This is a genomic window from Pseudomonas sp. P1.8, assembly GCF_001269805.1.
In the GTDB taxonomy this organism is placed as follows: domain Bacteria; phylum Pseudomonadota; class Gammaproteobacteria; order Pseudomonadales; family Pseudomonadaceae; genus Aquipseudomonas.
In genome coordinates, this window is sequence record NZ_LHVM01000013.1 from 57,672 (window position 1) to 114,262 (window position 56,591).

A 56,591-nucleotide genomic window follows, 5' to 3' on the forward strand; every position below is an offset into this window, starting at 1 on the left:
ATCGCCAGTTGAAACGGGCACGGGTCAGCATTACCAATCGCGTCGTGTGCACCCGTTTGCTGAAGGATGAAGAGGGCACCGTCAACGGCGTGATGGGTTTCGATTGCCGCACGGCGGACTTCCACGTGATCAAGGCCAAGGCAGTGATTCTCGCTTGCGGTGCCGCCGGACGTCTGGGCTTGCCATCCTCGGGCTACCTGATGGGCACCTACGAAAACCCGACCAATGCCGGCGACGGTTACGCCATGGCCTATCACGCCGGGGCTGAACTGGCGAACCTGGAATGCTTCCAGATCAACCCGCTGATCAAGGACTACAACGGTCCCGCCTGCGCCTACGTCACCGGCCCTCTGGGCGGCTACACCGCCAACAACAAGGGCGAACGTTTCATCGAGTGCGACTACTGGAGCGGGCAGATGATGTGGGAGTTCCACCAGGAACTCGAAAGCGGCAATGGTCCGGTGTTCCTCAAGCTCGATCACTTGGCCGAGGAGACCATCCAGAACATCGAAGAGATTTTGCACAGCAACGAGCGCCCGAGTCGCGGTCAGTTCCACGCCAATCGCGGCACCGACTACCGCACGCAGATGGTCGAGATGCACATTTCCGAGATCGGCTTTTGCAGCGGTCACTCGGCCTCCGGTGTGTGGGTCAACGAGAAGGCCGAGACCTCGGTCAAGGGCTTGTACTCGGCGGGCGACATGGCCGCCGTACCGCACAACTACATGTTGGGTGCGTTTACCTACGGTTGGTTCGCCGGCAACAACGCGGCGGAATTTGTCGCTGGACGCGAGTTTTCTGCGCTGGATGCCCAGCAGATCGAAGTCGAAAAGCAACGGGTCTACGCACCGCTTGACCGCGAACACGGCCTGCCACCGGCCCAAGTCGAGTACAAGCTGCGGCGCTTCGTCAATGACTACCTGCAACCGCCGAAAGTGACCAAGAAGATGCAGATCGGCCTGCAACGCTTCAGCGATATCCAGCGTGACCTCGACCAGATCAAGGCCCACAACGCCCATGAACTGATGCGTGCCATGGAAGTCAGCATGATTCGCGACTGCGCCGAAATGGCCGCCCGGGCATCGCTGTTCCGCGCTGAAAGTCGTTGGGGTCTGTATCACTATCGGGTCGATCACCCGCAACGCGACGATAACGAGTGGTTCTGCCATTGCCATCTGAAGAAAGATGAAAACGGCCTGATGACCAGTTTCAAGAAAGCCGTGGAGCCTTACATCATTGCGCTGGACGCCGAAGAAATGCAGATCTACGACCGACTGCGAGTCCGTGCGGATGCAGCCTGAGCCTCACACAAAAGAGAGACCGTGAAATGGCCTATCAACCCCAGGAAATCTTCTTCCGCTCCAACGCCCCCGTCACCGTCGACGAGGACAAATGCATCGCCCACAAAGGCTGCACCGTTTGCGTCGATGTCTGCCCGATGGACCTGTTGGCAATCAATCCGGCCACACAAAAGGCCTACATGGCATTTGATGAATGCTGGTACTGCATGCCCTGTGAAAAAGACTGCCCGACGGGCGCTGTGAAAGTCGAAATTCCGTACCTCCTACGCTGAAACAAGAACCTTGTAGGAGCCGGCTTGCTGGCGATGGCGAGCCAGTCACCATCAATTGAGCTGGCACTCCATCGCCAGCAAGCTGGCTCCTACAGGGGGGCGAGGCCAGCCGCAGAACGTGTGTTCACCGGAATAACTGTGGGAGCTGGCCTGCCAGCGATGAGGCCAGCCCAGACCACGAAAAACCGCCATCCGGCCACCACCGGACGCCTGATTCAAAAACACCCCTCGTTTCCCACCGCGCCCTGATCGTGGCGGAGACGAACATCCTATAAATGATTCGAGGGGATACACTCATGTTGCGTGCAGCGTTTGCCGGTCTGGTACTGGCGTCATTCACTTTGTCGGCCTCGGCCGAAACCATCCGCATAGCCATCGGTACCCAGGACACCACAATCAACTGCGCCGCTGGCGGTCTGTTGATTCGCGAACTGGGCCTGCTGGACAAATACCTGCCCCATGAAGGCGCCTACAAGGACGCCAAATACGATGTGCAGTGGAAGAACTTCACCAGCGGCGCGCCCCTGACCAATGAAATGGTGGCCGGCAAACTCGACTTCGGCGCCATGGCCGATTTCCCGGGCGCCTTCAACGGTGTGGCGTTCGAAACAGCCGGCAAGCACAGCCTGTTTATCAGCGTGTTGTCGGGCAGCACACAGGGCAGTGGCAACGGCATCGTGGTGCCGAGTGCGTCGGGCGTGCAGTCCCTGGCGGAACTGAAGGGCAAGACCATTTCCGTGCCGTTCGCGTCTACCGCCCATGGCATGTTATTGCGTGCCGTGGCGGCTCAGGGCTGGGATCCTTTGAAAGACGTAAACATCATCGCCCAGCCACCGGAAGTCGCCGGCTCCGCATTACAGGCCGGGAAGATCGACGCCCACGCGGACTTCGTGCCGTTTGCCGAACTGTTCCCCAGCCGTGGTTTTGCACGCAAGATCTACGACGGGTCCCAGGCCGCAGCGCCGACATTCCACGGCGCGTTGGTCGATCAAAGCTATGCGAAAAAGTACCCGGAAATCGTCGTCGCTTACCTGCGGGCGAGCATCGAGGCCAATCAACTGCTCGCCGCTGAACCGGAGAAGTACAGCGAACTGATCGCCAAAGTCACCGGCGTCGATGCCGAGGTCAACTATCTGTTCCACGGCCCGCTGGGTGTGCAAACCCGCGACCTGAGCTGGAAACCGGAATATCGCCAGGCCGTCGGCACCGCCATCGACACGCTCAAACTGTTGAAGAAAGCGGATCGCGGCCTCGATCTGAACAGCTTCATCGACGACCAATACATCCGCACAGCCTTCAAGGCCTCAAACCTGGACTACACCGCGCAATTGGCGAACTACGAGCAAACGCCACTCAAGGCAACCGATGCAGCGAGCGGCAAAGCCATCACCGACTTCAGCCGTGTGGCCGAAATCTGGGTGCGTGGCGAGCCGAAAGTCCGCCAGTACGCCTCCGCGGAGTCAGCGTTCAAAGCGCTGGCCAGCCTCAAGCAGGAAGGTAAAAACATCCGCGCCGTGTATGCCCAGGCCAGCGACAGCGGGATCAAATTGCTGGCGGATCAGGCGTGGTTTGCCAGCGATGCCAAGGGCCGTTTGAGTGCGTTTCTGCTCAAGGGCCAGGCCCAGCAGTACGCCACGGCGCAGGGCGGCAAGGTGTACGACTTCACTGATGCCACGACCCAGGCCGTGGCCGTTCGCTAAACCTGTAGGAGCCGGCTTGCCGGCGATTGCTGACGGACATTCAACATTGATGTCGACTTAACTACCGCTATCGCCGGCAAGCCAGCTCCTACGGGTTTTTTGGTTGAGAGGAATAACTGTGTACCGATCCTATGCACGCTGGATACCCAGGGCCGCGTCACTGCTGCTCTGCCTTTTGTTTTGGCAACTCGCCGCCAGCCACCACTGGAACCTCGGCCTGGTGACCTTCGCCAACGTCCCAACGCCGCTTGCCGTGATCGAGGCCGCACTGGGGCTGGGCGACTCCGGTAAGCTCGGCCGACACCTGAGCAGCAGTCTCGGCCGGGTGTTCGCCGGTTATCTCGCTGCGCTGATCATCGGTATCGCTTTGGGGCTGGCCATCGGGCGCTCGAAATGGGCCGAAGACGTTTTGCTGCCGCCGCTGGAAGTGCTGCGCCCGATCCCCGCGGTGGCGTGGATTCCCCTGGCGATCCTGATGTTCCCGTCGTCTGAACTGTCGATGGTGTTCATCACCTTCACCGGCGCGTTGTTCCCGATTTTGCTCAACACCGTGCATGGCGTCGAAGGCGTCGACCCACGCCTGATCGCCTCGGCGAAAAGCCTCGGGGCAGGGCGCCGGGCAATCCTGCTGGAAGTGATCTTGCCCGGTGCTGCGCCAAGCATCATTACCGGCCTCGCCATCGGTATGGGCACTTCCTGGTTCTGTCTGGTGACGGCAGAAATGATCTCTGGCCAGTACGGCATCGGTTACTACACCTGGGAGTCCTACACCATCCAGAACTATGCCGACATTGTCGTCGGCATGTTGCTGATCGGCGTGCTGGGAATGGGCAGCAGCCTGTTGATCAAACGCCTGGGCGGGCTATTCACGCCTTGGCACCGTCCACGAGGGAAAAGCTGATGAGCGTGTTTCAACACCCTGAAGGGCGAATAGATATTCGCGGCTTGTCGATCAGCCTGGGCGAAGGTCAAGCGGCGTTCGAAGCCGTGCAAGGTCTGGATTGCCAGATCGAACCGGGCCAGTTCGTGTGCATTCTCGGCCCTTCCGGTTGCGGCAAGTCGACCCTGCTCGGCGCGCTGGCTGGTCACTTGCAACCGCGTACCGGAACGCTCACGGTGGATGGAGCGCCGGTGTCTGGACCCTCGTCGCAGCGCGGCATGGTGTTCCAGCAGCACACGCTGTTTCCGTGGCGAACGGTGCGCGACAACGTCGCCTTCGGCCTGAAAATGCACGGCATCGGCAAGCACGAGCGCCATAAAGCAGCCGACGAAATCCTCGCGCTGGTGGGCCTCGAAGGCTTTGCCGAACGCTGGCCGGACCAACTCTCCGGCGGCATGCAGCAACGGGTGGAAATCGCCCGGGTGCTGGTCAATCGTCCGCGCCTGTTGCTGATGGATGAACCCTTTGGTGCCCTCGACGCCTTGACCCGCTTGAACATGCAGGAACTGCTGCTGGACATCTGGACGCGCATCCGCACCACCGTGGTGTTCGTCACCCATGACATCGATGAAGCGCTGTTCCTCGCCGATCGGCTGTTGGTCATGAGCTCACGACCGGGCCGGATCATCGAAGACCTGCGCCTCGATTTCCATCGGCCACGCACCACCGAACTGGTAACGAGCCACGAATTCTCGCGCCTGAAGCGCCATTGCCTCGAACTCCTGCGTCACGAAGACGGTCGGCAGTTGCCACGCCTGAACCCTCTCGGACTGCCTCCTGAAAACAAACTGCCGCGGTTTGCCCTATGACTTCATTTTTTGATTTGACCGACAACGACGACATTCTTGCCCTGCAACCACGCTTGACCGATGAAGACGCTGGCGTGCGCCGGATCGCTTTGATCGAACTGGCCGACCTGGAAGAACCGGACGGCCTGCTATGGCTGGTGGACCGACTGGCGCAGGACCCCACCGAAGAGGTGCGCGCTGAAGCTGCGCGGCTGCTGGAAGCGTGGGAGGACGAACCGGTGGTTCAAGCGTTGTGCCGAGCCCTGACCGATCCGAGCGAAGCGGTGCAGGCCGCCGCTGCACAAAGCCTCAGTCTGCTGAAAAGCGCAGCGGCGGGGCGGGTGATTCTGCCGTGGACCGGGCATGCCGACATCCGTGTGCGCATTGCCGCGTTCCGGGCATTGCGCGAGCTGCGTTGCGCCGATGCCGCTACGGCGGCCGCCAACGCGCTGAATGATGAAGACGCTGGCGTACGCCGCGAAGCCATCGGTGTTTTGGGCTGGCTCAAACAACTCGATGCCTTGCCGGCCTTGGCGCGTCTGGCCAGCAATGACCCGGACACCGAAGTTCGCCGCGCCGCCACCGGCGCCCTCGGTCTGGCATCCGACGCGCAGGTGCTGCCGTCGTTGCGCCTGGCGTTGCAGGATCAGGCCTGGCAAGTGCGCGAAGAAGCTGCGACCACCCTGGGCAAGGTCGGACACGTCGATGCCGGCCCGGCACTGGTCCAGGCCCTGGGCGACGATTACTGGCAGGTGCGTTTGCGCGCCACCCGTAGCCTGGGCCGTTTGCGCTACGCACCCGCACTCGATGCGCTGATCGAAACCCTCGGCCATCGCATCAGCAATCTGCGCAAGGAAGCGGCGTTGGCCTTGGGCGAATTGAGTGATCAAAGGGCCATCGCCGCGTTGCAAGCCGCGCAGGATGATGGCGATCCTGAGGTGCGCAAAGCGGTGCGCATTGCCTTGAGTCAGCTGCAATGAATCCGCTGTCGGTAGGGAATTCGCCAAGCACCGGGCAATTGCGCCTGAACTGGCCGGACGGTCGGGAACAACGGCTCGATCACGCCGAGCTGCGCCGCCAGTGTCCGTGTTCGCAATGCCGGGCGTTTCGTGTGCAGGGGCTGACGCCGAGGGTCGATGCGCGGGTTCGGGTCACCGAACTGAACCCGCAAGGCTATGGCCTGCAACTGGTATTCAGCGATGGGCACGAGCGGGGCATCTATCCCTGGGCCTATCTGGCACAACTGAATGCTTGAAGAGCATGGCTCCCGTTCGGCTGTGAAGCCGTCGTGATGGCGGAACCTGGGTTATACCTGATAGGTCGGCATACATAGATTTTGGCGCGGCGACCGTTACCGGCTGCCTTGCCTTCAGGTCCATCACCGTCATGAGGAACGTCGTCCATGAAAAGCACCGGTCCTAGCCCTGTCATCACCATCGCCGAGCAGCCTGGCTGCCTGTTGGTGAAGTTTCACGGAATCCAGGTGGCCGCTTCGGCGCGGGCGTTGGTACTGCTGGAGGCCAACTACCCGCCGGTTTACTACGTGCCACGCGAGGACATCGACGAGAAATATTACGCGCGCACCGACCACACCAGCTATTGCCCCTACAAGGGCGACGCCAACTATTTCAGCTTGCAGGTGCCGGGGCATGAAGGTGCCAATGCGGTGTGGAGCTACGAGAACCCCAAGGTGTCCGTCGATCAGATTAAAGGATATGTGGCGTTCTACCCGGATCAAGTGAAGTTCGAGTTGCTCGACGAAGAGGTTTGAGACGGTTTTTCTATTTTGCACTGTCACTGTAGGAGCGAGCCTGCTCGCGATGGTCGTTAACGAAAACGCGTGCTTTCTGGTTGAACACGGCGCTTTCGAGTCCATCGCGAGCAGGCTCGCTCCTACAGGTTTCGGGTTGACGTCAGTTCTTGTCCAGATCCACGTTACGCGTCTCACGCAAACAGATCATCCCCACCACCAGGCTCACCCCGGTGATCACCACCGGATACCACAGCCCGTAGAAAATATCCCCGGTATACACCACCAGCGCGAACGACACCGTCGGCAGGAACCCGCCGAACCAGCCGTTGCCGATGTGGTAGGGCAGGGACATCGAGGTGTAGCGGATGCGAGTCGGGAACAGCTCGACCATCAGCGCTGCCAGCGGGCCGTAGCACATGGCGGAAATGATGATCAACGCGACAATCAGCGCCACGATCATCGGCTTGTTGATTTGCTGCAAGTCGGCCTGTTGCGGGTAACCGGCGAGGGTCACGGCACCGCGCAGGGCGGCTTCGTCGAAACCGTCTAGCTTCACGTCACCCACGCTGACCTGCACACCGCTGCCGGCCGGGGCCGCTGCGCTTTGATACGGCAGGCCCTGCTTGACCAGGAAGGTCTTGACCTTGTCGCACGGGCTGTCGAATTTGGCCTTGCCCACCGGGTCGAACTGGAAGGTGCAGGTGGCCGGGTCAGCCATCACTGTGATCGGTGCCTGACGGCTGGCTTGGTCGATAGCAGGGTTGGCGTAGTGGGCCAGGGTCTTGAAGATCGGGAAATACAACACAGTGGCCAGCAGCAGGCCAATCATCAGCACCGGTTTACGCCCGACCTTGTCCGACAGCCAGCCAAAGAAAATGAAGAACGGCGCACCGATGGTCACGCTGATAATCAGCAAGCCGTTGGCCACCGCCGGGTCCATCTTCAGGAACTGGGTGAGGAAAAACAGCACATAGAACTGCGCGGCATAAAAGGTCACCGCTTGCCCGGCGTTGATGCTGAACAGCGCGATCAGCACCACCTTGAGGTTTTCCCATTTACCGAAGGAATCGCGAATCGGCTGTTTGCACAGCTTGCCTTCTTCTTTCATTTTCACGAAGGCCGGCGATTCGTGCAGGCTCATGCGGATCCAGGTCGAGATGCCCAGCAGCACGATGGAAAACAGGAACGGAATGCGCCAGCCCCAGACTTCGAACTGGTCGCCGGTGAAGTAACGGCAGCCCAGTACCACCAGCAGCGACAGCAGCAAGCCGAGGGTCGCGGTCGACTGAATCCAGCTGGTGTGGAAACCGCGCTTGCCGATGGGCGCGTGCTCCGCGACATAAGTGGCGGCACCTCCGTACTCACCGCCCAGGGCCAGGCCCTGGAGCATGCGCAGCACCACCAGAATGATCGGTGCGGCAATGCCGATGCTGGCGTAAGTCGGTAGCAACCCGACGCAAAACGTCGCCAGGCCCATGAGGATGATGGTGGCGAGGAAGGTGTACTTGCGCCCGATCATGTCCCCCAACCGGCCAAACACCAGTGCACCGAACGGCCGTACGATGAAACCGGCGGCAAACGCCATCAGGGCAAAAATGAACGCCGTGGTGTCGTTGACCCCGGCGAAAAACTGTTTGCTGATCACCGCCGCGAGGGCGCCATAGAGGAAAAAGTCATACCACTCGAAGACCGTCCCGAGGGACGAGGCAAAGATGACTTTCTGGGTTTCCTGACTCGTGCCCGCGCTGCGCACGGCTTCCAGGGTTTGAACGTTCTCTGACATACCGGTATCCCTCACAGTGATTGTTTTTGTTGTTCCACTGTCGGCGCCTGCCTTGTGGGCGGGTGCCGCTACTGTCGATGCATCGGACATCCCTGTAGGAGCCGGCTTGCTGGCGAAAGCGATCGTCGAGTCGACATCGACGTTTACTGATACGCCGCTTTCGCCAGCAAGCCGGCTCCTACATGTTTGTGTACAGAGTTCAGGTGTTTGCGACCAGTTCCATCGGTGGTTTCACGCTCCTTGTGTCTGGGTTAAGGATCATCTGTGCCACTTTCTCGGCGATCATCAGCGTCGGTGAGCAGGTGTTGCCCGAAGTGATGCGCGGCATGATCGAGGCGTCGGCGATGCGCAGACCGGGGATGCCGCGCACGCACAGTTGGGCATCGACCACCGCAGCGGCATCGTTGCCCATGCGGCAGGTGCCCACCGGGTGAAAAATCGTCGTACCGATTCGTGCGGCGGCTTCGTGCAGTTGTTCTTCGCTTTGCAGGCTGTCACCGGGCAGGTACTCGACCGGTTTGAATGCCTTCAGGGCCGGGGCGGCCACGATGCGTCGGGTCAGGCGGATGGCGTCGGCGGCGACGCGCAAATCCTGCGGATGACTCAGGTAATTGGGTTGAATCAGCGGCGCTTCCTGCGGATCGACGGAGCGGATTTCCACCCGGCCTCGGCTTTGCGGGCGCAAATCGCAGACCGACGCGGTAAACGCCGGGAACGCATGCAGCGGTTCGCCAAAGCGCTCCAGCGACAGCGGTTGCACGTGGTACTCAAGGTTCGCTGAAGTCTGTTCCGGGCCGGAACGGGCAAACGCGCCAAGTTGACTCGGCGCCATGGACAGCGGGCCGCTGCGGTCATAGAGGTAGCGCAGGCCCATGCCCATCTTGCCCCACAGGCTGCCGGCAATCTGGTTCAGGGTACGGGCGTTTTCCAGCTTGTAGATCAGCCGCAGTTGCAGGTGATCCTGCAGGTTGGCGCCCACACCGCATAGCTCGTGGGCGACACCGATCCCCAGGCGCTCCAGTAGTGGACGCGGGCCGATGCCGGACCGTTGCAGGATGCTCGGCGACCCGACGGAGCCTGCGCACAGGATGATTTCCTTGCGCGCCTTGAACGACCTGGGCTGATCTTGCCAACGGGCACTGACCGCCGACGCGCGACCGTTTTCCAGCAGTACGCGGTCGACTTCAACGCCGGTCAGTACCGTGAGATTGGCGCGCTTGCGCGCAGGCTTGAGAAACGCCTTGGCCGCATTCCAGCGAATCCCGGCCTTCTGATTGACCTGGAAGTAGCCGCACCCTTCGTTGTCGCCCTGGTTGAAGTCATCGATGCTGGCGATGCCGCTTTGCTCGGCGGCGCTGCGGAAGGCATCGAGGATCGGCCATGACAGACGCTGGCGTTCGACCCGCCAGTCACCGCTGGCGCCGTGAAACTCAGAATCGCCGGCAAAGTGATTTTCGCTTTTCTTGAACAGCGGCAGCACGTCCTGCCAGCCCCAACCCGGATTGCCCTCGGCCACCCAGCCGTCGTAGTCACCGGCCTGGCCGCGCATGTAGATCATGCCGTTGATCGACGAACAGCCGCCCAGCACTTTACCCCGGGGATAGCTCAGGGCGCGGCCTTGCAGGCCCGCTTGCGCTTCAGTCTTGAAGCACCAGTCGGTGCGCGGGTTGCCGATGCAGAACAGGTAACCCACGGGGATGTGAATCCACGCATAGTTGTCGCGGCCCCCGGCTTCGAGCAACAGCACGCGGTGCTGCGGATCGCTCGACAGTCGATTGGCCAGCAGACACCCGGCCGGCCCGGCCCCGACCACGATGTAGTCGTATTCATCTAGGGAAGTCTGCATCCCTGACCTCGGTTTGTTGTTCTTGTTGTCTGTCATCCTAGTTGTTAGCTTTCGTCAAAAGAATGTTAGTTTTTGCGCAGCCGCTGTGCGTTTTTAAACAGTGCCATCAACAGCGAACAACCAGGGACGAATCATGTTTGACTGGAACGACTTGCGGTTTTTCCTCGAATTGCAGCGCAGCGGCCGTTTGCTCACGGCGGCACGCCGGTTAAACACCACGCACGCCACCGTGGCGCGGCACATCGAGGCCATTGAAAAGAGCCTCGGCACAGCGTTGTTTGTTCAACACGCCCAGGGCTATGAATTGACCCCGGCCGGGGAAGCGTTGCTCAAACACGCTGAGGCCATGGAAAACGTCGCGCTGCTGGCGCAGGAGGAAATCACCCAGTCCACGGCACCGTTGGGCAAGATCCGCGTCGGCGTGACCGAGGGGTTGGGTATCATGTTCCTCGCCAGCCGCATGAAAGGACTGTTCGAACGCTATCCGGGGCTGGAAGTGGAACTGGTGGCGGTGCCGCGCTTTGTCAGCATCCTCAACCGGGAGGCGGAGATCAGCATCCACCTTGAACGCCCGTCCGCCGACATGCTGGTCACCCGCAAGCTCACTGATTACCGCCTGGCGCTCTACGCCAGTCAGGCTTATCTCGACCGTTCACCGCCGCTGCGCAACCGCGAAGACCTGGGGCGTCACGCGTGGATCGGTTATGTCGACGATTTGCTGTTCAGCCAGGAGTTGATGTTCCTCAACAGCTTCTGCCGCAACCCGCAAGTGGTGTTCCACAGCACCAGCGTGATCGCCCAGCAACAGGCTGCACGTTCGGGGCTGGGGATTGCGGTGCTGCCATGCTACATGGCCAACGCCGATCCGGATCTGGTGCCGTTGTTGCCGGACGAAAGCATCCAGCGCAGCTACTGGATCAGCACCCGCCGCGAATTGCACAAGTCTGTGCGGCTAAGAGTGCTGTGGGATTATGTGGTGGAGTTGTGTGAGCGGGAGCAAGCCCTGCTACTGCCCCCCAATCCCCTGTAGGAGCCGGCTTGCCGGCGAAGAGGTCTCAAGGTTTTCATCATGTTCAAGGCCCATTCGCCGGCAAGCCAGCTCCTACAGGTCCGGTTCTAACGAAGAAATGCAGTCAAACGATCTCGAATTGCGTGCTGGCCAGCCGCTCCCCATTCACCATGATGTGCACCGCATGAACGCCCGCATAATGCCTGCGGGTGGTGAGTTCCTTGATCTGCTGCCCACGGCTCACCGTTTCGCTGGCCATGCCGGGCAATGTCAGCGCCTTGAGCTTGAACACCTTCGCTGACGTGCCGCCGTTGGCCTTGACGTAATCGATGGCGTAATCGATCACCAGACGCTGAGTGTCTTCAACAGTGGATTTGACGACAAAGGACAGGGTGATCTTTTCACCCAGGCCAATCACTGGCGGATTGACCTGCACCTCGCTGATCTCAACTTCAGGCTTACCGCTTGCGCCAATGATCGCCAGCGCCCGCGAGTTCCCCTGTTTGATCAGGCTGCGCAAGGCGTGCCTGGCGATCCACGCGGTGTGTTTGTTGTCCAGCGACCAGCCTTCGATCAGTTCCAGCACCCACTCGGGATGGTCCTTGGTGATGTCGTTGAGGTGGTTGGCCACGGATTTGCGCACGTAAAGGCTGGTGTCGGCCTTCAGGTTGTCGAGAATTTTGACGGCGAGGCGCGGGTCGGCCTGGACTTGCTCCAGTCGAAACGACCAAGGCAAGCGCGGACGGCAGCCTTCGCTGGCCAGACGTCGCACGTGTTCGTTGTCATCCAGCGACCAGCCATGCATCAGCGTGAGCGTACGCTCGAAGTCGCTGCGCAAAAAGTGCCGGATCGCGAACTCCGAGGAACCGAAGGCGGTGAAATACTTCAGTGCATCCATCGACTGCTCGAATGCATGAGCGCCGTAGCGGGCGACGTAGTGCGGCAGGCACATGCTGACAAAACCGCTGTTCAGGCGCGGGGCGAGGGCGCGCAGGACGTCCACCGAAGCTTCATAGTCCAGCGGCAACACCGCGTGGAGGCATTCACTGACCCGGGCCATGCGCTGCATCACGCTCAGCTCTGCCAGGCCGGATTGGGCCAGTTTCAGGAATGCCTTGGCGTCGAACGCGGGATAAACCGCCGTCATTTCGGTGGCGATGTGTTGGAGGCGCTCGAGGTTGAAGATTTCCTTGAGGGCAGGCGAAGTCGAGTCAGAGTCACTCATTGGGGCGTCCTTTCTTTGCTTGCCGTTCGCTCTTGGAGCTCATCGGATTCAAACAGGCGCGCCAGTTCCTCCCGCGCTTCCTGGGCTGTTTGCAGGACCTTCGCGGCGTCATCATAGACGGCATGCTGGGCTTCGAGCACTTGTTCATCGTGATGCTTGAAGCGCTTGATCCGCGAGTCGGCCTGGGCCTGGGTCAGCCCCAGGCCGATCAGGGTTTGCCGGCTCATTTCCAGACTCGAATAAAAAGTCTCGCGTACCGCTTGCGCACCGACGTCCATCAAGCGGTGTACATGCTGGCGGTTGCGGGCGCGGGCGATAATTTTCATGTGCGGATAGAGCTTGCGCACCAACTCGGCCGTCTTGATGTTGGTGTCCGGGTCGTCGGTAGCGATCACGAAAAATTCGGCTTCCCCCACTTTGGCCGCGCTGAGGATTTCCGGGCGCATCGGGTCGCCATAGAACACCGGCACGCCACCAAAACTGCGAGACAGCTCGATGGTCTCAATCGAGGTATCGAGGGCGACGAACTTGATGTTCTGCGCCCGCAGGATCCGCGCAACGATCTGCCCCATGCGGCCCATACCGGCGATGACCACCCGAGGGGTATCGGTATCGATTTCACGGAATTTCTCCGGCACTTCGACCGGTTGCACCTTGGGGCTGACCAGCCGTGCGCACACCAGCAGCAACAGGGGCGTCACCGCCATCGACAGGGTGATCGTCAGCACCAGCAGGTCATACATCTGCGGCACGAACAGTTCATGGTCGCGGCCGATCTTGAACACCACGAAAGCGAACTCACCGCCGGCCGCCAGCACGATCCCGAGGCGAATCGCGCTGACCTTGTTCAAACCACCGGCCAAATGCCCGACGATGAACAGCAGCGGCAGCTTGATTGCAATCAACAGCAGGGTCAGGCCCAGCACCGTGACAGGCGCGCTCAGTAACAGACTCAGATTGGCGCCCATGCCGACGCTGATGAAAAACAGCCCTAGCAGCAGGCCTTTGAAGGGCTCGATCTGCGATTCCAGTTCGTGGCGATATTCGGAGTCCGCCAACAGCAGGCCGGCGAGAAAGGCCCCAAGAGCCATGGAAATGCCAACCAGTTCCATCAGCCAAGCGGTGCCGATCACCACCAGTAGCGCAGTGGCTGTGGACACTTCCGGCAACGCGGTTTTGGTCACTACGCGAAAGATCGGACGCAACAGATAGCGTCCGCCGATCACCACCACCGCAATGCTGCCCAGCACCTGCAAGCCGTGGTTGAGGTTCTCGGCGGCACTGACGCTGTGACTGCCCTCGGCAAGCAATGGCACCATGGCAATCAGCGGGATCGCCGCGATGTCCTGGAACAGCAGAATCGCAAACGCCAGACGCCCGTGAGGGCTGGTCAGCTCCTTGCGCTCGGCCAGGCTCTGCAGGCCGAATGCGGTGGACGACAACGCCAGCCCGAGGCCCAGGACAATCGCGCTGTTCAAGGGCTGGCCGAAGACAAACAGCGCCACCACGCCAATCGTCGAACCGGTCAGCAACACCTGAGCCAAACCCACGCCGAACACTGACTTGCGCATCACCCACAAGCGTCGGGGTGACAACTCCAGGCCAATGATGAACAGCAGCAATACCACGCCAAGTTCCGAGATATTGGCGACGCTTTGCGGATTGTCGATCAAGCCCAGCACTGAAGGGCCAATGATCACCCCGGCAAACAGATAACCCAGTACCGCTCCCAGTTGCAGGCGCTTGGCCAGGGGGACGATCAGCACGGCCGCGCACAGAAATACGACAGCGGCTTGCAGCAGATTGCCTTCATGGGGCATGAACGGAAACTCCATCAACTGGTACGGCAGGGCGTCAAGGATAAGGGTTAGGGTTGCTGAAGATCCACTGTCCACGAGAGGCGTCATAGCACGGTGCAGAGCAGGCAGTTTTCACTTGAACCTTCGTGCGCAAAGGGGATGGTTGCCAATCGAATGCAAATCTGGGAAAACGGCGTCCATCAGACCCTTTTGGGTGAGTGAACAGACGAGTGAAATTCAATGAATGACGAGCTTCAGGTAATCGATCTTCATATCGGCGAGGGTAAAGCCGCCGTCAAGGGCGCTTTAATCACCACCCAGTACCGCGGTTGGCTGGAAGACGGCAGCGAATTCGATTCTTCCTATAGCCGTGGCAAACCTTTCCAGTGCGTGATTGGTACGGGAAGGGTCATCAAGGGGTGGGACCAGGGCATCCCGGGCATGCAGGTCGGCGGCAAACGCAAACTGTTGGTGCCGGCGCATCTGGCGTATGGCGAGCGCACCATGGGCAGCATTCCACCGAACGCCAACCTGACGTTCGAAATCGAGTTGCTGGAAGTGCTGACGCGCGATGATTGATCGCGATTGCCTGGGAGGGCGCACGTTGCTGATTGATGAATACACTGCTGCGATTGAGCTGATCGACGCGTCTTATCGGCATTGGACCGGGAAACACCTGCCGACCCCGCAGTCATTGACCGCAGCCGAGCGCCTGCATTGGCTGCACGCCCACGCGCCCTACAGCCTGCTGGCCCATGGCACCCAGGACGATCCGCTGTTTTTCTACGCCAACGAACAGACCCTGGCCTGTTTCAAATACCCGCGCTCCGAATTTCTCGGCATGCCGTCACGCTTCAGCGCCTCGCCGCTCGACCGTGCCATGCGCCAAACCCTGCTGGAACAAGTCACGGCCCACGGCATTGCCCACGGCTACAGCGGCTATCGGGTGGACAAGGCGGGCAATGCCTTCATGATTCATGAAGGCAAGGTGTGGACGCTGATTGACCAGAATGGCCAGCGCAAAGGGCAGGCAGCGTTGTTTTGGCCGGATGCCGGGCGGGTGGGGTCGTTGGATTGATTGCCGATCAAACCTGCCTGGTGTCGCTGAACACGGGAACCCGCCCATTCAAGGACGGCCGGTAATCCCAACTCAGCCGTTCCAGCACCGGTTTTGTCTTCAAAAACTGTCGCAACGTCGCGCTGGCGATATTCAATGCCAAGGTTTGCCCCGGACATTGATGGCGTGCCGCGCCGAAGGTAAAGCTGCGGCGGTTTGGACGGTTCAGGATAAAGGCATCGGGGTTGTCGTTGAGTTGCGGGTCGCGGTTGGCCGAAGCCAGCAACACCAGGATCACGTCTGCGGTCTTGAGGCTGACGCCGTTGATTTCGCACGGGGCGGCGACGAAGCGTCGGGTGTTCTGGACAGACGGGTCGAAGCGCTGGACTTCGGCCAGAAATTCGTCGATTTGCGCGGTTTCGCGCAGAACCGATGGGTTCTTTATCAGTGTCAGGATCGCGTTGCCGATCAGTCCGGCGGTCGCCTCATAGGTCTGGGAGAACAGGCCGATCAAGTTGGCATTCAGCGTTTCTGGGGTGCCACCGGTAAAGCGCTGGCGGATGCCACTGAGCAAAGGGCTGTGGTTGTCGGGATCTTCCAGACGCTCGATAACGTAGCCGCTCAGCTGTTCTGCTGCGGCGTGGGCGGCGCTCAGTTGAGCCAGGGTGCTCAAGGGCGACAGGCACGCGACGAAGTCCCCCGTCAGTTCGCTGATGGATCGGCCTTGTGCAGGGGAGAAACCCAGCAGGGCCGCCATTACGCAGACCGGTCCGCGGAACATGGCGTTGTACAGGCCTGCGGCGTCAGGCGTGATCAACCGCGCGCCGACCAGCGTCTCGACTTCCTGCGCATCGATCACCTCCAGGCCCGGGGCAATCGCCGACCTTGGGCAGCGTTGGCGTTCACCCTCGTTCATCCGCATCAGTTGGCCAAATACCTTGCCGGCCATGCCATCGGAAATCATATGGGGCACGGGCTCGTTTGTGGGCCGCACATGACAGTCGGGATTCGCCAGAACGGCCGCAACCGCTTGGGCGCTGCTGGCGACCCACATGTTCAGTTGCGGATGGAAAATCAACCCGACCTCGGCACGCAGCTGTGCGTAATAGGGGTAAGGGTCGGCATGGGTCGCAGCGAGAATCGGGTCCATGGTTCGCAGCCTTTTGTTGTTGGAAAGTGTTGTTACTATCTCCAGTTCGAAAAGGCGTTGATTCGTCCGGGAGCGAAATATGACCGCAGAACATCACGACATCGGCGTTTCGCAGGTGGCCGCAGCCATTGCCGAGCCCGCACGGACGAAAATCCTCTGCTCGCTGATGGACGGCCACGCTCGTACCAGCACCGAGCTGGCGGCGGTGGCCGAGGTCAGTGCGTCGACCGCCAGTGCCCATTTGGCGAAACTCAAGGAGTTGGCGCTGATTCGCTTGCACATACAGGGGCGTCATCGCTATTACAGCCTGGCGGGCAAACGCGTGGCCCAGGCGCTCGAAGCATTGATGGTGATCGGCCAGAACACGGCGCCGACATTCAAACCGCACACACCGGACCGTTTGCAGTTCGCTCGCACGTGCTACGACCACATGGCCGGCACCCTGGCGGTGCTGTTGCATGACTGTCTGCTGGAAGCGGGTTGGTTGCAGGAAACCGACGAACAGGCCTATCGCTTGAGCGACAGCGGTACGGCATTGTTTGAGGGGCTGGGTGTTGATGTGCAGGATTTGAGCACGCGGCGCCGCCGTTTTGCCTGCCCTTGTCTGGACTGGAGCATGCGCCGGCCGCATCTGGGCGGATCGCTGGGGGCGGCGTTGCTGCAAGTGGCGCTCAAACGAAAGTGGGTGACGCAGGATCTGGACAGTCGGGCATTGGCGTTGACGATGTTGGGACGAAAGGAAATAGCGGGGCGGTTTGGGGTTCAGTTGCCCATTGAGCGTGATGGCAAAAGATCGCAGCCTTCGGCAGCACCTACCGGGTTGGAAGGACTATGACTGTAGGAGCTGCCGCAGGTTGCGATCTTTTCATCAGGCCATGAAAAAGCCCCCCATCGGTCACCCGATGGGGGGCTTTTGTGCGTCTGGCGTCAGGTCAAACCTTGACGATCCAGCCCGCTGGCGCTTCGATGTCGCCGGTTTGCACGCCTGTCAGCTCTTTGTAGAGCTTCTGGGTGACCGGGCCGACTTCGGTTTCGCTGTGGAACACGTGCAGATGATCGTTGTAGTCGATGCCGCCTATCGGCGTAATCACCGCCGCAGTACCGCAAGCGCCGGCTTCCTTGAAGTCGGATAGCTTGTCGATGAACACGTCACCTTCAACCACTTCCAGGCCCAGTCGGGTCTTGGCCAGCTCGATCAGCGACAGACGGGTGATGCCCGGCAGTACCGATGGCGAGTTCGGGGTCACGAACTTGTTGTCGTGGGTGATCCCGAAGAAGTTGGCCGAACCGACTTCCTCGATCTTGGTGTGGGTCATCGGATCCAGGTAGATGGCGTCGGCGAAGTGGGCTTTCTTGGCCTTGGAGCCCGGCATCAGACTGGCGGCGTAGTTGCCACCGACCTTGGCGGCACCGGTGCCTTGAGGCGCGGCGCGGTCGTAGCTGGAGATCTGGAAGTTGTGCGGGGTCAGGCCGCCCTTGAAGTACGCGCCGACCGGGATGCAGAAAATCGAGAAGATGAACTCGGGAGCGGTACGCACGCCGATGTTGTCACCCACGCCGATCACGAACGGACGCAGGTACAGCGCGCCGCCGGTGCCGTAAGGCGGGATGAAGCGCTCGTTGGCGCGGACCACTTCTTTACAGGCTTCGATGAACTGCTCGGTTTCCACCTGCGGCATCAGCAGGCGGGCGCAGCTGCGTTGCATGCGCAGAGCGTTCTGATCCGGGCGGAACAGGTTGATCGAGCCGTCCTTGCAACGATAGGCCTTCATGCCTTCGAAGCACTGCTGGCCATAGTGAAGGGCCGTGGAGCCTTCGCTGATGTGCAGCACGTTATCTTCGGTCAGGGTGCCTTTATCCCACTCGCCATTGCGGAAATATGACAGATAGCGCTTGTCGGTCTTGATGTAGTCAAAACCCAGCTTGTCCCAATTGATGCTTTCGTTACCCATGACACCCTCTATCACTGAACAACCGTCGAAACGGTTCAAGGCTTCTGACGTTTTTTGGATGGGGACAACAATACTTCATTCCGGGCCCATTTCGCAGCCCAGATTGCGATCCCTGTAGGAGCTGGCTTGCCGGCGATCAACGCGACGCGGTGTATCAGATTGACCGCCATCTCCAGCAAGCCGGCTCCTACAGAGTTAGAGCGTGCTTTGAATCACAGATGCAGCGCATGCCCCAAGGCCCGCAAAGCCGCTTCCTGCACCGCTTCACCCAGCGTCGGATGGGCATGGATGGTGCCACCGATGTCTTCCAGTCGCGCGCCCATTTCCAGGCTTTGCGCAAACGCCGTCGACAACTCCGATACCCCGACACCCACCGCCTGCCAGCCGACAATCAGATGATTGTCCCGACGAGCGACCACGCGCACGAAGCCGCTTTTGGACTCCAGCGTCATCGCCCGGCCATTGGCGGCGAACGGAAAGCTCGAGACGATGCAATCCAAACCTGCTGCCTTGGCTTCGTCCGGGGTCTTGCCGACCACCACCAGTTCCGGGTCGGTAAAGCACACGGCGGCGATTGCGGTGGGGTTGAACTCGCGGGATTTACCGCTGATCAGCTCGGCAACCATCTCGCCTTGGGCCATGGCCCGGTGCGCCAGCATCGGTTCGCCGCTGAGGTCGCCGATGGCATACACGTTGCGCATGCTGGTCTGGCAACGGTTGTCGATCTTGATCGAGGAGCCGTTCATGTCCAGGTTCAGCGCTTCGAGGTTCCAGCCCTGGGTGTTCGGCTTGCGACCCACGGCCACCAGCACCTGATCGGTTTCCAGGTTCAGCGTGTCACCGTTCGGATCCAGAACTTGCAGAGTATTTACCGTTGAATCAAAGCTTTGCACGCTATGTTTCAAGTAAAGCTTGATACCTAGTTTTTTCAGTTCTTCATGGACCGGTTGGGTCAGTTCAGCGTCATAGGCCGGCAGGATGCGTTCCTGCGCCTCGACCACGCTGACCTCGGCACCGAGCTTGCGATAGGCAATGCCCAGTTCCAAACCGATGTAACCGCCACCGACCACGATCAGCCGTTTGGGCACGGAGGTCGGTGCCAACGCTTCGGTGGACGAAATGATCGGGCCGCCAATCGGCAGCATCGGCAGGTTCACGCTTTTGGAGCCGGTGGCCAGCACCAGGTGCTCGCACTGAATGCGCGTGTCGCCGACGTCCACGGTCTTGCCGTCAACCACCTTGGCCCAGCCTTGAACGACCTGGATTTTGTGTTTTTTCAGCAGTGCCGCGACGCCGGTGGTCAGGCGATCAACAATGCCGTCCTTCCATTCGACGCTCTTGCTGATGTCGAGGGTCGGCGCCGAAACGTTGATGCCCAGCGCCGAATGCTGGCTGTGGTGTTGCGTCTGGTGAAACTGCTCGGCGACATGAATCAACGCCTTGGAAGGAATGCAGCCGATGTTCAGGCAAGTGCCGCCCAACGATTGGCCTTCTACCAGAATGGTCGGGATGCCCAACTGACCGGCACGGATCGCCGTCACATAACCGCCAGGGCCGCCGCCGATGATCAGCAGCGTGGTGCTCAGAGTTTGCATGGAGCTCTCCAACAAAAATCAGTCCACAAACAAGGTGGCGGGTTGTTCGAGCAGGCCGCGAATGGCCTGGATGAAGAGCGCCGCGTCCATGCCGTCGACCACGCGGTGATCGAAGGAACTGGAGAGGTTCATCATCTTGCGGATCACGATCTGGCCTTTGATCACCATCGGCCGTTCGACGATCTTGTTAACGCCGACAATCGCCACTTCCGGCAGGTTCAGCACCGGGGTGCTGACGATGCCACCGAGCGCGCCGAGGCTGGTCAGGGTGATGGTCGAGCCGGACAGTTCATCGCGGCTGGCCTTGCCGTTGCGCGCAGCCGTGGCCAAACGAGCGATTTCTGCCGCGTTGTCCCACAGGCTGCGGGCTTCGGCGTGACGCACCACTGGCACCATCAGGCCGACAGCGCTTTGGGTGGCAACCCCGACATGCACCGCGCCGGGGCGGGTGATGACCTGGGCTTCGTCGTCATAGCGGGCGTTCATTTGCGGGAAGTCGCGGAGGGCGACGACCATGGCGCGGACCAAAAACGGCAGCAACGTCAGCTTGCCGCGGGTCGCACCGTGTTTTTCGTTCAGGTGCGCACGTAGCTCTTCCACAGCCGTCACGTCGATTTCCTCGACGTAGCTGAAGTGCGCGGCACGCTGGGTGGCGTCCTGCATGCGCTGGGCAATCTTGCGGCGCATGCCGATCACCGGGATCTGCTCTTCATCGTGACGCTGAGCGTAAGCGGCCGCGACGGGGGCCGAAGCGTTCGATTGGCCTTGGGCCAGATAGGCTTCGAGGTCGTCGTGCAAAATCCGCCCGGCGGGGCCAGTGCCACGTACCAGACGCAATTGAATGCCGAGGTCCAGCGCATGTTTGCGCACGGCCGGGGAGGCCAGCGGGCGTTCATCGGCTTCGCGGGCGACCATCGGCCCTTGGCAAACGGCCGCTTTCGGCGCGGCGGCAGCCACCGGTTTGCTTTCCACTGCGGTTTCGACTGTCGGCGTTGCAACCGGCGCTTCTTTAACAGGGGCCGGTTGCGCCGACGCCTTAACGTTGCCAGCGCCTTCGACTTCAATGCTGATCAGCACACTGCCGACCGCCATGACTTCGCCTGGCTGGCCACCAAGTGCAATGACTTTGCCGTGCACTGGCGACGGAATATCGACCATCGCTTTATCGGTCATGACATCGGCCAGTACCTGATCCTCGACGACCATGTCGCCGACCTTGACGTGCCATACCGACAATTCAACTTCTGCAATGCCTTCGCCAATGTCCGGCATTTTAATAACGTGCGTGCCCATTCAGACCTCCATGACCCGTTTCAGAGCCGCGCCCACTCGGGACGGGCCAGGGAAATACGCCCACTCTTGCGCGTGCGGGTAGGGGGTGTCCCAGCCGGTGACGCGTTCGATTGGCGCTTCCAGGTGGTGGAAGCAGTGTTCTTGCACCAGCGACACCAGTTCGGCGCCGAAACCGCAGGTGCGGGTGGCTTCATGGACCACTACGCAGCGGCCGGTTTTCTTCACCGACTTGACGATGGTTTCCAGGTCCAGCGGCCATAGGCTGCGCAGGTCGATGACTTCGGCGTCGATGCCGGTTTCTTCAGCGGCGACTTGCGACACGTACACGGTGGTGCCGTAGGTCAGGATGGTCACGTCCTTGCCCGGACGGGTGATGGCGGCGACGTCCAGCGGCACGGTGTAGTAACCGTCCGGTACCTGAGCGGCGGGGTGTTTCGACCACGGGGTTACCGGGCGGTCGTGGTGGCCGTCGAACGGGCCGTTGTACAGGCGTTTTGGCTCGAGGAAGATCACCGGGTCATCGTTTTCGATGGAGGCGATCAGCAGGCCTTTGGCGTCATACGGGTTGGACGGCATGACGGTACGCAGACCGCACACCTGAGTGAACATCGCCTCGATGCTCTGGCTGTGGGTCTGGCCACCGTAGATGCCGCCGCCGCACGGCATGCGCAGGGTCATCGGTGCGGTGAATTCGCCGGCCGAGCGATAACGCAGGCGGGCGGCTTCGGAAATGATCTGGTCGGAGGCCGGGTACACGTAGTCGGCGAACTGGATCTCGGCCACCGGACGCAATCCGTAGGCGCCCATGCCCACGGCGACGCCGACGATGCCGCTCTCGGAGATCGGCGCGTCGAACACCCGCGAGGTGCCGTACTTGTTCTGCAAGCCTTCGGTGCAGCGGAACACACCACCGAAATAGCCGACGTCCTGGCCGAACACCACAACGTTGTCATCACGCTCAAGCATCACATCCATGGCCGAGCGCAGGGCCTGGATCATGGTCATGGTGGTCGTGGTCATGGCGGTTTCCAACTCGATATTGTTGTTGTGATCGTTCATGTCAGATCCCCAACTCCTGGCGCTGGCGCTTCAAGTGCTCCGGCATCTCTTTGTAGACGTCTTCGAACATGGTCGCGGCGCTCGGAATCTGGCCGCCGGCGAGCGTGCCGTACTGCTCGGCTTCTTTCTGTGCAGCGATCACTTCAGCTTCAAGTTCGGCGCTGACGGCGGCGTGTTCCTCTTCGGACCATTGGCCGATCTTGATCATGTGCTGCTTGAGGCGTGCAATCGGGTCGCCCAACGGGAAGTGGCTCCAGTCGTCGGCAGGACGGTATTTCGATGGATCATCGGAGGTCGAGTGCGGGCCGGCCCGGTAGGTGACCCATTCGATCATGGTCGGGCCGAGGTTGCGGCGCGCGCGTTCGGCGGCCCAGGCAGAGGCGGCGTAGACCGCGACGAAGTCGTTGCCATCGACCCGCAGGGAAGCGATGCCGCAGCCGACGCCACGACCGGCAAACGTGGTGGCTTCACCACCGGCAATCGCCTGGAACGTCGAGATTGCCCACTGGTTGTTGACCACGTTGAGGATCACCGGCGCACGGTAGACGTGGGCAAAGGTGAGGGCGGTGTGGAAGTCGGACTCCGCAGTGGCACCGTCGCCGATCCACGCCGAGGCGATTTTAGTGTCGCCCTTGATCGCCGAGGCCATGCCCCAGCCCACGCCTTGCACGAACTGAGTGGCAAGGTTGCCGGAAATGGTGAAAAACCCTGCGTCCTTGACCGAGTACATGATTGGCAACTGGCGGCCCTTGAGCGGATCGCGCTCGTTGGACAACAGTTGGCAGATCAGGTCGACCAGCGGTACGTCGCGGGCCATCAGGATGCTTTGCTGGCGGTAGGTCGGGAAGCACATGTCGTCGATGTTCAACGCCAGGGCCTGGGCGGTGCCGATGGCTTCCTCGCCAAGGCTCTGCATATAGAACGACATCTTCTTCTGACGCTGGGCGACGACCATGCGGTTGTCGTAGATGCGCGTCTTGAGCATGGCGCGCATGCCTTTGCGCAGGATCTCGACCGGAACGTTTTCGGCCCATGGACCGAGGGCGTTGCCCTGATCGTCGAGCACGCGAATCAGGCCCTTGGCCAGGTCGGCGGTGTCGGCCGGTTCAACGTCAATGGAGGGTTTGCGCACCGTGCCGGCGTCGGTCAGACGCAGGTAGGAGAAGTCGGTTTTGCAGCCTGGGCGGCCCGAAGGTTCAGGGACGTGCAGGCGCAGCGGTTCATACGCTTGGGTCATGGCTTCTACGCTCGATCTTGTGAATTTCTTGTAGTGAGCTGACAGGATTCTTCGGTAAAAGAAATCTTGTCCTACAACAATCATAGGCCCGGCCAAGAAGAATATTTCTCTCTGTTTCATTGCGCTCAAGATCATTTGCAGATAAAAAATCTGCATAAGCATAAAAAACAGGTGGTTTTGTCTCATGCGCAAACTGGACCGTACCGATATCGGCATTCTCAATAGCCTTCAGGAGAATGCGCGCATCACCAATGCCGACCTCGCACGTTCGGTTAACTTATCGCCGACGCCGTGCTTCAACCGGGTCAAGGCCATGGAAGAGTTGGGCCTGATTCGCGAGCAGGTGACGCTATTGGATGCCGACTTGCTGGGATTGCACGTAAACGTGTTCATCCATGTCAGTCTGGAGAAACAGGTAGAGGAGGCGTTGCAGCATTTCGAGGAGGCGATTTCCGATCGCCCCGAAGTGATGGAGTGCTACCTGATGGCCGGCGACCCGGATTACCTGATCCGGGTGCTGGTGCCGACCATTCAGTCGCTGGAGCGCTTCATGATGGACTTTCTGACCAAGGTGCCGGGGGTGGCGAACATTCGGTCGAGTTTTGCGCTCAAGCAGGTGCGCTACAAGACCGCGCTGCCGTTGCCGGCAAACGGCTTGACCCTTGGCAATTAGACACAAGCATCTTTATCGCCTGATACGCCGCCTTCGCTGGCAAGCCAGCTCCTACAGGGGCCTCGGGTGTGCGCAAACCTTGTGTAGGAGTTGGCTTGCCAGCGAAAGGCCGCAGGCCGCTTTCAGCATTTCAAGTTTTTGTGTTCAGAGCTTGTTCAGGGGAATTTTCAGGTAGGTCACGCCGTTGTCTTCGGCCGGCGGCAAATTCCCCGCCCGCACGTTCACCTGGATCGCCGGCAGCAACAGCGTTGGCATCCCCAACCCGGCATCGCGCCGGGTGCGCATCTCGACAAACGCTGTTGCGTCGATGCCGTCACGCACATGAATGTTGCTTTGGCGTTGTTCACCGACCGTGGTCATGCAGGACGGTTCTCGGCCTTCGGGCGGGTAATCATGGCAAACGTAGAGCCGCACGCTGGCGGGGAAGGCCAACAGTTTGTGGATAGAGGCAAACATCTGGTTGGCATTGCCACCGGGAAAGTCGCAGCGCGCGGTGCCTACGTCCGGCATGAACAACGTGTCACCCACCAGAATCGCGTCATTGCCAACCAGGTACGCCATGTCCGCCGGGGTATGGCCGGGTACGTGCAGGGCGGTCGCCTTGAGGTTGCCGATCATGAACGATTCGCCGGGGGCGAACAGATGATCGAACTGGGAACCATCGACGCAAAAGGATGGCTCGAGATTGAACAGCGTCTTGAACACGTCCTGGACCTTGCTGATCGATTCGCCAATGGCGATTTTGCCGCCAAGCTCCTTGCGCAGATACGGCGCGGCGGACAGGTGATCGGCATGGGCGTGGGTTTCGAGCAGCCATTGCACCTGCAAATGATGGGCGCGAACGAAGGCGATGATCCTGTCGGCCTGGTTGGTCGCGGTACGCCCGGCGGCTGCATCGTAGTCGAGCACCGGATCGACAATCGCACACTGCCCGCCATCAGCCTCGTAGACAACGTAGCTGTAGGTCGAGGAGGCGGGGTCGAGGAAAGCTTCAATCAGTGCGGGCATGGACACGAACCTGTGCAGGGGTAGAAAAGTCAGAAGACGAAAAGTCAGCGAACGGTTGCAACACTTTATCTAAAGACATAATGTTCGCAGCTTAAGTGACGTTGAAGGCATCCTGCAAATGCAATCCAGTCTGACCGAATGTGAAGTCGCCCAACTGCGCGCCTCGGCTTCCAAAGCCTGTGCGCTGCTCAAGGCCCTGGCCAATGAGGATCGTCTGTTGATCCTGTGCCAGCTGACCCAGGGCGAGCGCAACGTAGGCGAGCTGGAAAAAATGACCGGCGTGCGCCAACCGACCCTGTCCCAGCAATTGGGCATCCTGCGCGATGAAGGACTGGTGGCCACCCGTCGTGAAGGCAAGTACATTTTTTACGGTCTCGCCAGTCACGAAGTGATCCAGGTGATGAAAACCCTCTCCGGGCTTTATTGCGGGGCGGTGCTTAAAAGCTGGGTTCAACCCTGATGCCAGCTAACACACCGAACCTGTAGGAGCGAGCTTGCTCGCGATGGACGTAATGGCACCGCGTTTATACAGATAACACGCGTAATCGTTAGCGACCATCGCGAGCAAGCTCGCTCCTACAGTCGTTTTGTGTCGCGGCTGGAAGAAAATTTGCGTGCAGCAAAAGGAACAAGCAATGAACGATCAACACTGGGGCCCATCCATCAGTGCAGATATCGTGGTCATCGGCGGCGGCACGGCGGGCATCGGCTTTGTCGCCAGCCTGCTCAAGCGTAGCCCGCATCTGAACGTCACCGTCATCGAGCCCGACTCCCGGCACTACTATCAACCGGCCTGGACGCTGGTCGGCGGCGGCGCCTACAACGTGGAAAATACCGTGCGGCCGATGGCGTCGGTGATGCCACGCGGGGCCCATTGGCTGCAGGCTGCCGTGACGGGTATCGATCCGGACAAACGCCAACTTACCCTCGGTGATGCGCGTACGGTCAGCTATCAAAACCTGGTGGTCTGCCCGGGCCTGCGCCTGGCCTGGGAGAAAATCGAAGGCCTGGAGGACACACTCGGCCAGCACGGTGTGACCTCCAATTACAGCTACCGGCACGCGACTTACACCTGGGATCTGGTGCAGAAACTTCGCGGCGGCAAGGTGCTGTTCACCCAGCCAGCCATGCCGATCAAGTGTGCCGGCGCGCCACAGAAGGCGCTGTACCTGTCCTGCGATCACTGGAGCAAGAGTGGTGTGCTGAACACCATCGACGTCGAATTCAACGTTGCGGGCGCGGCGCTGTTCGGCGTGCCGACCTTTGTTCCGCCGCTGATGAAATACATCGACAAGTACAACGCCCGGTTGGCGTTCAACTCGAACCTGGTCAAGGTCGACGGCCCGGCGAAAACTGCGTGGTTCGACGTCAAGGATGCCGATGGCAATGTCACCCGCCAGGCAAAAACCTTTGACCTGCTGCATGTCGTGCCGCCTCAGGTGGCGCCGGATTTCGTTGCCCGCAGCCCGTTGGCCGACGCCGCCGGCTGGTGCGAGGTCGACCCCCACAGCCTGCAGCATCCGCGTTATCCCGACGTCTTTGCGCTGGGTGATATCTGCGGCACTACCAACGCAAAAACCGCCGCGGCGGTGCGCAAGCAGATCGTGGTGGTGGCCGAAAACCTGCTGGCCTTGCGCAAGCAACAGCCACTGCCGCTGAAGTACGACGGTTATGGCTCCTGTCCGCTGACGGTGGAGAAGGGCAAGGTGATCCTTGCCGAGTTCGGTTACGCGGGCAAGTTGCTGCCGACCTTTCCCCTTGATCCGACGACCCCGCGCCGCTCGGCCTGGTGGCTGAAGGCGACACTGCTACCGTGGTTCTACTGGAACGGCATGCTCAAGGGCCGCGAGTGGCTGACACGTGTATCCAAGGTCGACTGAGAACTCCCTATGTTGCTGGCAAGTCTGTTTGGTTTGGTGATGGGCCTTGTGCTGGGTTTGACCGGTGCCGGGGGCGGCATTCTTGCGGTGCCAGCCCTGGTGCTGGGGTTGGGCTGGAGCATGACCCAGGCCGCGCCGGTGGCGTTGTTTGCCGTCGGCAGCGCGGCAGCGGTCGGCGCCCTCGACGGTTTGCGCCATGGCCTGGTGCGCTATCGAGCGGCGCTGCTGATCGCGGCCCTCGGTGCCGTGTTTTCACCGCTGGGCATCTACTTCGCCCATCAGTTGCCAGAAAAAATCCTGATGATCCTGTTCAGCCTGCTGATGGTCATGGTGGCCTGGCGGATGCTGCGACGTGAGCGCAAGGAGGAGGGCCCAAGCGACCACGGTCAGGCCAACTGGGGCCAGAAGAACTGCATGCTCGATCAACAGACCGGGCGTTTTTCCTGGACCGCCAAATGCACTGCGACCCTCGCGGCGCTCGGGGCAGTGACCGGTGTGGTCTCGGGGTTGCTGGGGGTGGGCGGCGGCTTTTTGATCGTCCCGGCCTTCAAGCAACTGACCGATGTGCAGATGCGCGGAATCGTCGCCACGTCGCTGATGGTCATCAGCCTGATTTCGGCCGTCGGCGTGATCGGCGCATTTCATGCCGGGGTGCGCATCGACGGTTTGGGCATTGCCTTCATCGTCTCCAGCATCGTCGGCATGATCATCGGCCGCAAGCTCTGCGCCCGGGTGCCGGCGCGGACGTTGCAGGTCGGGTTTGCCAGCATCTGCGTGGTGGTCGCCGCCTACATGCTGATAAAAGCGAGCGTTTGACCTGTAGGAGCCGGCTTGCCGGCGAAGGGGGCTTCAAGTGCGCCTTCGCCGGCAAGCCGGCTCCTACGAAAAGCGGTTCTTTACAACTTTAGTGGCTTGCCCTGCCGATCCGCGGTCTTACGCCCTAGTGGTCACGCACCGCCGGCCCATCCAAAGCACCTGAAAACCAGCCCCAAGGCAGCGTATGGCGCCGCCCGTCAGCTTTCGATAATCGCCTCCGACACTTGTCCCCCGTTTCGGAGCGCGCCATGCACAACAATAAGAACTTCACGCATCGTTTTCTGCCGGCCTTCATTGCCAGCCTGTCCTCACTCGGCCTGGCCCCAATGGCCGAGGCGGAAATCGTCCTGTACGACAAGGACCAGACCACGTTCTCCACCGACGGCTATATCAATGCCTTCTACGTGAACAGCGATGTCGATCGCGCCGGCGAGCAGTACGACCGCCGCCAGTCGCGGGTGAAAATGGGCTTTTTGCCCAACTACCTCGGTTTCAACATGGGCAAGCAGGTTGATGACCTGAAGCTGGGTGCCCGCTCTTCCTTCTGGGTCACCATCAACGACAGTGAAACCAACGGCACTGACACCGCCATCGATGTGCGGCAGTTCTACGGCACCGTGGCTAATCCGCAATGGGGTGAAGTGCTGATCGGTAAAGATTTCGGCCTGTTTGCCCGCTCCAACATCCTGCTCGACGAGATGCTCGCCGGTTACGGCCAGGTCAGCGATACCCTGGGTCTGGTGGACGGCGGCGGGGTGTCGTTCGGCAATATCGGCACGGGTTATCCGTATCCGTTCCCGACTTCGCAGATCACTTACCGCACGCCGGTGCTGGAGGGTTTACGCGTAGCGGTCGGCATCATGGATCCGGTGGACACCAACGACAGGAGCCCGACGGGCAAGGCTTATCAGGAAAGCCCGCGTACCGAGAGCGAGATCACCTACCAGTTCGACCTGGCCGGGGCCAAGATCTACAGCTGGGTCAACGGCAGCTACCAGAGCTCGGACAACACGGACTCCACGGTCGACACCGTGACCTCCAAGGGTGTCGGTTATGGCGTACAGGCGAAAATGGGTGGGTTGTCACTCACCGGCTCCGGCTTCCAGGCCAAGGGTATCAACCCGTTTTTCACCAACAATGCCGGCGAACCGACCCTGCGCAACGTCGACAGTGACGGTTACCTGTTACAGGGCTCCTACAAACTGGGCAAGAACCGCCTGGCCTTGTCCTACGGCAAGACCAATGACGACGGCAATGGCGTGGTCGGCAGCGGCGCGGACTACGAGACTCGCGGGGTCGCGCTGTTCCATGACGTGAACGACAACCTCAAGTTGGTGGCCGAGTACAACCAGTTCGAAATCAACGGTCATGACACCAGTGACCAGAACGAAGACACCGATACCTTTGCAGTAGGCGCGGTGCTGACCTGGTAACACCGGGAGGAGGCCCTGGCTGTGCGCATCACGGCGAGGGTCGCCCCCCGTCTCATCCCATCGAAGCGGCTACCCGCTACCCAAGTAGCATTCGTCGCACCCCACAGACTTCGTACACTCGTGCCTCATACACACGCACCTGCGGGAGGTAAGGATGCAGCAGAGCGAAGGCGTCGTCAGTGCAATGTCCCAGGCCAGCGATGCCCGGCAGGTCGCACAGGAGTTGGCGCGGCAGTTGTTGCATCCGCATTTGGGCCTGGTCCTGTTCTTCTGTTCCGCCGAGTACGACTTGCAGGCCTTGGGTCAGGCCTTGCAGCAGAGCTTCGGCGGCATTCGCCTGGTGGGCTGTACCAGCGCCGGGGAAATCACCCCGTTGGGCTACGGCCGTAATTGTGTGACAGCGGTGGGTTTTGATCATCGGCACTTTTCCATTGCCGTGGAGCTGATCGATGAGATGGGGCACTTCAGCCTTATCGACGCCCAGCAAATGGTCGAACGTCTGGTCAGCGGCTGCCGCAGCAATTCCCTGGCGCCGATCAAGGGCAACAGCTTCGCCTTGACCTTGCTCGATGGCCTGTCCAGCCGTGAAGAAATGGTGCTGGCCGCCCTGAGTGCGGCATTGGGCGATATTCCGCATTTCGGCGGATCGGCCGGCGACGACAATTACCTGACCCATACCCACGTGTACTTCGATGGCGAGTTCCACAGCGGCGCGGCTGTGGTGGTGCTGGTCAACACCTGGCTGGATTTCGAAGTGTTCACCACCCACCACATGCAGCCCAATGCCGAAAAACTGGTGGTCACAGGCGCCGACAGCGCGCTGCGACGGGTATTCGAGCTCAATGCCGAACCGGCGGCCGCCGAATACGCCCGGCACATCGGTGTGCCGGTGGCTGAACTCGATCACCGGGTCTTCGCGGCGCACCCGTTGGCCGTGCGCGTCAATCAGCAGTATTACGTGCGCGCCATTCAGCAAGTGCACCCGGATCTGAGCCTGAGCTTCTACTGCGCCGTGGAGAACGGCATCGTCCTCACCGCGATGACCCCGGGCCCGATGTTGCCGAACCTGCAAAGCCTGTTCGAAGGATTGCAGGAGCGCCTTGGGGATTTGCTGCTGACCATCGGCTGCGACTGTTTCCTGCGGCGCCTGGAGCTCGAAGACGACGGTCGACTCGAACAGATCGGGACGTTTTTGCGTGAGCAGCGGGTCATGGGTTTCAACACCTACGGAGAACAGTTCAATGGCATGCACATCAACCAGACCTTCACCGGCGTTGCCATTGCCCGTGGCCGCACCCCCAAACACCGCTGAGCTACAGGCTGAACTCCAGCGCCTGCGCCATGAAAATCACAAACTGCAGCGCATCAACGGCGCATTGATCGAGCGTGTCGAGTCCGGGGTGACCCGTGGCAATGACCCCTATGCGGCGTTCCAGCATTCGGTGGTGCTGGCCGAGCAGGTGCGCGAGCGTACCGATGCCTTGAATCAGGCCATGGCCGAGCTCAAGGCCGGCAATCATCTACTCAGCGAAGCGCGCCTGCGCGCAGAAACCGCCCATCAACACTTGATTGATGCCATCGAAAGCATTTCCGACGCCTTTGTGCTGTTCGATGCCGAGCAGCGCATCGTCCTGTTCAACAGCCGTTTCAAGGCGTTCTGGAGCAACAGCCGCGTGCGGATCAACGCGGGGATGCGCCTGGCCGAGGTCAAGCGCCTGATGACGAGCAACGGTCTATTCACCGAAGAGCCCCGCGGGCATGCCGACGAGAACCTGCTCTACCGTTTGCAGAACGGGCGCTGGCTGCAAGTCAGCGAACGACCGACCCAGGAAGGTGGACGGGTGATTCTGTTCACCGACATTACCGACGTCAAACTCAGCGAAACCATGCGCCGCGAGCAGGCGGTGGCACAGAAGTCGCACCTGTTGCAACGGGCGGTCGACAACCTGTCCCAAGGGGTGGCGATGGTCAACGCCGAGGGTGTTCTGGAATTGTGGAACCGACGTTTCCTGGAATTGAGCGGCCTGGCACCCGTGGCAGCGCATCGTCCGTTTGCCGAAGTGATTGCCGACAGCGAGTTGACCTTGCTGACGCCAGCCACGCGCGATGGCAACGGCCGTCCGGTCCAGGAATGCGAACAGCGCCTCTTTGACGGCCGGGTCTTGGAAATCCGCACCCATCCGCTGCCCACCGGTGGCTTCGTCAACACCTTTACCGACATCACCGAACGTTACCAGCACGCCGAGGCACTGAGCGAAAGCGAGCGCTGGATCCGCCTGATCACTGACCATGTGCCGGCGTTGATCGCTTACCTCAATGCTGATCTGGTCTACGAATTCACCAACAAGGTTTATGAAGAGTGGTACTGCTGGCCCCGTGGCGTGATGCTGGGCCAGAGCCTGCGCGAAGTGCACAGCGAACAGCATTACCAGCGGCTGGAGTCTTACGTGGACAGAGCCCTGGCCGGCGAAAGCGTGACGTTCGAGTTCGCCGAAACCAACGTCAACAATCAGGAGCGCTACATGCTGCGTTCCTATGTGCCCAATCGCTTGGCGAATGGCGAGGTGGTGGGGATCTTCGTGCTGATCCGCGACATCACCGAACGTCGGCGTACGGCGGAAGCGCTGCACCAGGCCTACCAGAATCTTGAGCTGCGGGTCCGCGAACGCACGGCGGAACTGACCAACCTCAACGGCCAGTTGTTGCGTGAAATCGAAGAGCGTCGACAGGTCGAGTCGCGCCTGCGTGAAGCCAAGCAGGAAGCCGAACAGGCCAACCTGTCGAAAACCAAGTTCCTCGCCGCCGTCAGCCACGACCTGCTGCAACCGCTGAATGCCGCCCGGTTGTTTACCAGTGCGTTGCTGGAAAGACGCGAGTCTGGTTCCAACGAGACGCTGGTGCGCAATGTCAGCCATTCTCTGGAAGACGTGGAAAACCTGTTGGGCACCCTGGTGGATATTTCCAAACTCGATGCCGGGGTGATCAAGGCCGACATCGCGCCGTTCGCCCTCAGTGAGTTACTCGACAACCTCGCCGCCGAGTACACCGAAGTGGCGCGCAGTGAAGGCCTTGAATTGCATTTCATCGCCTGTTCGGCGCTGGTGCGCAGTGACGTCCAGTTGCTGGCGCGGATTCTGCGCAACTTGCTCAGCAACGCGATTCGCTACACCTGCAGCGGCCGCGTGGTGCTGGGTTGCCGACGTCATCGGCAGCGTTTGTCGATCCAGGTCTGGGACAGCGGTATGGGCATCGCAGAGCATCGCCTTGAGGAGATTTTTCAGGAGTTCAAGCGCGGCGACGTGCAGCGCCCCGATCAGGATCGCGGTCTGGGCCTGGGCCTGGCGATTGTCGAGAAAATCGCCGGTATTCTCGGGCACAGCATTCATGTGCGCTCGTGGCCGGGCAAGGGTTCGGTATTTTCAGTGGAGGTGCCGTTGAGTGCGACGGCGCCAAAGCCTTTACCGGGCCTGATGATGAGTGAACCGATGCTCGAACGGTTGCGCGGGGCGCGAGTCTGGGTGCTGGACAACGACGCGACTATTTGCGCCGGCATGCGCACGCTGCTGGAGGGCTGGGGCTGCCGGGTGGTCACGGCGCTGTCTGAAGAAGACCTGGCGCGGCAAGTGGACAACTACCTTGGCGAAGCAGATCTGCTGATCGCCGATTACCACCTGGACAACGATCAGAACGGTGTCGATGCGGTGGCAAGGATCAATGCCCGTCGTGCCTCACCGATCCCGGCGATGATGATCACCGCCAACTACAGCAATGAGCTCAAGCTTCAGATCCGCGAGCTGGGCCATACCCTGATGCACAAGCCGGTGCGGCCGATGAAGCTGAAGACGGCGATGAGTCATTTACTTGGCAGGCCTTGATCTCTGCGGTGCATGGGACGGCCCCATCGCTGGCAAGCAAGCTCCTACAGAATCACCGCAATCCTGTAGGAGCTGGCTTGCCAGCGAAAAGGGGCGACTCGGTCTTCAACGTCGCAGATAAGACCCGAAATCAATATCCCCGGCACTCAGGATCGCCTGCACCCGGTTGTGCACGTTGAGCTTGCGCAGGATCGCCGAGACGTGGGCCTTGACCGTGGTTTCGGCAATTTCCAGGGTGTAGGCGATCTGTTTGTTCGACTCACCCTTGGTCATGCGTTCCAGCACTTGCAGTTGCTTGCGGGTCAGGGCCTGCAGCAATTCGGGAGGGAAGCTCGGCGTGTCGTTCATCCGCCGGTGGGTACTGCTTTTGGCGGTGCGGATGATGTCGGGTGGCAGGTAGACGTTGCCATTGAGGATCTGCGCGATCGCCTCGGTCATCTGGGTGCGGGGTGAGGACTTGGTGATGAAACCCACCGCGCCGTAGGTGATGGCTTGCAGGACGATCTGTTTGTCCTGTTCGGCGGAAACAATCACCACCGGAATGGTCGGCGCTTCATTGCGCAGGTTGATCAGGCCATTGAGCCCGTGCATGCCGGGCATGTTCAGGTCGAGCAGGATCAGGTCGAGGTCGTCGTGTTCCTGTGTCAGCGCCAGGGCGCTGTCCAGGTCGGCGGTTTCCATGACTTCGCTGCCGGCAAAGCCATCGCTGATGACGTTGTGAATGGCTTCGCGAAACAGCGGGTGATCGTCGGCAATCAGAATTTTGTACATAGCCTTTCACCTCATTATTTTGATTATGGTGTGGCAACAGCGTGCACGCGTAAAGCTCAGGGAAAGGGTTCGGGCTGGGCGAGCGAAACCGGCAGATTGGCAGCTTGCCAGGCGTCCAGGCCATCGCGGTACCAATACAACGTCTTATAGCCCATGGTGGCCGCGCGTTTGATGGCGTTCCAGCTCAACCAGCAGTCGGAGCGGCAATAGAAGACCAGCGGTTGCGCCAGATTGCCGGCGGTGAGGGTTTTCAGGTGACGCGCAAAGTATGCCTGCCAGTCCGGCGTCAGGTCGCCGTCACCGGTGTTGGCCAGCCAATGGCTGCCGGGCAGATTTTCATGGGGCTGGTCTTCGATGAATTGTCCGTTCAGCCATTGGCGGCGGTAGACGTCGATGAGCACCGGACGCGGGCTTTGGCTGAGCAGGGTTTGCAGGGCAGGGGTGTCGACGATGGTTGCGCCTTGCAGATGTTGTGGCGTCGGGCTGCGGTACAGGTCGATTCGATAACCTTCGGCGGAGAACAGCGGGGTGTCTGCCTGCGCAGTACTCAGCAGCAGGCTCAGCGACAGGGCCCCGAGGGCAAGGGGCAGCAGGCGAGGTCGGGCACGCGGCATGGATACAGTCCTTATAGTTATGGACCTATTACATGCCAGTCGGGGGACATTGGGAATGCGACGATAGACAGGTAGAACCAGTACTAAAGTAGGAGCCAGCAAGCCGGCTCCTACAGGGGGGTGTCAGGTGGATTTGCGCAGCGCGGCATGCTGTGGGTTGAAGGTCAGTACGGCGAGTAACGCAAACAGCAACGTCAGTCCCGTGCACACCGCCAGCGCCAGCGGATTGAAGCGTTCATACAGGGCAAAACGCACCAGCTCCACCGCGTGGCTGAAGGGATTCACTGCGCACAGCCAATACAACCATTCACTGGCTTCACGCATTTTCCACAACGGATACAGCGCCGATGACAGGAAAAACAGCGGGAAGATCACGAAATTCATCACCCCGGCAAAGTTCTCCAGCTGGCGGATCGCGTTCGACAGCAACAGGCCCAGTGCGCTGAGCATCAACGCCACCAGCAGCAACGCAGGCAACGCAATCAACAGCCCCGTGGCCGGTGGCTGCACGCCGTAGACCCAGGCAATCGCCAGAAACGCATACACCTGCAACAGCGAAATCAGCGACGTGGCCAACAGTTTGCTGCACAACAGAAAGGTTCGGGGCAGGGGGCTGGTCAGCAGCACGCGCATGCTGCCCATCTCCCGGTCGTAGACCATCGACAGTGAGCCTTGCATGCCATTGAACAGCAGGATCATGCAGGCCAGTCCGGGGATGATGTAGACCTCATAGGGAATGTAGGTGTCGTAGGGCTCGATGATCGCGATACCCAGCGCTGCGCGAAAGCCGGCCGCGAACACCAGCAGCCAGAGCAACGGCCGCACCAGAGCGCTGAGAAATCGCGTGCGTTGCAGCACAAAACGCAGCCATTCGCGCAGCACGATACCGCGCAAGCATTGCCAGTAAGCGGTCATTGCATCGCTCCTGAAGTCGTAAGACGGGTGAACGCCGAACCGAGATCGCCACCGTGTTCCAGGCTCAGGGCATCGGCTTGACCACTGGCCACCAGCCGGCCTTGATGCAGAATCAGCAAGTCATCGCTGGGGTGCACTTCGTCGAGCAGGTGGGTGGTCCAGAGCACGCTGATGCGCTCCTCGCGACACAGGCTGCGGATGTGCTGATTGAGCGCCAGGCGACTCGCCGGGTCGAGGCCGGCACTGGCTTCATCAAGCAGCAACAGACGCGGCTCATGCAGCAGCGCGCGAGCAATCTCGACCCGGCGACGATGGCCGCCATTGAGTTCACGCACCCGTTCGCGGCGGCGCTCGGTCAGGGCCTGGCGGGCCAGTTCGGCGTTGACCCGAAGGTCGGTCTGGCGCCGGGACAAACCGTGCAGCGCGGCGTGATAGCGCAAGTTCTGTTCGACGCTCAGGTCCAGGTCCAGCGTGCTTTGCTGGAACACCACGCCCAACTGCTTGAGCGCCGGGCGTAGCGAATGACGCAATGAACAGCCACCGACGAAGATATCGCCAAGTTGTACGTCGTACAGCCGTGTCAGTAGGGCGATCAGGGTTGATTTTCCGGCGCCGTTGGGTCCCAGCAGGGCGGCGAAACGCCCGGGTTCCAGGCTGAAACTCACCTTGCGCAAGGCCTCGCGAGCACCGTAGGCAAAGCTCAGTTCGCTGACTTCAAGGGCGTTCATGGTGTCACCACCACGCCCCAAGGGTAGCGCCCAACCTTCACAGACTTGCTGACCTTGAGGCTGTCGACATCGATCACCGAGACATCGCCGCTGACTCCATTGGTGGCGAGCAGTTGCTTTTGATCCGGGGTGAACGCCATCTGCCAGACCCGTCGACCCACCAGCAGGTAATCGATAATCTCGAAGGTCTTGGCATCGATCACCGCCACATGGTTGGCCGGGCCGAGGGCGACGAAGCCGTATTTGCCATCGGCGCTGAGCTTGATGCCCACCGGCTGGACCTTGTCCGGATGCACGCCCTTGATCTGGAAGGTCAGCGTCTTGAGTACGTTGCGACTGGCGACATCGAGAATGGTCACGGTGCCGCCGATTTCCGCCGAGGCCCAGAGCTGAGCACCGTTGGGGGAGAATTCGACAAAGCGTGGGCGTTGGTCCACCAGGGTGCTGTCGGCCAGGGTCTGGGTGCTGGTGTCGATCCAGTGCAGCATGTTGGTGGTTTCGCTGGTATTGACCGCCCACTTGCCGTCAGGGCTGACGGCCATGCCCTCGGGTTCGACACCGACGTTGATCTGGCCGAGCACCTTGGAGGTCTCTGTGTCGATCACCGTGACCAGCGCATCGTCTTCGTTGGAAACGTACAACCAGCGGTTATTGGGGTGCAGGGCAAATTGCTCGGGGTCTTTGCCCGAAGGCAGCTCCTTGATGATCTTGCGCGTGGCCACGTCCATCACCTGGACCCGGTCCGAGTCACTGGCGCAGATGTACAGCAGCTTATTGTCATGGGACAGCAACAAGCCGCGGGGACGCTGGCCGACGGGCAGGGTGTCGGTGACTTGCAGGGTCTGCAGGTCGATCAGGCTCAGGTTGTTGTCCTTTTCGTTGGAGACCCAGGCCGTGCTGGCAACGGCATGGCCGGCGGCGAGGAGCAGGGCGCATGAAAGCAGGGTGCGGCGCATGGCAGTTTCCTTATCGTTTTGGTTATCGGATCAGGGAAAGCGGCAGCTGACCTCGGGCTTGTCGTAACCCAGGCTGTCCATCTCGTTGAAGGGGTGCAGAAAGCCGTCCTGCGGTGACGTACTGACCAACGCCCGGGGCTGGACGATGGGAATTGGCTGGCGCAACTGGCCGTTCCACGGCCGATAGCTGAGCTTGCGGCCTTTGAAACCGTCGAGCGGCAGTTGATCGCTGATTTCAAGCGTACGGATCGCCATAGGCTCCGCCTGGCGCAGTTTGCTCACGGCACTGGCGATGCTGCGCACGGCGATCCACGCGGCGAAATCGCGGTCATTCATCCAGCGTCCCGCGAGGGCTTCGAAGCGTTTTTGCAGTTGCGCGGCGCCGTAGGTTTCCACGGTCTTGTGCCAACCCACCGGGGTCAGGCCCTGCGTGCCGGCGACCGGACGCGGGTACCAGGTCTGGTAGGGCACGTATTCGCCGAAGTCGCCGCGTTCGTCGGCCACCAGCACTACGTCGTACTCGGCGGTCTGGGTGAACAGCGGCATGTCGGCCTGGGCGCTGCGGCGTTGGTCGTTATCAAAACTCCAGGGTTTTTCCGCTACCAGTTGCAAGCCGAAGCGCTTGGCGGCGCGGCGCAGGGCGGCGGCATAGGCTTGGTCGTCCGGGGTCGGGCCGACGATCAGCAGTGCACGCTGCCATTTGCGCACCACCAGAAACTGCGCCAGCGCATCGGCGATCATCGCCCGGCTCGGCAAGGTGTGCAGCACGTTTGGCAGGCAATCGGTGGTGCGCAGGCTGTCGTCGGGGCTGCCGGCATTGAACAGCAGACTATCGGGCAGCGCCGCACTCAATTGGCGCAGGCTGGTCGCGGGCGCATTCACCACAAACAGGCGCAGGCCTTGTTCATGTTGCGCCTTTGCTGCATCGAGCAAGGCCTCGGGGCTGTCGACGCTGGCGCTGACCAGGCTGTAGCCGTGGTTGAGAAAACGCCCGGTGCTGTTGCTGTCGGTGATCGCCAGGTCGGCACCGCGCAGCCCGGCATCGCTGGGCTCGGGGATGACATTCGACAGCAGCGGGCCGGGGTCGGGGCGATAACCCAGGTAGCCGATCCGCACCTGCAAGGGCGCATCGGCGGCCTGGCTCTGGGTAGCCAGGCCGGCGGCGCAGGCAATCGCCAGCAGGTAAATCAAGGCGTAAGGGGCAAGCTGGCGCATAAGGCTCTCCATGACCGATAGCGCCAGCTTATGAAGCCTTTGGTGCAGTGCAAATATGCAGAAAGTACCGAACGGCCAATACCAAGGTAGTAGCTCGTCAAGTACGGCTCGGTTCTAGCATGGGCAACCACGGCCATTGATCTGGAGGGGATTGACCATGCGTATCGTCAAAGCACTGCTCCTGCCGTTCTTGCTGATCCTGACCCTGATCGGCGTCGACCGGCTCCACGGCCCGCGTCCCGTGTCCAACGATCGCCCTACGACCAAGGGAGTAGATAGCGGCCACCAAAGCAGCATGGGGCCTGTGCGCAAGGCTTTCTAAGATGGCTGCCATAGCCTCTGCCAAGAGGTTTTGCGTGCAATCCAGAGGGCATAACAATGACAACAATACGCAACGCCTTGCTCGTGACCGGGCTATTGGCCAGTTTGATCACCACAGGTTCTGTCTGGGCTCATGGCAATGTGGTCCCACAAGCCGTGGCCACCCAGGGCCTTACCCCGATCAAGGACGCAGGGGTGCAGCTCGATGCCGATGGCTGGGCGGCGGTGAACCCGTATCGCACCACCCCGGAACACGACAAAGCCGTGGAAATCGGTGCTTCGGCCTACACCCAGAACTGCGCGGCCTGTCATGGCCTGGAAGCCAAATCCGGTGGCATCGCCCCCGATTTGCGCATGCTCGATGTCGGTGAGTCAGGCGATGAGTGGTTCGTTGAGCGAGTGCGCCATGGCGCGGTGCGCGACGGTCGGGTGTACATGCCGAAAATGGCTGACTACCTGAGCCAGGAAGCCCTGTGGGCGGTGCGCACCTATCTGGACACTGTCCGCCTCGAGGAGTGACCCATGCACCTGCTCGCGGTGTTGATCAGCGCTGTGTGGCTGTGCTGCCAGGCGGCGCAGGCGCAGGTTCGCAACTACGACGAAATGATCGCCGCCGGGGAACTGAAGGTGGCGGTCTACAAGGACTTTGCCCCCTACAGTTTTGAAAGTGCCGGGCAGCCCCGGGGCGTCGATGTCGAACTCGCCGAGGCCTTGGCCAGGGCGCTCGGCGTGCGGTTGACGCTGATCTGGGCGCCGGCCGGGGAAAAGCTCGACGACGATCTGCGCGATTACATCTGGCGGGCGAGTGCCTTGCACAACCAGCAACTGGCCGACCTGATGATGCGCGTGCCCTACGACCATGATTACGCGCAGAAGCGCAACGAGTTGGGCGAGTTGGTAAACGGCCATGTGGTGATGTTCGGTCCGTACCAGACCGAGCAATGGCAGGTGGCCTATGACCGCCGGCGGCTGGACAAGGTCGCCAGCGTCGCGGTGTTCGAACATCACCCGATTGGCGTTGAAGTCGACAGTGTGCCGTCGTTCTACCTGACTTCGGTGTTCAACGGAATGCTCGCCGGCAAGACCCATCACTATCCCGGCGTGCCACAGGCGTTTGCCGCGATGAAGGCCGGTGAGGTCGACGCGGTGATGGCCATGCGCGGTGAAATCGACTGGCAAGTCCATGAAGCGGCCGACCCGCAGGTGGCACTGGCGGAGAATGCCTATCCGAACATGGGCAAGCAGCTCTGGGAAATCGGCATGGCGGTGCACGAAAGCAACCGGCAACTGGCCTATGCCGTGGAAGAAGCGCTCGAAGCACTGATCCGCGAGGGTTCGGTGAAAACCATCTACGGCCATTACGGCCTGCGTTACGACGTGCCCGAGATGTATCAATAAGGAGCAGGCGATGAAATGGCGAGGGAGTTGTCTGTTGGCCTGCTGGCTCAGCCTGGCGGCACAGGCTAACGCTATGGATTCCGGTAAAGACCCGGTGCCGTCGGTGATGTGGACGTTCTATCAACAGCAATTTTTGGGCAATGCGCCGTTCGTTTTCGACGAGCGGGTCAAGCTGCTGGCGCCGCCATTTGCCGAAGATGCCCGGCAGGTGCCGTTGGAAATCGATGCCCGTGCGTTCAAGGGCGAGGTGGTGAGGATCCTCGCATGGGCAGAGCTCAACCCATTGCCGAAAATCGTCGACTTCCAGCCGCTGCATTCGGTTTTGCCCTGGCTGTCATTGCGCATTCGCATCGAACAGGCCACGCCCTTGCGCGCGGCGGTGTTGACCCGTGACGGCGTGTGGCATGTCGGTTCGACCCTGATTGACGCGGCGGGTGGCGGCTGCACCGCGCCGAGTGTGGTGCGCACTCAACCGGGCTGGGAAGAACACATCGGCGAAGTGCTGGGCGGTCGTTATCCCCGTGGCGAATTGAGCCGATTGCGGTTGCAGGTGGCGCATCCCATGGACAACGGCATGGTCAGCGGCATTCCGGAATTCTTCATCAACCACGCCGAACTGCGCGACTACAACGAGCAAGTGCTGGCCCGGCTGGAGCTCTTTCCCGCCGTCAGCGAAAACCCCAACCTGGCCTTCGATATCGAAGGGGCAGGGCAAACACGCCTGTTATTACGGGACAACAGCGGCAATGAGTTCGATGCGTCGATCCCCTGACCCCAAGGAGCGTGGCATGCGCTGGATCCTGTTGATGGTGCTGAGCGTCAGTCTGACGGCCCTGGCCGATCTCGAGTATTCGCTCAAGCCCCGGCAGATCTCCCGGGACACCTGGCTGCTGGAAGGCAGCACGGATAATTTCGCCAAGGCCAATGGCGGCAACATCGTCAACACCGCGTTCATCGTCACTGAACGCGGCGTGGTGGTGATCGACACCGGGCCGTCGAAGCGCTATGGCGAAGCGATGCGCAAAGCGATTGCCGCCACCACCGACAAGCCGGTGATCGAGGTCTTGCTGACCCATCACCACCCGGACCATGTACTGGGCAATCAAGCCTTCAGCGACGTGCCGATCGGCGCGTTGGCCGGCACCACCGAGCTGTTGCATCAGCAAGGCGATGCGATGGCCGAGAATATGTACCGGATGGTCGGGGACTGGATGCGTGGCACCGAAGTGGTGTTGCCGACCCAGACACTGACGCCCGGTGTGAAAAGTTTTGGGGATCATGATTTGCGCTTGCTGAGCCTGGGTGGGCATACGGGCGCGGATCTGGCTATTCTCGACCAGCAAACCGGCGTGCTGTTTGCCGGGGACCTGGTGTTTTATCAGCGGGCGCTGACCACGCCCAACAGCCCTGGGCTGTCAGTGTGGCTGGCGGACATCGCGACCCTGCAAGGCTTGCCCTGGACGCAGGCTGTGCCGGGTCATGGCCCGGTGGCCAGCGACCCAAAACCCTTCGAGCAAATGCGCGATTACCTGACCTGGCTCGATCAGCTCATGCGCGACGGCGCCGCCAATGGCAGCGACATGGCCGAGATGATCCGCAGCCCCATCCCTGAGCGTTTTGCCGGGATCAACCTTACCCGTTATGAACTGATCCGCAGCGTCAGCCATCTGTACCCGCGCTACGAGCGCGAGCGGATGACGCGGGTGGATTCCAGTGCCGGCAAATGATGCTTTTCTGTAGGCGCGAGCCTGCTCCGGGCGGCGTTCCGACGATGGACGTCAACGATAACGCAAGCTGCCTGGATGAACGCGGTGCTCTGGGTTTTTCGCGAGCAGGCTCGCTCCTACAGGGGGGCGGCGCCGTTCACAAAATCTCGCGTCCATCTCACCCGAACCTGTACCAAGGAACTAGCAATCTCCTCATTGCGGGCAATTGTTGCCAGGGCGGCTGCGCCCAAGAATCTGCATCAGACCGGGACAATTATCCGGACATAACAAAAATCCGCAGAGGAAGCCGTCATGACCCAACCCGCACGTCGCCAGCCCTTCGTCTTGAGCCTGCTGCTCAGTGCCATGCTGTTGTCCGGCCAGGCATTGGCCGGGGTTTCCGACCAGGACATTCTCCAGGACCCGAAAAACCCCGAACAGGTCGTGACCAATGGCCTGGGTGTCCAGGGGCAGCGCTACAGCCCGCTGGACATTCTCAACGTCGACAACGTCAAGGAGCTGCGCCCGGCGTGGGCGTTTTCCTTCGGCGGCGAAAAGCAGCGCGGCCAGCAGGCGCAGCCGATGGTCAAGGACGGCGTGATGTACATGACCGGGTCCTACTCGCGGGTGTTTGCCGTGGACGCACGCACCGGCAAGAAACTCTGGCAATACGATGCGCGCCTGCCGGATGACATCCGTCCGTGCTGTGACGTGATCAACCGTGGCGTCGCGCTGTATGGCGACCTGGTGATTTTCGGCACCCTCGACGCCAAGCTCGTGGCGTTGAACAAGGACACCGGCAAGGTGGTGTGGAGCAAGAAAGTCGCCGACCACAAGGAAGGTTACTCGATCAGTGCCGCGCCGCTGGTGATCAACGGCAAGCTGATTACCGGCGTGGCCGGTGGCGAGTTCGGTGTGGTGGGCAAGATCGAAGCCTATGACCCGAAAAACGGCGATCTGCTGTGGACCCGTCCAACGGTCGAAGGCCACATGGGCTTCGTCTACAAGGACGGCAAAGCGGTGGAGAACGGTATCTCCGGCGGCGAGGTGGGCAAGACCTGGCCGGGCGATCTCTGGAAAACCGGCGGCGCAGCCCCTTGGCTTGGCGGTTACTACGACCCGGAAACCAACCTGCTGCTGTTCGGTACCGGTAACCCGGCGCCGTGGAACTCGCACCTGCGCCCTGGCGATAACCTCTACTCTTCGTCGCGCCTGGCGCTCAACCCGGACGATGGCACCATCAAATGGCACTTCCAGAGCACGCCGCACGACGGTTGGGACTACGACGGCGTGAACGAACTGGTGTCGTTCAACTACAGCGAAGGTGGCAAGGAAATCAAGGCGGCAGCCACTGCCGACCGCAACGGTTTCTTCTACGTGCTGGATCGCACCAACGGCAAATTCATCCGTGGCTTCCCGTTCGTGGACAAGATCACCTGGGCCACCGGCCTGGATAAAACCGGCCGGCCGATCTACAACGAAGCCAGCCGTCCCGGTGCCCCGGGCTCTGAGGTCAAGGGCAGTTCGGTCTTCGTAGCACCGGCGTTCCTTGGTGCGAAAAACTGGATGCCGATGGCCTACAACAAAGACACCGGGCTGTTTTATGTGCCATCCAACGAATGGGGCATGGACATCTGGAACGAAGGCATCGCCTACAAGAAAGGCGCGGCGTTCCTCGGCGCCGGTTTCACCATCAAGCCGCTGAACGAAGACTATATCGGCGTGCTGCGTGCGATCGATCCGAAAACCGGCAAGGAAGTCTGGCGCCACAAGAACTACGCGCCGCTGTGGGGCGGGGTGCTGACCACCAAGGGCAACCTGGTGTTCACCGGCACGCCTGAAGGTTTCCTGCAGGCGTTCAATGCCAAGACCGGCGAGAAGGTCTGGGAATTCCAGACCGGGTCCGGCGTGCTCGGCTCGCCCGTGACCTGGGAAATGGACGGCGAACAGTACGTCTCGGTGCTCTCCGGCTGGGGCGGCGCGGTACCGCTGTGGGGCGGCGAAGTGGCCAAGCGGGTGAAGGACTTCAACCAGGGCGGCATGCTCTGGACCTTCAAACTGCCGAAGGACCTCGTGGCCAAGCACTGATGGTACGCAACATACCTTGTAGGAGCTGGCTTGCCAGCGAAGAGGCCCTTCAGTCATGCATCGCCCATGAAGACGCCTTCGCCAGCAAGCCGGCTCCTACTAAATAACGAGAGCCCCTCCTGCCAACGATGCATTCGTCTGGCGCGCGGGGCTCTCTAGTATCGGCTCATCGCCTGTCAGCACGACGGGCATCGACCCAGACAGAGGCCCACCATGATCTACGCACAACCCGGAACCCCAGGCGCCGTTGTTACCTTCAAACCGCGCTATGGCAACTTTATCGGCGGCGAGTTCGTCGCCCCGGTCAATGGCGAATACTTCACCAACACCTCGCCGGTCAACGGTGAAGTCATCGCCGAGTTCCCGCGCTCCAGCGCCGCCGACATCGACAAAGCCCTCGACGCCGCGCATGCCGCTGCAGATGCCTGGGGCAAGACCTCGGCCCAGGACCGCTCCCTGGTGCTGCTGAAAATCGCCGACCGCATCGAGCAGAACCTCGAAGTGCTCGCCGTTACCGAAACCTGGGACAACGGCAAAGCCGTTCGCGAAACGCTGAACGCCGACGTGCCGCTGGCGGCTGACCATTTCCGTTACTTCGCCGGGTGCATCCGCGCTCAGGAAGGTGGCGCTGCCGAGATCAACGAGCTAACCACGGCCTATCACTTCCACGAACCGCTGGGCGTGGTCGGGCAGATCATTCCGTGGAACTTCCCGCTGCTGATGGCCGCCTGGAAACTCGCCCCGGCCCTGGCCGCCGGTAACTGCATCGTGCTCAAGCCTGCCGAGCAAACGCCGCTGTCGATCATGGTTCTCGCCGAGCTGATCGCCGACTTGCTGCCAGCGGGCGTGCTGAACATCGTTCAGGGCTTCGGTCGCGAAGCCGGCGAAGCCCTGGCTACCAGCAAGCGCATCGCCAAGATCGCCTTCACCGGTTCGACCCCGGTGGGCGCGCACATCATGCATTGCGCCGCCGAGAACATCATCCCGAGCACCGTCGAGCTGGGCGGCAAGTCGCCGAACATCTTCTTCGAAGACATCATGAACGCCGAACCTGCGTTCATCGAAAAAGCCGCCGAAGGTCTGGTGCTGGCGTTCTTCAACCAGGGCGAAGTCTGCACCTGCCCATCCCGGGCGCTGGTCCAGGAATCCATCTACGAGCCGTTCATGGCCCAGGTGATGAAGAAGATCGTCAAGATCAAGCGCGGCAACCCGCTGGACACCGAGACCATGGTCGGCGCCCAGGCGTCCGAGCAGCAATACGACAAGATCCTCTCGTACCTGACCATTGCCCAGGAGGAGGGCGCCGAGTTGCTCACCGGCGGCGCGGCCGAACGTCTGGAAGGCGACCTGTCCAGCGGCTATTACATCCAGCCGACCCTGCTCAAGGGTCATAACAAGATGCGCGTGTTCCAGGAAGAAATCTTCGGCCCGGTGGTGGGTATCACCACCTTCAAGGACGAAGCCGAAGCCCTGGCGATTGCCAACGACAGCGAGTTCGGCCTCGGCGCTGGCCTGTGGACCCGCGACATCAACCGCGCCTACCGCATGGGCCGGGCGATCAAGGCCGGGCGCGTGTGGACCAACTGCTACCACCTGTACCCGGCGCATGCCGCGTTTGGGGGTTACAAGAAGTCCGGCGTCGGTCGGGAGAATCACAAGATGATGCTCGATCACTATCAGCAGACCAAAAACCTGCTGGTGAGCTACGACATCAATCCGCTGGGCTTCTTCTAACCCGACTCGAAATCGGGTAACGGCGTTCGCTGGCAAGCCAGCTCCTACAGGAATGCGCAATACCTGTAGGAGCTGGCTTGCCAGCGAATGGCTGTATCTGACACCGCGCATACCCCCTACCAAATCACCCCGCCAACTCCTTCGAAAGTAGCATTCGGGCACTCAACGCCCCGTGCATTAATGGCTCTACCGGAATCACCCGGGCACAAGAAGAGGAATGACCCATGTGGACTAAACCCGCGTTTACCGATCTGCGCATTGGCTTCGAAGTGACGATGTATTTCGCCAACCGTTGATTGATCACCCGGCCAGCCGCTGCGTTGGCCGGGCCTGCCTTCTGGAGCATCCGCCATGCACATCCGTATCCTCGGTTCCGCCGCTGGCGGTGGTTTTCCGCAGTGGAACTGCAACTGCCGCCAGTGCGCCGGTGTGCGCAATGGCAGCCTGCGGGCACAGCGCCGTACGCAGTCGTCGATTGCCCTGAGTGACGACGGTGTGGAGTGGGTGCTGTGCAACGCTTCCCCGGACATTCGCGCGCAACTCGAGAGTTTTGCGCCACTGCAACCGGCACGGCGCCTGCGTGACAGCGCCATCGCCGGTATCGTGCTGCTGGACAGCCAGATCGACCATTGCACCGGTTTGCTCAGCCTGCGTGAAGGTTGCCCGCATGACGTGTGGTGCACCGAGCGCGTGCATCAGGATCTGAGCAGTGGTTTCCCGCTGTTCAACATGCTCGGACACTGGAACGCTGGGTTGCAATGGCGGCCGATCGGTCTTGAGCGTCAGCCGTTCAGCATCCCGGCCTGTGAACACCTACAGTTGCGCGCCATTCCTCTGGTGAGCAACGCGCCGCCGTATTCGCCCAATCGCGGCAACCCGCAACCGGGCGACACCATTGGCTTGTTCATCGAAGACCTGCGCAACGGCGCCTCGCTGTTCTATGCGCCTGGCCTGGGTCGAATTGACGATGAAGTGCTGGGCTGGATGCAGCGTGCCGATTGCCTGCTGCTGGACGGCACCCTGTGGCGTGATGACGAAATGCGCATCTGTGAAGTCGGCCAGAGCCTGGGCAGCGACATGGGACACCTCGCACAAAGCGGCCCCGGCGGGATGCTTGAAGTGCTGGAGGATTTCAACCGCCAGCGCAAGGTGCTGATCCACATCAACAACACCAATCCCATTCTCGACGAAGACTCCGCCGAACGGGCCTTGCTGGAGCGGCGGGGGATTGAAGTGGCTTATGACGGCATGAGTATTGAGCTGTAGCGAAGGACGCCTTCGCGGGCAAGCCAACTCCCACAGGGTTCTGCGGTGTACACAAAAACCTGTGGGAGCTGGCTTGCCAGCGCTGAGACCAGACCAGACACAGCAGATTCCCCGGAGACCCGCAATGACCGACACCCCCATGACCCCAAGCGAATTCGAGCAGGCCCTGCGCGCCAAGGGCGCCTATTACCACATCCACCACCCATTCCACCAAGCCATGTACGCCGGCCGCGCCAGCCGCGAGCAGATTCAGGGCTGGGTCGCTAACCGCTTTTACTATCAGGTCAACATCCCCCTGAAAGACGCCGCGATTCTCGCCAACTGCCCGGACCGCGACGTGCGCCGGGAATGGCTGCAACGGATTCTCGACCACGATGGCGTCCCCGGCAGCGAGGGCGGCATCGAAGCCTGGCTGCGCCTGGGTGAAGCGGTGGGGCTGGATCGCGAGCAGATTGTGTCTCAGGAACTGGTGCTGCCCGGCGTTCGGTTCGCCGTGGACGCCTACGTCAATTTCGCCCGTCGCGCCTGTTGGCAGGAAGCGGCAAGCAGCTCGCTGACCGAGTTGTTCGCGCCGCAGATCCATCAATCGCGACTCGACGCCTGGCCGACTCACTATCCGTGGATCGACGTCGCCGGCTACGACTACTTTCGCACACGCCTGAGCCAGGCGCGGCGCGATGTCGAGCACGGTTTGCGCATCACGCTGGCGCACTACGTGACCGCCGAGGGGCAGCAACGCATGCTCGACATTCTGCAATTCAAGCTCGACGTGCTGTGGAGCATGCTCGATGCCATGAGCATGGCCTACGAGCTGGAACGCCCGCCGTATCACACGGTCACCGGCGACAACGTCTGGCATCGGGGGATCGCCCTGTGAGCCTGATCAATCGCCAGCAGTCACCGGCCTTGCGTCGCGGTTTTCGCCTGCAATGGGAGCCGCGCCAGGACTGTCACGTGCTGCTGTACCCCGAAGGCATGATCAAACTCAACGCCAGTGCCGGACAGATCCTTGGCCTGATCAACGGCCAGCGCAGCGTCGCGACCATCATTGAACAATTGACCACGGTGTTCCCCGGCGTTCCGGGAATCGATGAGGATGTGCTGGCATTCCTGGAGGTGGCGCATGCGCAGTTCTGGATCGAGTGAGACGCTGCCCGGCCCGCCGTTATGGCTGCTCGCCGAACTGACTTATCGCTGTCCGCTGCAATGCCCGTATTGCTCCAATCCGTTGGACTTTGCCCGGCACGGCGAGGAGCTGAGTACGCAAGAATGGATTCGCGTTTTCGGTGAAGCGCGAGAGATGGGTGCCGCGCAATTGGGTTTTTCCGGGGGCGAGCCGTTGGTGCGTCAGGACCTGGCCGAGTTGATCAAAGCTGCGCGGGACATGGGCTACTACACCAACCTGATCACCTCCGGCATCGGCCTGACCGAGCAAAAGGTGCGCGATTTCAAGGTGGCCGGGCTGGACCATATCCAGATCAGCTTCCAGGCCGCCGACGAGGCGGTGAACAACATGCTCGCCGGCTCGCGCAAGGCCTTTGCACAGAAACTCGCCATGGCCCGTGCGGTGAAAGCCCAGGGCTATCCGATGGTGCTGAACTTTGTCACCCATCGGCACAACATCGACCGGATCGCGCAAATCATCGACTTGTGCCTGGAGCTGGAAGCGGATTTTGTTGAGTTGGCCACCTGCCAATTCTATGGCTGGGCGGAGCTCAATCGCGTCGGCCTGTTGCCCACCCGCGAGCAGTTGCAGCGTGCCGAGCGCATCACCAATGAATACCGCGAACGCCTTGATGCCCAGGGTCATCCGTGCAAGCTGATCTTCGTCACCCCGGACTACTACGAAGAGCGTCCCAAGACCTGCATGAATGGTTGGGCCAACCTGTTTCTCGACATCACTCCCGACGGCACAGCCTTGCCTTGCCACAGTGCGCGGCAATTGCCGGTACCGTTTCCCAACGTGCGCGAGCACAGCCTCTCGCACATCTGGAACGAGTCCTTCGGCTTCAATCGTTTTCGTGGCGATGACTGGATGAAAGAACCGTGCCGCTCCTGCGATGAAAAACACAAGGACCTGGGTGGGTGCCGCTGCCAGGCCTTCATGCTGACCGGCGATGCCAGCAATGCCGACCCGGTGTGCAGCAAGTCGCCGCATCACGGTGTGATCCTCAAGGCCCGTGAAGAAGCCGAGGAACCGGGGCAGGGGATCGAACACCTGACGCTGCGCAATGCGAAGGCTTCGCAGCTGATCTATCGCGGATAGCCCAGCGACAAAAATCCCCTGTAGGAGCGAGCCTGCTCGCGATGGTGTGCCAGTTGACTTTGGTTTGCTGACACACCATCGCGAGCAAGCTCGCTCCTACAGTGATCTGTGTCTGGGCCAGTGACCTTGGTCTGATTGCATTCACAGCTGGATGGTTTAGTGTGGTTTCTACCTTCCAAAACAATAAAAACAGGCTTTCCAATGAGCCAGAGTCTCAACCAGCTGCGTAAATTCGTGTCCCCTGAAATCATCTTCGGCGCCGGTAGCCGGCACAGTGTCGGCAATTACGCCAAGACCTTTGGCGCACGCAAGGTCCTGGTGGTCAGTGACCCCGGTGTGGTTGCCGCCGGTTGGGTCGCCGATGTCGAGGCCAGCCTGCAAGCGCTGGGCATCGAGTACTGCCTGTACACCGACGTTTCACCCAACCCACGGGTGGAGGAAGTGATGCGCGGTGCCGAGTTGTACCGGGAAAACCACTGCGACGTGATCGTCGCCGTCGGTGGCGGCAGCCCGATGGATTGCGGCAAAGGCATCGGTATCGTTGTTGCCCATGGCCGCAGCATCCTTGAGTTTGAAGGCGTGGACACCATCCGCGTGCCCAGCCCGCCGCTGATCCTGATTCCGACCACCGCCGGCACCTCGGCCGATGTCTCGCAATTCGTGATCATTTCCAACCAGCAGGAACGCATGAAGTTCTCCATCGTCAGCAAGGCCGTGGTGCCCGACGTTTCGCTGATCGACCCGGAAACCACCTTGAGCATGGACCCGTTCCTGTCGGCCTGTACCGGCATCGACGCCCTGGTGCATGCCATCGAGGCCTTTGTTTCCACCGGTAACGGACCGCTGACCGATCCCCATGCGCTTGAAGCCATGCGCCTGATCAACGGTAACCTGGTGCAGATGATCGCTAACCCGACGGACATCGCGCTGCGCGAAAAAATCATGCTCGGCAGCATGCAGGCCGGGTTGGCGTTCTCCAACGCGATCCTCGGTGCGGTGCATGCCATGTCCCATAGTCTGGGCGGTTTTCTCGACTTGCCCCACGGCTTGTGCAACGCAGTGTTGGTGGAGCATGTGGTGGCGTTCAACTACAACTCGGCGCCGGATCGCTTCAAGGTGATTGCCGAAACGTTGGGCATCGATTGCCGAGGCCTGAACCACCGGCAGATTTGCGGGCGACTGGTCGAACACCTGATCGCGCTGAAGCGTGCCATCGGTTTCCACGAGACCCTGGGTCTGCACGGGGTCAGGACCTCGGACATTCCGTTTCTGTCGCAGCATGCGATGCACGATCCGTGCATCCTGACCAACCCGCGCGAATCCAGTCAGCGTGACGTCGAGGTCGTGTATGGCGAAGCCCTCTGACGAGCAGCAAAGGGCGCTGACCGGCCTGTTGGGACTGGGTAATCACTCGGCCCGCAAGAGCCATTACCCGGAGCTGGCTGCGCGCCTGGATGAACTGGAGGCCGAGCGCAATCGTTACAAGTGGCTGTTTGAAAACGCGGTGAATGGCATCTTCCAGGCCAGCCTGCGCGATGGCATGCGCGCCGCCAATCCGGCACTGGCACACATGCTTGGCTACAAGGATCCGCAGGAAGTGCTGTTTTCCCTGACGGACCTGGCCGCCAACCTGTTTATCGACGGCACGCCGGAGCTGGAACACATCGGCGAAATCCTCACCCGCGAACGCAGCCTGAACGCCTATGAAACCCGTCTGCGCCGCAAGGATGGCAGCCACATCGATGTGCTGATGAACCTGTTGCTCAAGCCGGGGCATGAGGAGCTGGTCGAAGGATTTGTCGCCGACATCACCGAGCGCAAACAGGCGCAGCGACACTTGCAGCAGCTCAACGATGAACTGGAGCACCGCGTCGCCGCTCGCACCGATGAATTACTCGAGGCCAATCGAAATCTTCAGCAGCAGATCGTCCAGCGCAAACTGATCGCCAGGGCCTTGCGCCATGCCCGGGATGCGGCGCAGGCCGCCAATCACAGCAAGGACAAATACCTCGCCGCCGCCAGCCACGACCTGCTGCAACCGCTGAACGCCGCACGGTTGCTGATTTCTACCTTGCGCGAGCGCCAGTTGCCGGCATCCGAACAGGTGCTGGTAGAGCGCACCCATCAAGCCCTTGAAGGCGCCGAGGACCTGCTCACGGATCTGCTCGATATTTCCCGGCTCGATCAGGCCGCCGTCAAACCTGACGTTGCGCCTTATCACCTCGACGAGTTGTTCGGGCCGCTGGTGTCGGAGTTCCAGTCGGTTGCGCAGGCGGAAGGCTTGAACCTGCGCGTGCACGCGGTCGATTGCGCCATCAATACCGATTTACGTCTGCTGACGCGGATCCTGCGTAATTTCCTCAGCAATGCCTGTCGTTATACCGACGAGGGCAGCATTCTGCTGGGGGCCAGGCGTCGCGGCGCGATGTTGCGCCTTGAGGTGTGGGACACCGGGCGCGGGATCGCCGCGGATCGCCTGGACTCGATCTTCCTGGAGTTCAATCAACTGGACGTCGGACGCGCCGCCGACCGCAAAGGTGTTGGTCTGGGGCTGGCGATTGTCGAGCGCATCGCCAAGATTCTCGGTTATACCATCGGCGTGAAATCGGCGCCGGGGCGCGGTTCGATGTTCAGCATCGACGTGCCGATTTCCGCCGAGGTTCCATTGCCCGTCAGCCAAACGGTGCCGCAGGCAGGGGCGGGCGACCCGTTGCCAGGGCGCCGCCTGTTGGTGCTGGACAATGAAGTGAGTATTCTCGATAGCATGAGCGCGTTGCTCGGGCAGTGGGGTTGTGACGTTGTGACAGCCACTGATGAAACTTCTGCGCTGGTTGCGTTGGGCGGTCACGCACCGGATTTGATACTGGCGGACTATCACCTCGATCACGGCGTGGTTGGCTGTGAGGTGGTCCGGCATTTGCGCGAGCACTTTGTGCAGAACATTCCCGCCGTGATCATCACCGCCGACCGCACCGACCAGTGCCGGCGCTCCCTGCAACGACTCGCTGCACCGCTGCTGAACAAACCGGTGAAGCCAGGCAAGTTGCGCGCGGTGTTGAGCCAGTTACTGGGTTAACGCGTTTATATCGCTCGATATTGCAGGCTGAACCCCAGTTGCGCGGATTGCCCTTGTTCCAGCAAGCGCAATCCCGGCCGACCGGGCAAGTGATGTGCATTGACCGGGTGGCTGACCGGCTCAATGCAGAAAAACGCCAGGCCCACGGGGCAGTAGAGCAGGTAGTAATCGCTGCCGCTGGCCTGGCATTGCAGTTCATAACCAAGGTCCGGTTGCTGGATCAGGCAGTGGCCATCCCACGCGCAAAATCCGTTATCGACAAGCGTTTCGGGTAATGCATTGGGTTGCTGAAAGCTCCACTCTTGCGGCAATTCGCTGAGTCGGGTCGGTAGTTTTTTCGAATCGCACAACCAGACCTGTTGCGCCGGCGCTTGCAGTAGTGTGTTCGCCGTACGTGGCAGAAACGGGTGCAAGCCCAACCCGTGCCACGCAGCGCGTTCGGCAAGATGGGTGACATGCAGCTCGATGCTCAGCTTGCCCGCGTTCAGATGAAAACGCTGCCGGGCGCGGTAGGCGAAGGGGGTTGTGCTGTCGAGTTGCAGAACCACTTCGTTCGCTGAATGAGACACCACCTGCCAGGGTTGTTGCCAGGCGCTGCCGTGGATGGGCAGGGGATCGGTGAGGCTGTTCGGCGCAAGGGCCAGCCAACCATCGGGGCAGTCGAAACCGCCTTCGGCAATGCGGTTGGACCAGGGGATCAAGGGAAAACAGCCGAGTTTGCCCGGCAGGCCGGTGTTCAGGGCGTGCTCATCGGCGTGTCGCAGCAAGGGCAGGCCGGTGCTGCGCACAGTCCAGTTGACGATGCTCGCCCCGAGTTCCGGGGCGAGGGTGAGGCGGGTGAATTCGTCTTCGAGTTCGAGCAGTGTTGGCTTCATATTGACCAGCGATGTAGGCGAATGCAGGGAATGCTTTGTGTAGGAGCCCGGCTTGCCGGCGATGACGTCCTTGAGATGGCCATCGCCGGCAAGCCGGCTCCTACAGAAAAGCGTTACAACACCAGATGCGGCAACCACAGCGACAACGCAGGAATGTAGGTCACGGCCATCAGCACCAGGAACAGCACGCCGTAGAACGGCAGCAGGGCTTTGACGGTCGATTCGATGCTGACTTTACCCACGGCCGATCCCACAAAGAGCACCGCGCCCACCGGCGGCGTTATCAAGCCGATCCCCAGGTTCACCAGCATGATCATGCCGAATTGCACCGGGTCCACGCCGATGCCGAGGATCACCGGCATCAAAATCGGCGTGAGGATCAGGATCAGCGGCGCCATGTCCATCACCGTGCCCAACAACAGCAGCATGACGTTGATGCACATCAGGATCACGTAACGGTTGTCCGACAGGGTCAGGAACATCGTGGTGATCTTCGCCGGGATCTGCATCAGCGTCATGATGTAGCCGAAGCTCGCGGCGAAGCCGATCAGGATCATCACGATCGAAATCGTGCGCACCGTGCGATGCATCAGTTTCGGCAGCTCGCGCCACTTGTAGTCGCGGTAGATGAACATGGTGACGAAGAACGACCACAGCACGGCAATCGCCGCCGATTCGGTCGCGGTGAAAATACCCGACAAAATGCCGCCGAGGATGATCACCATCGCCATCAGGCCCCACATGGCTTCGCCGCAGATCTTCAGCGCTTCGCGCATCGGAATGACTTCGCCCTTGGGGTAGTCACGCTTTTTGGCGAAGATCAGGCACAGCACCATCAGGCACGCGCTCATCAACAGGCCCGGGACCACACCGGCCATGAACAGCGAGGCAATCGACACCGTACCGCCCGCGGCCAGCGAGTACAGCACCGAGTTGTGGCTCGGTGGTGTCAGCAGGGCCTGCACCGAGCCGCTGACGGTCACGGCCGTGGCGAATTCACGGGGATAGCCACGACGCTCCATCTCCGGAATCAACACCGAACCGACCGAGGCGGTGTCCGCCACCGAGGAACCGGAGATCGCACCGAAGAAGGTCGAAGCCATGATGTTGACCAGCGACAAGCCGCCACGCACAAAGCCCACCAGCACCCCGGCGAACGCCACGAGCCGGCGCGACATGCCACCTTCGGCCATGATCGCGCCGGCCAGGACGAAGAACGGAATCGCCAACAGCGAGAATTTGTTCACGCCCCCGGCGACCTGAATCATCAAGGCCTGGAAGGGGATATCGATCCACCACGCACCGATCAGCGCCGAAAGGCCCAGCGCGTAGGCGACCGGCATGCCGATCAGGATCAAAGCGATGAAACTGCCGAGCAGAATCAGAGCGTCCATTAAGCGGCACCTTCATTTTCTTCAACGAGGTCGAAACGCACGACCCGACGGTTGCTCTGATCACCGAGCAAGAGTTTTTCCAGAACAAAAATCAATGTCAGCACGCCGCCCACCGGGATCGGCATGTAGGTGATGCCCACGCGCAGCGTCGGCAGGGCGCTCATGAACTGGTTCCAGGTGGACAGGCATAACTTGGTGCCCCAGATCGCCATGAACAGGCAGATGGTCGCCATCAGCAGTTGCGACAGCACGCTGACGGCTTTGCGCATTTCGGCGGGCATGCGGTCGGTGAGCATCGCCACCGCCATGTGTGCACCGGCGCGATAACTGGCAGCGGCGCCGATGAAGGTGAAGACCATCATCAGCAGGATCGCCGTAGGCTCCGGCCAGCTGGAGCCGGTGCCGAGGACGTAACGGGCGAACACGCCCCAGGGGATCATCAGGGAAATGGCCAATACCGACAGGCCCGCGACCCAGATGCAGGTCATGTAGATCCTGTCGTTGATACGCAGCAATAGATTCTTCATCGGGTTCCACCGTAACCGGGCACCCACGGACGTACACCCACGTGCGCGGTGCCGGGCCTTTCCAGAATTCAGGGAGGGTTACTGAACGGCTTCGATGCGCTTGATCAGATCGGCGTAAGGCGCGCCGTATTTTTCGCGGACCGAGGCGGTGGCTTCGTAGAAAGGTTTCTTGTCGACGGTGATGAATTCGACGCCGGCAGCCTTGAGCTTCTCTTCGCTGCTGGCCGATTTCGCGTCCCACAGGGTGCGTTCCTGAGCCTGGGCGGCTTTCGCGGTTTTCTTCACCAGTGCTTGCTGCTCGGGCGTGAGTTTTTCCCAAGTGATTTTCGACATCACGATCGGCTCCGGCAGAATCAGGTGACCGGTCAGGCTGTAGTACTTGGCGTTCTGGTAGTGGTTGTGTTCGAGCAGGGTCGGCGGGTTGTTTTCCGCGCCGTCGATCACGCCGGTCTGCAAGGCACTGAAGATTTCGCCGGTGTCCATCGCAATGCCGTTGCCGCCCATGGCATTGATGGTTTCGATGAACATCGGGTTGCCTTGCACGCGGATCTTCATGCCCTTGAGGTCGGCGAGGCTGCGCACCGGTTTCTTGGTGTAGATGTTGCGCGTGCCGCCATCCATCCAGGCCAGGGCGACCAGGTTGAATTCGGAGTTGGTGATCTTGTCGAGGATTGCATCGCCGACTTCACCGTCGATGACTTTGCGCATGTGCGCCTGGTCGCGGAACACGAACGGCATGTTGAACACGTTCACATCCGGCACCACCGGGCCGACGATGCCGAGGCTGACCCGGGCCATCTGGATCGCGCCGACCTGGGCCTGTTCGATCACTTCCTTTTCCGAGCCGAGCACACCGCCGGCGAACATCTTGAAGGTCAGCGCGCCATTGCTGTCGGCCACCAGGGTTTTGCCCAGTTGCTCTTCAGCCAGCACGGTGGGGTAACCGGCCGGATGAATGTCGGCGAATTTGATTTCCAGCGCGTGGGCGGCGCTGCTGAGGGAGAAGGCGAAGGGGAGTGCAGCGGCCAGCAAGGTGCGTTTGAAGTCCATGGGGGTGTCTCCAGTTTGTTGTTGTTTTTTTAGGCACAGCGATGCAGCACAAGCTTTTTTTATGGGCTCAATCGTTGAAACGGGGTTCGGGTAAACCTTTGACGCCGGGGTCGATGGCGAACACGCCTCCGGCCAGTGACTGCGGATCATGGTCGTCACCGGGGCGAATCGAGGTCACGAATAGCGTGTCCAGTCGAGGGCCGCCGAAGGCGCACATGGTGGGTTTTTTCACCGGAACGGCGAGGGA

Annotated in this window: 55 protein-coding genes (2 of these 55 cut by a window edge); 33 read left to right on the forward strand and 22 right to left on the reverse strand. The window is 60.9% G+C overall.

Annotated features, from left to right (window positions below):
• The 8 genes from AD668_RS11180 to AD668_RS11215 form a co-directional block, all read left to right on the forward strand.
• Positions 1–1,301 carry the 3' portion of a fumarate reductase/succinate dehydrogenase flavoprotein subunit gene (locus AD668_RS11180; protein ID WP_053158452.1) on the forward strand. The gene continues 430 nt to the left of window position 1, outside the view, so the window shows 1,301 of its 1,731 coding nt (coding positions 431–1,731); its start codon lies off the left edge, out of view; the stop codon is at positions 1,299–1,301.
• A 26-nt stretch (positions 1,302–1,327) separates the two neighbouring features.
• The gene (locus AD668_RS11185; protein WP_003180418.1) at positions 1,328–1,573 is read left to right on the forward strand and encodes a ferredoxin family protein; all 246 of its coding nucleotides are present in this window, start codon (positions 1,328–1,330) and stop codon (positions 1,571–1,573) included.
• A 275-nt stretch (positions 1,574–1,848) separates the two neighbouring features.
• Positions 1,849–3,273 carry an ABC transporter substrate-binding protein gene (locus tag AD668_RS11190; RefSeq protein ID WP_172681820.1) on the forward strand — a complete coding sequence of 475 codons (1,425 nt, stop codon included), beginning with the start codon at positions 1,849–1,851 and terminating at the stop codon, positions 3,271–3,273.
• Positions 3,274–3,391: 118 nt separating this feature from the next.
• Entirely contained in the window at positions 3,392–4,174 is a 783-nt protein-coding gene (locus AD668_RS11195; RefSeq protein WP_053158458.1) for an ABC transporter permease, read from the forward strand.
• A complete protein-coding gene (locus AD668_RS11200) occupies positions 4,174–5,022 on the forward strand; it encodes an ABC transporter ATP-binding protein (RefSeq protein ID WP_053158461.1) in 849 nt (282 codons plus the stop codon). The genes AD668_RS11195 and AD668_RS11200 overlap by 1 nt, the downstream gene beginning before the upstream one ends.
• Entirely contained in the window at positions 5,019–5,981 is a 963-nt protein-coding gene (locus tag AD668_RS11205; protein ID WP_053158465.1) for a HEAT repeat domain-containing protein, read from the forward strand. The genes AD668_RS11200 and AD668_RS11205 overlap by 4 nt, the downstream gene beginning before the upstream one ends.
• Positions 5,978–6,256 carry a DUF971 domain-containing protein gene (locus AD668_RS11210; RefSeq protein WP_053158468.1) on the forward strand — a complete coding sequence of 93 codons (279 nt, stop codon included), beginning with the start codon at positions 5,978–5,980 and terminating at the stop codon, positions 6,254–6,256. Before AD668_RS11205 ends, AD668_RS11210 begins: the two co-directional genes overlap by 4 nt.
• Positions 6,257–6,403: 147 nt before the next feature.
• Positions 6,404–6,772 carry a DUF427 domain-containing protein gene (locus AD668_RS11215; RefSeq protein WP_053158471.1) on the forward strand — a complete coding sequence of 123 codons (369 nt, stop codon included), beginning with the start codon at positions 6,404–6,406 and terminating at the stop codon, positions 6,770–6,772.
• A 142-nt stretch (positions 6,773–6,914) separates the two neighbouring features.
• Here the strand turns inward: AD668_RS11215 and AD668_RS11220 are convergent, their stop codons facing one another.
• Both AD668_RS11220 and AD668_RS11225 read right to left on the reverse strand, forming a co-directional pair.
• Positions 6,915–8,537 carry an MFS transporter gene (locus tag AD668_RS11220; protein WP_053158474.1) on the reverse strand — a complete coding sequence of 541 codons (1,623 nt, stop codon included), beginning with the start codon at positions 8,535–8,537 and terminating at the stop codon, positions 6,915–6,917.
• Positions 8,538–8,736: 199 nt separating this feature from the next.
• Positions 8,737–10,383: a GMC family oxidoreductase gene (locus AD668_RS11225; RefSeq protein WP_053158477.1), complete on the reverse strand. Its 1,647-nt coding sequence runs from the start codon at positions 10,381–10,383 to the stop codon at positions 8,737–8,739.
• Positions 10,384–10,516: 133 nt separating this feature from the next.
• On the opposite strand from AD668_RS11225, the gene AD668_RS11230 reads away from it, so the two are divergent.
• A complete protein-coding gene (locus AD668_RS11230) occupies positions 10,517–11,413 on the forward strand; it encodes a LysR family transcriptional regulator (protein WP_053158480.1) in 897 nt (298 codons plus the stop codon).
• A gap of 103 nt (positions 11,414–11,516) precedes the next feature.
• On the opposite strand, the gene AD668_RS11235 is transcribed toward AD668_RS11230, so the two are convergent.
• Positions 11,517–12,617: a DNA alkylation repair protein gene (locus tag AD668_RS11235; RefSeq protein ID WP_053158483.1), complete on the reverse strand. Its 1,101-nt coding sequence runs from the start codon at positions 12,615–12,617 to the stop codon at positions 11,517–11,519.
• The gene (locus tag AD668_RS11240) at positions 12,614–14,437 is read right to left on the reverse strand and encodes a monovalent cation:proton antiporter-2 (CPA2) family protein (RefSeq protein ID WP_053158486.1); all 1,824 of its coding nucleotides are present in this window, start codon (positions 14,435–14,437) and stop codon (positions 12,614–12,616) included. Before AD668_RS11240 ends, AD668_RS11235 begins: the two co-directional genes overlap by 4 nt.
• Before the next feature lie 219 nt (positions 14,438–14,656).
• Here AD668_RS11240 and AD668_RS11245 point away from each other — a divergent pair, with 219 nt between their 5' ends.
• Both AD668_RS11245 and AD668_RS11250 read left to right on the forward strand, forming a co-directional pair.
• Positions 14,657–14,995, forward strand: coding sequence for an FKBP-type peptidyl-prolyl cis-trans isomerase (locus AD668_RS11245; protein ID WP_053158489.1), 339 nt, complete (start codon positions 14,657–14,659; stop codon positions 14,993–14,995).
• On the forward strand, positions 14,988–15,494 hold the full coding sequence (locus AD668_RS11250) for an MEKHLA domain-containing protein (RefSeq protein WP_082344454.1): 507 nt from the start codon (positions 14,988–14,990) through the stop codon (positions 15,492–15,494). The genes AD668_RS11245 and AD668_RS11250 overlap by 8 nt, the downstream gene beginning before the upstream one ends.
• Before the next feature lie 7 nt (positions 15,495–15,501).
• Here the strand turns inward: AD668_RS11250 and AD668_RS11255 are convergent, their stop codons facing one another.
• Positions 15,502–16,623 (reverse strand): cytochrome P450, encoded by a 1,122-nt coding sequence (locus tag AD668_RS11255; protein WP_053158492.1) that lies wholly within the window; start codon positions 16,621–16,623, stop codon positions 15,502–15,504.
• A gap of 79 nt (positions 16,624–16,702) precedes the next feature.
• Here AD668_RS11255 and AD668_RS11260 point away from each other — a divergent pair, with 79 nt between their 5' ends.
• A complete protein-coding gene (locus tag AD668_RS11260) occupies positions 16,703–17,458 on the forward strand; it encodes a helix-turn-helix transcriptional regulator (RefSeq protein ID WP_053158495.1) in 756 nt (251 codons plus the stop codon).
• Between the two features lie 97 nt (positions 17,459–17,555).
• Here the strand turns inward: AD668_RS11260 and AD668_RS11265 are convergent, their stop codons facing one another.
• The 5 genes from AD668_RS11265 to AD668_RS11285 all read right to left on the reverse strand — a co-directional run bounded on the left by AD668_RS11265 (position 17,556) and on the right by AD668_RS11285 (position 23,759).
• Entirely contained in the window at positions 17,556–18,575 is a 1,020-nt protein-coding gene (locus tag AD668_RS11265; protein ID WP_053158498.1) for a branched-chain amino acid aminotransferase, read from the reverse strand.
• A gap of 212 nt (positions 18,576–18,787) precedes the next feature.
• Complete coding sequence (gene lpdA / locus AD668_RS11270; protein WP_053158501.1) at positions 18,788–20,170, reverse strand: dihydrolipoyl dehydrogenase; 1,383 nt, start codon at positions 20,168–20,170, stop codon at positions 18,788–18,790.
• Between the two features lie 18 nt (positions 20,171–20,188).
• Positions 20,189–21,463, reverse strand: a complete 1,275-nt coding sequence (locus AD668_RS11275; RefSeq protein ID WP_053158504.1) for a dihydrolipoamide acetyltransferase family protein — start codon at positions 21,461–21,463, stop codon at positions 20,189–20,191.
• Positions 21,464–22,522, reverse strand: a complete 1,059-nt coding sequence (locus tag AD668_RS11280) for an alpha-ketoacid dehydrogenase subunit beta (RefSeq protein WP_053158507.1) — start codon at positions 22,520–22,522, stop codon at positions 21,464–21,466.
• Position 22,523: 1 nt separating this feature from the next.
• Positions 22,524–23,759, reverse strand: a complete 1,236-nt coding sequence (locus AD668_RS11285) for a 3-methyl-2-oxobutanoate dehydrogenase (2-methylpropanoyl-transferring) subunit alpha (protein WP_053158510.1) — start codon at positions 23,757–23,759, stop codon at positions 22,524–22,526.
• A 184-nt stretch (positions 23,760–23,943) separates the two neighbouring features.
• Between AD668_RS11285 and bkdR the strand changes: the two genes are divergently transcribed.
• Positions 23,944–24,432, forward strand: a complete 489-nt coding sequence (gene bkdR, locus AD668_RS11290; RefSeq protein WP_007915088.1) for a Bkd operon transcriptional regulator BkdR — start codon at positions 23,944–23,946, stop codon at positions 24,430–24,432.
• 144 nt (positions 24,433–24,576) lie between these two features.
• Here the strand turns inward: bkdR and AD668_RS11295 are convergent, their stop codons facing one another.
• Entirely contained in the window at positions 24,577–25,440 is an 864-nt protein-coding gene (locus AD668_RS11295) for an MBL fold metallo-hydrolase (protein ID WP_053158513.1), read from the reverse strand.
• A 118-nt stretch (positions 25,441–25,558) separates the two neighbouring features.
• On the opposite strand from AD668_RS11295, the gene AD668_RS11300 reads away from it, so the two are divergent.
• The 6 genes from AD668_RS11300 (at position 25,559) to nahK (ending at position 33,444) form a co-directional block, all read left to right on the forward strand.
• A complete protein-coding gene (locus AD668_RS11300; RefSeq protein ID WP_007976596.1) occupies positions 25,559–25,900 on the forward strand; it encodes a helix-turn-helix transcriptional regulator in 342 nt (113 codons plus the stop codon).
• A 175-nt stretch (positions 25,901–26,075) separates the two neighbouring features.
• Positions 26,076–27,320 carry an FAD/NAD(P)-binding oxidoreductase gene (locus AD668_RS11305; protein WP_053158516.1) on the forward strand — a complete coding sequence of 415 codons (1,245 nt, stop codon included), beginning with the start codon at positions 26,076–26,078 and terminating at the stop codon, positions 27,318–27,320.
• A gap of 9 nt (positions 27,321–27,329) precedes the next feature.
• The gene (locus AD668_RS11310; protein WP_053158520.1) at positions 27,330–28,136 is read left to right on the forward strand and encodes a sulfite exporter TauE/SafE family protein; all 807 of its coding nucleotides are present in this window, start codon (positions 27,330–27,332) and stop codon (positions 28,134–28,136) included.
• Positions 28,137–28,384: 248 nt separating this feature from the next.
• Complete coding sequence (locus tag AD668_RS11315; protein ID WP_053158523.1) at positions 28,385–29,569, forward strand: porin; 1,185 nt, start codon at positions 28,385–28,387, stop codon at positions 29,567–29,569.
• A 154-nt stretch (positions 29,570–29,723) separates the two neighbouring features.
• Positions 29,724–30,881 (forward strand): nitric oxide-sensing protein NosP, encoded by a 1,158-nt coding sequence (nosP, locus tag AD668_RS11320; RefSeq protein WP_053158526.1) that lies wholly within the window; start codon positions 29,724–29,726, stop codon positions 30,879–30,881.
• Positions 30,811–33,444 carry a hybrid sensor histidine kinase/response regulator NahK/ErcS' gene (nahK, locus tag AD668_RS11325; protein WP_082344455.1) on the forward strand — a complete coding sequence of 878 codons (2,634 nt, stop codon included), beginning with the start codon at positions 30,811–30,813 and terminating at the stop codon, positions 33,442–33,444. Before nosP ends, nahK begins: the two co-directional genes overlap by 71 nt.
• 105 nt (positions 33,445–33,549) lie before the next feature.
• Here the strand turns inward: nahK and AD668_RS11330 are convergent, their stop codons facing one another.
• From AD668_RS11330 to AD668_RS11355, 6 genes are all read right to left on the reverse strand, one after another.
• Positions 33,550–34,215, reverse strand: coding sequence for a response regulator transcription factor (locus tag AD668_RS11330; RefSeq protein WP_053158533.1), 666 nt, complete (start codon positions 34,213–34,215; stop codon positions 33,550–33,552).
• Positions 34,216–34,271: 56 nt separating this feature from the next.
• On the reverse strand, positions 34,272–34,829 hold the full coding sequence (locus AD668_RS11335) for a PQQ-dependent catabolism-associated CXXCW motif protein (protein ID WP_053158536.1): 558 nt from the start codon (positions 34,827–34,829) through the stop codon (positions 34,272–34,274).
• A 123-nt stretch (positions 34,830–34,952) separates the two neighbouring features.
• Complete coding sequence (locus AD668_RS11340; RefSeq protein ID WP_053158539.1) at positions 34,953–35,744, reverse strand: ABC transporter permease; 792 nt, start codon at positions 35,742–35,744, stop codon at positions 34,953–34,955.
• Positions 35,741–36,472: an ATP-binding cassette domain-containing protein gene (locus AD668_RS11345; RefSeq protein WP_053158542.1), complete on the reverse strand. Its 732-nt coding sequence runs from the start codon at positions 36,470–36,472 to the stop codon at positions 35,741–35,743. The genes AD668_RS11340 and AD668_RS11345 overlap by 4 nt, the downstream gene beginning before the upstream one ends.
• On the reverse strand, positions 36,469–37,428 hold the full coding sequence (locus tag AD668_RS11350) for a YVTN family beta-propeller repeat protein (RefSeq protein WP_053158545.1): 960 nt from the start codon (positions 37,426–37,428) through the stop codon (positions 36,469–36,471). Before AD668_RS11350 ends, AD668_RS11345 begins: the two co-directional genes overlap by 4 nt.
• Before the next feature lie 30 nt (positions 37,429–37,458).
• Entirely contained in the window at positions 37,459–38,643 is a 1,185-nt protein-coding gene (locus AD668_RS11355; protein WP_053158548.1) for an ABC transporter substrate-binding protein, read from the reverse strand.
• 157 nt (positions 38,644–38,800) lie between these two features.
• On the opposite strand from AD668_RS11355, the gene AD668_RS29655 reads away from it, so the two are divergent.
• From AD668_RS29655 to AD668_RS11415, 14 genes are all read left to right on the forward strand, one after another.
• Positions 38,801–38,965 carry a hypothetical protein gene (locus AD668_RS29655; RefSeq protein ID WP_172681821.1) on the forward strand — a complete coding sequence of 55 codons (165 nt, stop codon included), beginning with the start codon at positions 38,801–38,803 and terminating at the stop codon, positions 38,963–38,965.
• Between the two features lie 56 nt (positions 38,966–39,021).
• On the forward strand, positions 39,022–39,483 hold the full coding sequence (gene pedF / locus AD668_RS11360) for a cytochrome c-550 PedF (protein WP_053158551.1): 462 nt from the start codon (positions 39,022–39,024) through the stop codon (positions 39,481–39,483).
• A gap of 3 nt (positions 39,484–39,486) precedes the next feature.
• Positions 39,487–40,362: an ABC transporter substrate-binding protein gene (locus AD668_RS11365; RefSeq protein WP_053158554.1), complete on the forward strand. Its 876-nt coding sequence runs from the start codon at positions 39,487–39,489 to the stop codon at positions 40,360–40,362.
• 10 nt (positions 40,363–40,372) lie between these two features.
• Positions 40,373–41,134 carry a quinoprotein dehydrogenase-associated SoxYZ-like carrier gene (locus tag AD668_RS11370; protein ID WP_053158557.1) on the forward strand — a complete coding sequence of 254 codons (762 nt, stop codon included), beginning with the start codon at positions 40,373–40,375 and terminating at the stop codon, positions 41,132–41,134.
• Between the two features lie 16 nt (positions 41,135–41,150).
• On the forward strand, positions 41,151–42,089 hold the full coding sequence (locus tag AD668_RS11375; RefSeq protein ID WP_053158561.1) for a quinoprotein relay system zinc metallohydrolase 1: 939 nt from the start codon (positions 41,151–41,153) through the stop codon (positions 42,087–42,089).
• Positions 42,090–42,380: 291 nt separating this feature from the next.
• The gene (locus AD668_RS11380; RefSeq protein ID WP_053158564.1) at positions 42,381–44,156 is read left to right on the forward strand and encodes a PQQ-dependent methanol/ethanol family dehydrogenase; all 1,776 of its coding nucleotides are present in this window, start codon (positions 42,381–42,383) and stop codon (positions 44,154–44,156) included.
• Between the two features lie 213 nt (positions 44,157–44,369).
• Positions 44,370–45,890, forward strand: a complete 1,521-nt coding sequence (locus AD668_RS11385) for an aldehyde dehydrogenase family protein (RefSeq protein WP_053158567.1) — start codon at positions 44,370–44,372, stop codon at positions 45,888–45,890.
• A gap of 224 nt (positions 45,891–46,114) precedes the next feature.
• Entirely contained in the window at positions 46,115–46,186 is a 72-nt protein-coding gene (pqqA, locus tag AD668_RS28740) for a pyrroloquinoline quinone precursor peptide PqqA (protein WP_003253598.1), read from the forward strand.
• A gap of 55 nt (positions 46,187–46,241) precedes the next feature.
• On the forward strand, positions 46,242–47,156 hold the full coding sequence (gene pqqB, locus AD668_RS11390; RefSeq protein ID WP_053158570.1) for a pyrroloquinoline quinone biosynthesis protein PqqB: 915 nt from the start codon (positions 46,242–46,244) through the stop codon (positions 47,154–47,156).
• Positions 47,157–47,280: 124 nt separating this feature from the next.
• Positions 47,281–48,033 carry a pyrroloquinoline-quinone synthase PqqC gene (pqqC, locus tag AD668_RS11395; RefSeq protein ID WP_053158573.1) on the forward strand — a complete coding sequence of 251 codons (753 nt, stop codon included), beginning with the start codon at positions 47,281–47,283 and terminating at the stop codon, positions 48,031–48,033.
• Complete coding sequence (pqqD, locus tag AD668_RS11400) at positions 48,030–48,302, forward strand: pyrroloquinoline quinone biosynthesis peptide chaperone PqqD (protein WP_053158575.1); 273 nt, start codon at positions 48,030–48,032, stop codon at positions 48,300–48,302. The genes pqqC and pqqD overlap by 4 nt, the downstream gene beginning before the upstream one ends.
• Entirely contained in the window at positions 48,280–49,422 is a 1,143-nt protein-coding gene (gene pqqE, locus AD668_RS11405) for a pyrroloquinoline quinone biosynthesis protein PqqE (RefSeq protein ID WP_053158578.1), read from the forward strand. The genes pqqD and pqqE overlap by 23 nt, the downstream gene beginning before the upstream one ends.
• A 201-nt stretch (positions 49,423–49,623) precedes the next feature.
• Positions 49,624–50,787, forward strand: a complete 1,164-nt coding sequence (ercA, locus tag AD668_RS11410; protein WP_053158581.1) for an alcohol dehydrogenase-like regulatory protein ErcA — start codon at positions 49,624–49,626, stop codon at positions 50,785–50,787.
• A complete protein-coding gene (locus AD668_RS11415) occupies positions 50,771–52,498 on the forward strand; it encodes a NahK/ErcS family hybrid sensor histidine kinase/response regulator (RefSeq protein ID WP_053158584.1) in 1,728 nt (575 codons plus the stop codon). Before ercA ends, AD668_RS11415 begins: the two co-directional genes overlap by 17 nt.
• Positions 52,499–52,503: 5 nt before the next feature.
• Here AD668_RS11415 and AD668_RS11420 read toward each other — a convergent pair whose 3' ends face one another.
• The 5 genes from AD668_RS11420 to AD668_RS11440 all read right to left on the reverse strand — a co-directional run.
• Positions 52,504–53,373, reverse strand: a complete 870-nt coding sequence (locus AD668_RS11420; protein ID WP_053158587.1) for an aldose 1-epimerase — start codon at positions 53,371–53,373, stop codon at positions 52,504–52,506.
• Between the two features lie 113 nt (positions 53,374–53,486).
• Positions 53,487–54,767 carry a TRAP transporter large permease gene (locus AD668_RS11425; RefSeq protein WP_053158590.1) on the reverse strand — a complete coding sequence of 427 codons (1,281 nt, stop codon included), beginning with the start codon at positions 54,765–54,767 and terminating at the stop codon, positions 53,487–53,489.
• Positions 54,767–55,294, reverse strand: a complete 528-nt coding sequence (locus AD668_RS11430) for a TRAP transporter small permease (protein ID WP_053158593.1) — start codon at positions 55,292–55,294, stop codon at positions 54,767–54,769. Before AD668_RS11430 ends, AD668_RS11425 begins: the two co-directional genes overlap by 1 nt.
• Before the next feature lie 78 nt (positions 55,295–55,372).
• Positions 55,373–56,344: a TRAP transporter substrate-binding protein gene (locus tag AD668_RS11435; protein ID WP_053158595.1), complete on the reverse strand. Its 972-nt coding sequence runs from the start codon at positions 56,342–56,344 to the stop codon at positions 55,373–55,375.
• A 67-nt stretch (positions 56,345–56,411) separates the two neighbouring features.
• Positions 56,412–56,591, reverse strand: the final stretch of a protein-coding gene (locus AD668_RS11440) for an SMP-30/gluconolactonase/LRE family protein (RefSeq protein WP_053158598.1). 708 nt of this gene lie beyond the right edge of the window; the window shows 180 of its 888 coding nt (coding positions 709–888); the start codon falls outside the window, past its right edge — the gene reads right to left on this strand; the stop codon is at positions 56,412–56,414.

Excerpts from the sequence above, each read along its gene's own strand:
- AD668_RS11185 (WP_003180418.1), top strand. The coding sequence starts at position 1,328 with ATGGCCTATCAACCCCAGGAAATCTTCTTCCGCTCCAACGCCCCCGTC.
- AD668_RS11190 (WP_172681820.1), top strand. The coding sequence starts at position 1,849 with ATGATTCGAGGGGATACACTCATGTTGCGTGCAGCGTTTGCCGGTCTG.
- AD668_RS11200 (WP_053158461.1), top strand. The coding sequence starts at position 4,174 with ATGAGCGTGTTTCAACACCCTGAAGGGCGAATAGATATTCGCGGCTTG.
- AD668_RS11205 (WP_053158465.1), top strand. The coding sequence starts at position 5,019 with ATGACTTCATTTTTTGATTTGACCGACAACGACGACATTCTTGCCCTG.
- AD668_RS11210 (WP_053158468.1), top strand. The coding sequence starts at position 5,978 with ATGAATCCGCTGTCGGTAGGGAATTCGCCAAGCACCGGGCAATTGCGC.
- AD668_RS11215 (WP_053158471.1), top strand. The coding sequence starts at position 6,404 with ATGAAAAGCACCGGTCCTAGCCCTGTCATCACCATCGCCGAGCAGCCT.
- AD668_RS11220 (WP_053158474.1), bottom strand. The coding sequence starts at position 8,537 with ATGTCAGAGAACGTTCAAACCCTGGAAGCCGTGCGCAGCGCGGGCACG.
- AD668_RS11225 (WP_053158477.1), bottom strand. The coding sequence starts at position 10,383 with ATGCAGACTTCCCTAGATGAATACGACTACATCGTGGTCGGGGCCGGG.
- AD668_RS11230 (WP_053158480.1), top strand. The coding sequence starts at position 10,517 with ATGTTTGACTGGAACGACTTGCGGTTTTTCCTCGAATTGCAGCGCAGC.
- AD668_RS11235 (WP_053158483.1), bottom strand. The coding sequence starts at position 12,617 with ATGAGTGACTCTGACTCGACTTCGCCTGCCCTCAAGGAAATCTTCAAC.
- AD668_RS11240 (WP_053158486.1), bottom strand. The coding sequence starts at position 14,437 with ATGCCCCATGAAGGCAATCTGCTGCAAGCCGCTGTCGTATTTCTGTGC.
- AD668_RS11245 (WP_053158489.1), top strand. The coding sequence starts at position 14,657 with ATGAATGACGAGCTTCAGGTAATCGATCTTCATATCGGCGAGGGTAAA.
- AD668_RS11250 (WP_082344454.1), top strand. The coding sequence starts at position 14,988 with ATGATTGATCGCGATTGCCTGGGAGGGCGCACGTTGCTGATTGATGAA.
- AD668_RS11255 (WP_053158492.1), bottom strand. The coding sequence starts at position 16,623 with ATGGACCCGATTCTCGCTGCGACCCATGCCGACCCTTACCCCTATTAC.
- AD668_RS11260 (WP_053158495.1), top strand. The coding sequence starts at position 16,703 with ATGACCGCAGAACATCACGACATCGGCGTTTCGCAGGTGGCCGCAGCC.
- AD668_RS11265 (WP_053158498.1), bottom strand. The coding sequence starts at position 18,575 with ATGGGTAACGAAAGCATCAATTGGGACAAGCTGGGTTTTGACTACATC.
- lpdA (WP_053158501.1), bottom strand. The coding sequence starts at position 20,170 with ATGCAAACTCTGAGCACCACGCTGCTGATCATCGGCGGCGGCCCTGGC.
- AD668_RS11275 (WP_053158504.1), bottom strand. The coding sequence starts at position 21,463 with ATGGGCACGCACGTTATTAAAATGCCGGACATTGGCGAAGGCATTGCA.
- AD668_RS11280 (WP_053158507.1), bottom strand. The coding sequence starts at position 22,522 with ATGAACGATCACAACAACAATATCGAGTTGGAAACCGCCATGACCACG.
- AD668_RS11285 (WP_053158510.1), bottom strand. The coding sequence starts at position 23,759 with ATGACCCAAGCGTATGAACCGCTGCGCCTGCACGTCCCTGAACCTTCG.
- bkdR (WP_007915088.1), top strand. The coding sequence starts at position 23,944 with ATGCGCAAACTGGACCGTACCGATATCGGCATTCTCAATAGCCTTCAG.
- AD668_RS11295 (WP_053158513.1), bottom strand. The coding sequence starts at position 25,440 with ATGCCCGCACTGATTGAAGCTTTCCTCGACCCCGCCTCCTCGACCTAC.
- AD668_RS11300 (WP_007976596.1), top strand. The coding sequence starts at position 25,559 with ATGCAATCCAGTCTGACCGAATGTGAAGTCGCCCAACTGCGCGCCTCG.
- AD668_RS11305 (WP_053158516.1), top strand. The coding sequence starts at position 26,076 with ATGAACGATCAACACTGGGGCCCATCCATCAGTGCAGATATCGTGGTC.
- AD668_RS11310 (WP_053158520.1), top strand. The coding sequence starts at position 27,330 with ATGTTGCTGGCAAGTCTGTTTGGTTTGGTGATGGGCCTTGTGCTGGGT.
- AD668_RS11315 (WP_053158523.1), top strand. The coding sequence starts at position 28,385 with ATGCACAACAATAAGAACTTCACGCATCGTTTTCTGCCGGCCTTCATT.
- nosP (WP_053158526.1), top strand. The coding sequence starts at position 29,724 with ATGCAGCAGAGCGAAGGCGTCGTCAGTGCAATGTCCCAGGCCAGCGAT.
- nahK (WP_082344455.1), top strand. The coding sequence starts at position 30,811 with ATGGCATGCACATCAACCAGACCTTCACCGGCGTTGCCATTGCCCGTG.
- AD668_RS11330 (WP_053158533.1), bottom strand. The coding sequence starts at position 34,215 with ATGTACAAAATTCTGATTGCCGACGATCACCCGCTGTTTCGCGAAGCC.
- AD668_RS11335 (WP_053158536.1), bottom strand. The coding sequence starts at position 34,829 with ATGCCGCGTGCCCGACCTCGCCTGCTGCCCCTTGCCCTCGGGGCCCTG.
- AD668_RS11340 (WP_053158539.1), bottom strand. The coding sequence starts at position 35,744 with ATGACCGCTTACTGGCAATGCTTGCGCGGTATCGTGCTGCGCGAATGG.
- AD668_RS11345 (WP_053158542.1), bottom strand. The coding sequence starts at position 36,472 with ATGAACGCCCTTGAAGTCAGCGAACTGAGCTTTGCCTACGGTGCTCGC.
- AD668_RS11350 (WP_053158545.1), bottom strand. The coding sequence starts at position 37,428 with ATGCGCCGCACCCTGCTTTCATGCGCCCTGCTCCTCGCCGCCGGCCAT.
- AD668_RS11355 (WP_053158548.1), bottom strand. The coding sequence starts at position 38,643 with ATGCGCCAGCTTGCCCCTTACGCCTTGATTTACCTGCTGGCGATTGCC.
- AD668_RS29655 (WP_172681821.1), top strand. The coding sequence starts at position 38,801 with ATGCGTATCGTCAAAGCACTGCTCCTGCCGTTCTTGCTGATCCTGACC.
- pedF (WP_053158551.1), top strand. The coding sequence starts at position 39,022 with ATGACAACAATACGCAACGCCTTGCTCGTGACCGGGCTATTGGCCAGT.
- AD668_RS11365 (WP_053158554.1), top strand. The coding sequence starts at position 39,487 with ATGCACCTGCTCGCGGTGTTGATCAGCGCTGTGTGGCTGTGCTGCCAG.
- AD668_RS11370 (WP_053158557.1), top strand. The coding sequence starts at position 40,373 with ATGAAATGGCGAGGGAGTTGTCTGTTGGCCTGCTGGCTCAGCCTGGCG.
- AD668_RS11375 (WP_053158561.1), top strand. The coding sequence starts at position 41,151 with ATGCGCTGGATCCTGTTGATGGTGCTGAGCGTCAGTCTGACGGCCCTG.
- AD668_RS11380 (WP_053158564.1), top strand. The coding sequence starts at position 42,381 with ATGACCCAACCCGCACGTCGCCAGCCCTTCGTCTTGAGCCTGCTGCTC.
- AD668_RS11385 (WP_053158567.1), top strand. The coding sequence starts at position 44,370 with ATGATCTACGCACAACCCGGAACCCCAGGCGCCGTTGTTACCTTCAAA.
- pqqB (WP_053158570.1), top strand. The coding sequence starts at position 46,242 with ATGCACATCCGTATCCTCGGTTCCGCCGCTGGCGGTGGTTTTCCGCAG.
- pqqC (WP_053158573.1), top strand. The coding sequence starts at position 47,281 with ATGACCGACACCCCCATGACCCCAAGCGAATTCGAGCAGGCCCTGCGC.
- pqqE (WP_053158578.1), top strand. The coding sequence starts at position 48,280 with ATGCGCAGTTCTGGATCGAGTGAGACGCTGCCCGGCCCGCCGTTATGG.
- ercA (WP_053158581.1), top strand. The coding sequence starts at position 49,624 with ATGAGCCAGAGTCTCAACCAGCTGCGTAAATTCGTGTCCCCTGAAATC.
- AD668_RS11415 (WP_053158584.1), top strand. The coding sequence starts at position 50,771 with ATGGCGAAGCCCTCTGACGAGCAGCAAAGGGCGCTGACCGGCCTGTTG.
- AD668_RS11420 (WP_053158587.1), bottom strand. The coding sequence starts at position 53,373 with ATGAAGCCAACACTGCTCGAACTCGAAGACGAATTCACCCGCCTCACC.
- AD668_RS11425 (WP_053158590.1), bottom strand. The coding sequence starts at position 54,767 with ATGGACGCTCTGATTCTGCTCGGCAGTTTCATCGCTTTGATCCTGATC.
- AD668_RS11430 (WP_053158593.1), bottom strand. The coding sequence starts at position 55,294 with ATGAAGAATCTATTGCTGCGTATCAACGACAGGATCTACATGACCTGC.
- AD668_RS11435 (WP_053158595.1), bottom strand. The coding sequence starts at position 56,344 with ATGGACTTCAAACGCACCTTGCTGGCCGCTGCACTCCCCTTCGCCTTC.